Below are 56582 nucleotides of genomic sequence, written 5' to 3' on the forward strand. Positions count from 1 at the left end.
CTGAACTACGAGCTGGTGTGGAACGGGTTGGGCTCGTTCATGGGGGAACGAGCGGAGTGATTTCCGCGCCAGTTCCGCTTTACCGATGATCTACCCGCGCTGAACGAAACAATCGATGCCGCACTCTCGTCACCAGAGCCACAGGTGTTCGACTGAGCAGCAAGGACACCCAGGGGCTCCATCAAACAACTGCCGTTGACCAGTCTCAGTTGGGGGACCGCCGCCAATGCCGACCATAGCCAAGAACCAGTACGAACAATGGCTCAAGATCGTGTACGACCGCATATCGGTGAACTTCAGCCGCGCCGAACCGCGCCGGCGGGCGTGGACCTACCTGACCGACTTACCCCGGGCGCACGCCTCGGGGTTGCGGAGCAGGGACGGTCTCGGCAACTACTCGGGTGAACAGCGCGCGGACGGCGTCCAGCGGCTGCTGACCAGCGCCCAGTGGAGCGAGGCGCAGGTGCGCGACGAGCTGCGCGGCATCGCCGTCCACTATGGAGGGAGCACCGGCGGGATCCTGTACCTGGCCGAGGTCGCGTTCCCCAAGAAGGGTCGCAACGCGGTCGCGGTGGAGCGCCAGTACAGCCCCGAGACGATGCGGGCCGAGAAGTGCCAGATCGGGCTCCTGCTGTTCCACATCACGGCGCAGGGACGGGTGTTCCTGATCGACCGGGAGCTGTACGTGCCGAAGAGCTGGGCCGACGACGCGCAGCGGTGCGCGCAGGCCGGCATCCCCGAGGACTACAGCTACCGCACCAAGTCCGCCATCGGCGGCATCATGGTCCGCCGGGCGTTCGAGGCGGGCATCCAGCCGGACTTCGTCATCTCGTCCGTCTTCTGCAACGACAAGCTGAAGCTCCAGAAGTGGTTGCGCTACAAGCAGGTCCCCCACCTCATCGCGATCACCGCGGGCGAGGCGAGACAGGCGCAGCACTACGCCGACGACGTCGCTTTACGGCCGGCCGACGTGCAGAGAGCGGCGGACCACCACCGACTCGGCGACTTCGACCGTCGGCACCCGGCAGCGAACAACGGCCAGGAGACCTGCGCCTACAAGAGCGGGATCCTGCACAAGGTCAAGCTGGACGGCGACGCGCCGGCGGGGTTCGAGAGTTCTTACCTGATCGCCTCGCCCTCCAACCAGAACACCGGGCCACGGTCGTACTTCGCTTGCTATCTGAGGCAGCGGACGCCGTTGGCGGAGATCACCCCGATCATCTCCCTGATGCAGTCCTCGGGCGCGTACTGCAAGCGGGCGAAGGAGGAGATCGGCCTTGGCCACTACGAGGTGCGCAGCTGGCGTGGCTGGTACCGGCACATCACCCTCGCCATGGCCGCGCACACCGCGCTGGAACTGGCCCGCGAACCCAACTCCGCGCTCCGGATCGCGTGACGTGGGGGCACACCGAAGGGCTGGGGGTCCTTCGGTGTGCCAGTCCTTCCTTTAGGCCCTTCTGGTGAACACGCCGCCCTCGCGGGCCATTCGTCAGTGGCCGCCACGCACGAGCCGACCGCGCAGGACCACCGCGATCGGGTGGTCGAGCTGGTCCAGGTCCGTCCGCGGGTCCTCGGCGTAGACGACGGCGTCCGCCGGCGCTCCCGGTTCCAGGCCGGGCAGCCCGAGGTAGGCGCGCGCGTCCCAGGAGGCGGCGGCCAGGGCGTCGTGCGGTCGCATCCCCGCGGCGGCCAGGGCGCGTACCTCGTCCATGATCCGCCCGTGCGGCAGCGAATCCGTGCCCGCCAGCACCCGGACACCGGCCTCGGCCGCCGCGGCGACCAGCGACGCATGCACCCGCGCGCCTTCGACGAACCACCGTTTACCAGGGCTGTCGTCCCGGCGGAGCACTTCCGGCAGCACCTGTTGGAGGCCGTGCAACGTCGGCGTCAGCGCCGTGCCCTGCTCGGCCATGCGGGTGAGCAGCTCGGGCTCCAGCAACATCCCGTGCTCCACCGAGTCGACCCCGGCGGCCACTGCCGCCGCGCCACCACCGGCCTGCTGCGTGTGCACCGCGACCCGCCCACCCACCGCGTGGACCGCGTCCACCACGCCGGTCAGCACGTCGACCGGCACCGGCACACCCGCCGAACTCCAGTCCCCGATGATCTTCACCCACCCGGTGCGAACGGCCTGCGCGGAGGCGACGGCGGCCATCTCGTCGTGGTCGACCCGGCGACCCCAGCCGTCGAAGAACTGCCCGTGCTGCGCCAGCCAAGGCCCCGCGTGCCACGCCCTCGGCAGGTCGGGGTCGGCGCCGAACCAGTCCGGCGGCTCACCGGCCAGCCCGGGTGACCGGATCGCCGTCACACCCGCGTCGACGTGCTGCCGGAGGTGGTCGCGCAGCATCAGGTCGTCAAGCGGCTCACCCGGCACCTCGACGCCAGGGTGGGTGTGCGCGTCCACCAGTCCGGGCAGCAACCACCCCTCGACCACCGCCTCCACGTTCCGCACCGGGTCCGTAGTCCACCGGTCGCCGTCGGCGTAGAGATCGACGTACTCGCCGTGCGGGAGCGCACGGCCACGAACCCGAACAACCACCAAACACCTCCGGTCACGGTGGGCCGAGGAGCACGGTCACCTCGTCGCCCTCGTCCAGCTCCTTAGCCTTCCGCACCGCGGCCTTCAGCGCGAGGAACTTGGTGCCGTCCCCCTTGGGCAGCAACGACGTCCGCCACTCGGTGACACCGACGCGCGCCACCACCGGCACGAGCCCTCGCCGCTCCATGAACCCCTCGACGACGTCCTCCGGCACGTCGACGTAGTACCACCCACCCGGCCCGTCGAACCGCCGCACCTCACCCGTCACCGTGTGCACGCCGACACGATCCCACCGCCCACCGACATTTCCCGTCCGCCGCCGCTGTCCACGTTGGCCGATCGGGGTGGACGACCGGGTTCAGTCGGTGATCCGCCGCCGGTAGAGGGCGGTGGCGATGACGAACGACACGATCAGCAGGCCGACCGACCACGCCAGCGCGATCCAGCCCTTGTCACCGATCGGCGTTCCGGTGAGCAGGCCGCGCACGGTCTCGATCACCGGCGTGATCGGCTGGTGCTCGCTGATCCCCTGCAGGAACGACGGCATGGTCTCCGTGGGCACGAACGCGCTGCTCAGATACGGCAGGAACAGCATGAAGAAGCTCATCGAGCTGGCCGCCTCGACCGACTTCGCCATCGCGCCGAGACCCGCCGCCAGCCACGACAGCGCCAGCACGTAGAGCAGCAGCAACCCGGCCGCCGCGAGCCACTCCACCAGTGACGCGGACGGGCGGAAGCCCATGGCGATCGCCGCGCAGACCACGATCGTGGTGGACATGGTGTTGCGCGCGACGCTCGCCGTCACGTGACCGGTCAGCACGGCGAAGCTGCGGATCGGCATGGACCGCAGGCGGTCGATCATGCCGCTGTTCATGTCGTTCGCGACGGCCATCGCGGTGGACGCGGCGCCGTAACCCGTGCACAGCAGGATGATCCCGGGCACCACGTAGTTGATGTAAGCGGTGCCGGTCTCGATGGCGCCGCCGAAGACGTATACGAACAGGGCCATCATCATCAGCGGCAGGACGATGGACATGACCAGCGTTTCCGCGTTGCGCCGGCCGAGCCGGATGCTGCGGCCGATCATGGTCATCGAGTCCGCGATCGCGTAGCTCATGCGGGCACTCCTTCACGGGCGGTCAGGGCGAGGAAGACGTCGTCGAGGGTCGGGCGGTGCGAGGAGACCTGTGCGGGCACGACGTTCGCGGTGCGCAGGTCGTCCAGCACGAAGTGCAGGTGCGTGGCGGTGCCGTCGGACGGGACGCTGAGCACGAGCCGTTCCGGGTCCGTGAAGCCGCCGAGCCTGGTGGCCGCGACGCCGAGCGCGGCGGCGGACGTGAAGCGGAGGTCCAGCCGGTCTCCGCCGACCTTGGCCTTGAGCGCGTCCGCGGTGCCGTAGGCGGCGACCTTTCCGTTGTCCAGCACCATGATCCGGTCCGCGAGCCGGTCGGCCTCCTCCAGGTACTGGGTGGTGAGGAAGATCGTGGTGCCGGTGCGGACCAGGTCGCGGATGGCGTCCCACATGGTGTTGCGGCTGGACGGGTCGAGGCCGGTGGTCGGCTCGTCCAGGAAGATCACCTTGGGGGCGGCGACGAGGCTCATCGCCAGGTCGAGCCGGCGCCTCATGCCGCCGGAGTACGTCTTGACCCGGCGGTCGGCGGCGTCGACCAGGTCGAACCGCTCCAGCAGTTCGCCCGCGCGGTCCCTCGCCTTCGGTCGGCCGAGGTGCATCAGGCGACCGACCATGACCAGGTTCTCCCGGCCGGTCTGCTCGTCGTCCACGGCGGCGTACTGGCCGGTCAGGCTGATCACGCCGCGCACCTTGGCGGCCTCGCGCACCACGTCGTACCCGGCCACCCGCAGCTTCCCCGCGTCCGGCTTGGTCAGCGTGGACAGGATGCGGATGGTGGTGGTCTTGCCGGCGCCGTTGGGACCCAGCAACGCGAAGACCGACCCCTCGGCGACCTCCAGGTCTATCCCGTCCAGCACCGCGGTCGACCCGTACGCCTTGCGCAGGCCACTCGCCTCAACGATCATCGCCGCCCCCTTATGTGTATGCGGTACGCTAAAGAGCGTAGCTCATACGCAGTTAATTTCGGAAGCCCTAGACTGACCGCCTGCGGTGACGAGAGGGTGAGGATGACCGACGAGAACGGCCTGCCAACGGAGATCGCGCTGCTCTGGGGGCTGCGTGAGCCGGCGCGACGTGGCCGGAAACCGGCGCTCTCGGTGCCCGACATCACCCGGGCCGCGATCGAGGTCGCCGACACCGAAGGGCTGGGTGCCGTGTCGATGGCCAGGGTGGCGAAGCAGCTGGGCAACTCGACGATGGCGCTCTACCGGCACGTGAACAGCAAGGACGAGCTGCTCAAGCTGATGTCCGACGCGGCGTTGAACGACCCGCCGGAGATGCCCGCGGACATCGAGTGGCGCGACGGGTTGACGTTGTGGGCGAACAGCGTGTTGGCGACGCTGCGCGAACACCCTTGGTACGCCTCGATCCCGCTGGACGGGCCGCCGATAGGGCCGCGGAACCTGGCGTGGTTCGACTCCGCGTTGGGTGCTCTGGCCGATACTTCGTTGGAAGAGGCGGAGAAGGTCGGCGTGGTGATGGGGCTGCTGACGTTCGTGCACGGCGAGATTCGGTTGACGGCGGAGTTGGCGGAGAGCTTCCGGGACAACCCGGAGGCGTTCGGCCGGGCGTACTCGCAGGCGTTGCGACTGGTGGTGGACCCGCGGAAGTTGCCGGCGCTAGGGCGGGTGGTGGCTGCCGGCGTGTTCGACTTCGACACGCTCTACGACGAGGTCGAGGTGGAGGCCGACTTCCGTTTCGGCCTGAACCTGTACCTGGACGGCATAGCCGCCTACCTGGCCCGCCGGGCTGACGTGACCTGATGGTGCTGCGGTGACCTGGTGTCGTGGTGACCTGGTGCCGTGGTGACCTGGTGCCGTGGTGACCTGGGTGCTGCGGTGACCTGATGGTGCTGCGGGGCCGGTCGGGACCCCGCAGCACCGCAGGATCACCGCCGGGCGGAGCCGGTCTGCGACACCCGCTGCCGCACGGGTGCGTCGGCCGACATGATCGCCAGGCCGGCGGTGATCAGGACCAGGTTCTTGACCAGGAACTCGCCGGTGATGGTGAGGAGCAGCGGGTTGCCCGTCTGGAACGCGACGGACGGCTGCACGACGAGCGTCAAGAGCGTGCCGCACAGGTGGAGCACGACGATCAGCGCTACCCAGCGCAACCGGCGACCCACCATCAGGGCGACACCCAACGCCACTTCCACTAGTCCGAGTGCGAACACGAAAGATCGCGGTTCGAGCCAGGGAACAGTTCCGGCGACCAGTTCGCCGACCGGCGTGGTGCCGGTGACCTTAAGGGCGCCGAACCACACGAAGACCACGCCAAGCGACCCTCGCAGGAGGGGAATGCTCAACGCCCGCAACGCATTCACAGGCGCATCCAGACGGGACGAGAACTCGATCATCCACATCACTTCCTTCGCGAGCGGGACCACGTCGACCCGCACAGGAGGTCGGTCCGTTTCGTGTCCACGCTGACCGGAACAGGACTGGGAGCGCTCCCAGAACTGTAACGGTAAGGAAACACAATGTGAAGACCCGATTCCAGCCGGCCACAACTACCCGCCCCCGCTCACCCGCTCACCCCCCCAACCCGCCCCCCCAACCCACCACCCCCAACCCACCACCCGCGACCCGCGACCCGCGACCCACCCCAACCCGCGCCCCACCCCGCGATCCCCACCCACTTCGCAAGCCCTCCACACCGCGCGCCCTCCAGTCCGGGCTTGCGAGGCTCGTCGCTTGGGCAACGTGAGTCCTCCACCCGGGCGTCGCGAGTCGCGCGGCGCGGCAGTGTGAAAGTGCCAATGAGTCAGGCGGGTAGGGCGACACTCAGACAGCCATGCCCGGCGCGACTCGCGACTGCCCGGCGCGACTGCCAGGCGCGGGTCACACCTAAGCCAGGCGCGGGATCGGAATGTGTATCCCAGGGCGCGGTCCAGGGTGTGGGGGCGGGGTCCGGGTCGCGGTCCAGGGCGTGGCTGGGTCCAAGGCGCGGATGCATGACTCGGGGTCCGGGGCGTGGGCGCAGTCCGGGGCATGGGTCGCCGGTCGGGGTGGTGGCGGCGGTGGCCGTGCGGGTGGTGGCGGCGGCGGTGGCGGCGGCAGTGGCGGCGGCCGTGCGGGTGGTGGCGGCGGCGGCCGTGCGGGTGGTGGCGGCGGCGGCCGTGCGGGTGGTGGCGGCGGTGGCCATGGGGTGCGGGTGGCCACGGCGGGTGGGCAGTGGGGGTGGGTGGTCGTGGGGGTCGGGTTTCGGCGGTCCGCTTCTCTCAACCGAGGTACGGGAACAGTGTTTCCGTACATTTTCGGCCGATGATCACCCAATCGTGTCCGGCAAACCCGTAGAAAACTCGCCCGCCGCCACCGGCGCCCCGAAAAGGCTCCCCATGGCAGCCACCGCACCCGCCGCACGCCACCACTCCGCCTGCTCCTCCGTCTCCACCCCATCCACCAAAACCCGCACCCCCGCCGCCCGCACCAACTCCACCAACCCGGCCAAGTACTCCGCCTCACCCCGCGCCTGCCGCCCCACCAACCGCGACGCCACCCGCACCGACCCGACCCGCAACTCCGACGCCGCCGCCAAGTCGTCCGGCCCCAACCCGAACTCCTCCAACGAAACCCCGACCCCCAGCTCGGCCAACACCGTCAAGTTGTCCACGGCGTCCGACTCCGCCAACACCGCCACCGGCATCCCCACCACGAGCCGCGACGCCGCCAACCCCGTGTCGTCCAACACCCGCCGCACCCGCCGGACCAGGTCACCGTCGCACGACTGATGCCTGGTCAACCCCACGTGCAACGGCACCGCGAACCCGGACGCACCCCACCAACCCACCTGACCGCAAGCCGTCGCCAACCGCCACTCGCCCAACGGCAGGATCAGCCCCGTCCGCTCCGCCAACCCGACGCAACCGGCGTGATCCAGCGACCCTTCACCACGATCCCAGTGCAACCGCGCCGCAACCCCCGCCAACGCACGCCCGGCCAACCCCACCACCGGCTGGTACCGCACGCCGATCTCCCCGTGCTCCCAAGCCCCCGGCATGGCCACGGCCAGCGCGTCCACCCGCCGATCACTCGCATCCTGCCCGTGGTGGAACAACTCCCACTGCCCGCGCCGACGCGACTTCGCCCGCCGCAACGCCTGCTCCGCCGCACGCATCACGTTCGCCGGCTCCCACTCGGCCGGCGGCCGACGCACCACGCCCACGCTCACCGACACGGCCAGCCCGCAGTCGTCGAAGTACACCGGCTCCGCCAGCTCCCGGTTGATCTCGGCGACGATCGTCCCGACATCCGGCGTGCCGACCGCGTTCTCCACCAGGATGCCGAACTCGTCACCCTCGAACCGGGCGATCATCGCCTTCTCCCGCGCCATAACGGCCTTCAACCGCTGCGCCACGTGCACCAGCAGCCGCTCGCCGGTCCGCCGCCCGAGGCTGTTGCACACCATCCCGAACGCGTCCACGTCAAGGTGGAACAACGTCACCCCGCGCACCGGATCCGCCCGCCGCAGCGCACTCTCCAGGTACGTGCTGAAGTACTGCCGGTTCGGCAACCCGGTCGACACGTCGTGCAGCGCCTGCCGGTTCAGCTCCGACTGCAACAGCATCAGCTCGGTGCCGTCCTCGATCACGGCCACGAAGTGCCCCGGCTGGTCGTCCGCCCCGCGCAGCAACGACACCGTCAACGAGATCCGCGCGACGTCGCCGTCCTTGCGCAGCAACCGCTGCGGCTGCCGGACCCGTTCCTGACCGCCCTCGACCAACGCCTGCAACGCCCGACCCAGCACCTTCACCGAATCCGGGTGCACCAGGTCCAGCAGCGCGAAGCCCGTCAGCTCCTCCGTCGTGTACCCGAGGATGTCGCCGATCGCCGCGTTCGCCCGCACCAGCTTCCCGTCCAGGTCCACCACCAGGATCCCGCTGGACGACGAAGTGGCGACCTCCTCGAACCGCGCCTCGCTCTCCTTCAGGTTCCACTGCGCGTCGCGGACCGCCTTCAGCATCGACAGCTGCATCGACTCCTGCTGCTCGAACACCGCACGCCTGCCGGCCGCCAGGAACCCGCACGCCAACGACCCCAACGCGGACACGATCCGCGACGCGTAACGCTCGACGGGCTGGAACTCGGGCAGCGCGAGAAGCCCCTTCCCGAGCACCTCGGCGGTGACGCGCAGGCCGTCCTCGCCTACGTACCCGAGCCCGACCAGCCGTTCACCGAGCCGCTCGACCGCCCGCTCCGCCCCCGAACCGGCGGAAGGCTCGGCGTGCAGCACCGCGCACAGCTCGTCCAACCGGTCGCTCAATTCGCGGTCGAGTTCGTCCCTCGTCAGCGGAACGACTACGGCGCCGCTGAGCAGGTACGACCACTTCCGCGCAAGGAGTTCCCGACCACGACCGGGTGGTGGCGTGGCCTCTGGTCTTCGACTGGGGTACGGCATTCCCGTTGCCCTGCTCCGATATAGAGGATCGGCGGAAGCTTACCCACCCCCCACTGGCCAACACTCGACCGGACGTGTGAACCGCTGGTGTGAATCGGAATCGGCACGGGTGACTTTCCGTCATGTATTCAGGACTTTCGCCCGACCCCCGCGTAGACCAGCATGTTCATCCCCGGTTCGGAGGCGATATCGGCAGGTCCGGCGGGGTGCCACTCACCGCAGCCGACCAGTCCCGGTTCGACCAGTCCGAAGCCGTCGAACAACCGCGTCACCTCGGCATGGGAACGCAGGTTCACCTGATCAGGGCTTTTGCTCCGCTTGATCACGTCGGTCGCCTCGGTCAGGTTCTCGCCCTGGTGGTCCCCGGTGACGTGGGTGATCGCCAGGAAGCTGCCGGGCGCCAGCGCGTCCCGGTACCGGGCCAGCAGCCCCAGCGGGTCCGACTCGTCCGGCACCCAGTGCAGCATCAGCAGCATGAGCAGGCCGACGGGCTGGTCGAAGTCCAGCAGCCGACGCGCCTCGTCGCTGCCCAGGATCGCCTCCGGGTCACGCATGTCGGCCTGCACGACGGCCGCGTTGTCGTTCCCGACCAGCATCAACTCGCTGTGCGCCACCGCCACGGGATCACGGTCGACGTAGAGGACGCGGCACTCGGGTGCCTCGGCCTGGGCGACCTCGTGCACGTTGCCGACGGTCGGGATGCCGGAGCCGATGTCGAGGAACTGCCGCACGCCCTGGCCCGCCATGTACCGGACCACGCGGCCGAGGAACTTGCGGTTGACGCGGGCCGCGTTGCGGAGTCCGGGCATGGCGGTCTCGATCTGCTCGCCGACGGCGCGGTCGACCGCGAAGTTGTGCCCGCCACCCAACATGTAGTCGTAGGTGCGCGCCATGCTCGGCACGGAAACATCCACGCCCGATGGAATCCATTGGCTTTGGGTCATCTCTGCGGACACCTCTCCACTTTCTCGAACCGATGAGAGTACCGATCGGCCGAACGCGTGATCACTGAACCATCAGTGTGACACCAACCCACCCGATCGGGCCTGTCTATGTCAACCGACCGAGTCCTATTGTGGGCCGTCCCTTTCGGCCACCGACGGGAGCAGGTATGGGTGTCCCGGTGGCTCCTGGCCGCCTGCCGTTTCTCGGGCACACCCTGGAGATGGTGCGCCGGCGGCACGAGTTCACCTCATCACTGCGCGATCACGGTGATGTGGTACGTGTCGATCTCGGCCCGATGGAGACGCATTTCGTGACCAGTCCCCGACTCGCGCACCAAGTGCTGGTCACCGACGGCGCGCTTTTCCGCAAAGGTGCGATGTTCGACAAGTTCCAACCGTATCTCGGCAACGGTGTGATGCTCTCCAACGGCGCGTTCCACCTGCGGCAGCGGCGGATGATGCAGCCCGCGTTCCACCGTGACCGCATCGACGGGTACGCGCGGACGATGGCGCGCGCCGCCGCCGCGTTGACGTCGTCGTGGGCTCCCGGCGAGGTCCGGGTGGTCGAGGACGACATGCAGGGCCTGGCGGTCACGGTCGTCGGCGATGCGTTGTTCTCCGCGGAGTTGGGGCAGCGGGCGGTAGCCGAGGTTCGGCGGTCGATCTTCGTGGTGATCAAGCAGGGCATGGTGCGGGCGTTGTCGCCGTCGTTCGTTGAACGGCTGCCGCTGCCGGGGAACCGGGAGTTCGACCGGGCCATCGCACGGATGCGCGCGATCGTGCTGGAGGTCATCGCGAGCCGGCGGGCGGACGCTGAGGACCACGGTGACCTGTTGTCGAAGTTGTTGCTGGCACAGGACGACACCGGCGCGAGCATGACCGACCGGCAGCTGTACGACGAGGTGCTGACCCTGCTCACGGCGGGGATCGAGACCACGGCGTTGGCGCTGGCCTGGGCGTTCCACGAGATCGCCGAGCACCCGGACGTCGAGGAGCGGGTTGTCGCCGAGATCGACGAGGTGCTGGGCGGGCGTCCGGTCACTTTCGCGGACGTGCCGAAGTTGACGTACACGGCGGCGGTGGTCAACGAGGTGCTGCGGATGTACCCGGTGTGGATCCTGATGCGCCGGAGCACCGCGCCCGTCGACCTGGGCGGGGTGGAGTTACCGGCGGGCGCCGAGGTGATCGTGAGTCCGCACGCGCTGCACCACGACCCGGCGTCCTTCCCCGAGCCGCACCAGTTCGACCCGGACCGGTGGACCTCTTCCGCCGACGTGCCTCGCGGCGCGTTCGTCCCGTTCGGGGCCGGCACGCGGCAGTGCATGGGCAACGTGTTCGCCCAGACCGAGGTCGTGATCACCCTGGCCACCGTGCTCTCGCGGTGGCGGCTCGTCCCTGTGCCCGGCAAACCCGTGCGCACCAAGTTCACGTCCGCCGCCTACCCCAGCGGTCTGCTCATGACAGCCGTTCCCCGCTAACGCGGATCTCAGCGGCTCACACACAGGAGGTTGTTCAGTCGTGCGTTGGTCGCGTTTCCGGTTGGGTGCTGTCGCACTGCTCGTCGCGGTGGCGGGTCTCCTGCCAGCCACCCCGGCGAGCGCCGCACCCGTCACGTGTGAGCAACTCCGCGTGCCCGTGACGGTGTTCGGCACGCAGCAGTCCATGCACGGCACGCTGTGCACGCCGGTGGGCGCGTCCACCGTTCAGGTGTTGATTCCCGGCGGCACGTACAACAGCTCGTACTGGGACATCTCGTACGCGCCGGCGACCCGGTCGTACCGGCAGGCGATGAACCACGCGGGCATCGCCACGCTCGCCGTCGACCGGCTCGGCACGGGGCGCAGTTCACGGCCGTTGAGCGCGTTGGTGACGGCGTCCACGCAGGCGAACGCGGTGCACCAGGTGATCCGGACGATCCGGCCGCGGTTCGACAAGGTGATCGTCGGTGGGCACTCGATCGGGTCGGCCATGGCGTTGATCGAGGCCGGTGTGCACCAGGACGTGGACGGGGTGCTGGTCACCGGGTTCACGCACCGGATGAACTTCCTCACCGTGGCGCCCGTGCTGGCAGGCATGATCCCGGCGGCGCTCGACCCGCAGCTGCGGGGGTACGGGCTGGACTTGGGTTACCTGACGACCGCGGCGGGCAAGCGTTATGGCGCTTTCCACGCGCCGGGGCGTGCGGTGGCGGAGGCGATCAGGCTCGACGAGGCGACCAAGGACGTGTTCGCGGCGTCGGAGGCGGTGGACACGGTCACGCTGAACAACGTGGTCATCCCGTTCACCCGCTTGGTCGACGTGCCGGTGATGATCGTCGTCGGCGACGACACCCACTTCTGCGGCCCACCGCTGGGCAGTGACTGCACGTCCGCGGAGGCGCTGCGTGCGTCCGAGTCCCCGTTCTTCTCCCCCGCCGCCCGCCTGCACACGTACGTCCTGGACGGCTACGGCCACTCGATCAACTACGCCCCCAACGCCCCCGACTACCACCGCGCCGTAGCCACCTGGACCCAAACCCTCTAACCCCACCCCCCGTGAGTCCTACGTTCAGGACCCGTGAGTCCTACGTTCGGAACCCCCGAGTTCAACGCTCAGTACAAGATCGTTTGTTCTGAGCGTTGAATTCAGGGGTCCCAAACGTAGGACACGGTGGTCCTGAAGGTACGACTCGCGCGTTCTGAACGTAGGACTCACGCGGGCGGTGGGGGGAGGGTTAGGCGGCGCGGATGTTGTCCAGGTAGAAGGTGCCGCTGACTACGGGGTTGGCTTCGACCTGGTTGATGAAGATGTTGAACTGGGACAGGTTCTTCAGGTCCTCCGGCGTGATCCGCCTGTGCGCGTTCCCGGTGTCCCAAGGCGCCGGACGCCAGTCCGCGAACGGGATCGTGACCACCCCGCCGGTCGTCCCGGCGAGCGACGGGTAAGCCTCGTAAGCCACCCCACCGGCGTTCAGCTGCAACACCAGCTTGTGGTTCGACCCGTCACCCTTCAGCCACACCGACAACCCGCTGTACGCCGACCAGTCGCCCTCGACGCGCTTTCCGATCCCGGTGTACGTCTGGAAGCTGAAGTCGTAGTCGAACTTCAGCGCCTTGCCACCGTTCTCCGCCGCCAACGAGATCGTGTTCGTCCCGTACGGGCTGTACTCCGCAGCCAACGCGGTGTCGTCCACGTGACCCTCGAAGTCGTCCACCACACCCGGCGCCAACGGCGGCTTCGCGCCCAGGATCACCCGGTTCGACACCACCAGTGGCTCACCGGTCGACGCGGTCACCTTCAGCTGCGTGACCTTGTTGGTCAGGTTCTCCGCGCCGATGTCCCACGTGCCGGTGTAGTAACCCGAACGGCGGTCCAGCGTCAGCCGGTGCCTGGCCGGGTCGTCACCCACGGTGAAGTAGACGGACTTGGCCTTGGCGTCGAGCAGCCGCACGCGGACCGTCGTGGTCGGCGTGACGACGCGCTCGCCGTCCGTCGGCGACACGATGTGCATGAACGGCCCGTGCGCCTCGGCCCGAACCTTGCGCCCGTACACGTTCCCGAGGTCCAAAGCCTGGCTGAACACCGCGAACGGATCCGCGTGCAGCCGCTTCAGGTCCGGCAGCAACTCGTGCTCCGGCTCGGTCGCGGTCGCCGGGTACGGCAGGAAGAACTGCTCGGTGCCGAAGTTCACCCACGTCAGCATGAACGCGCTGCGACTGGCCCACGGGTCCGCCTTGATGGCGTTGAACATCGTGGTGAACCAGCTCAGGTTCCCGTTCTGCCCGTTGGGCTTCAGCGCGCCGCTGATCCCGTACTCGGTGAACGCCGACACCTTCCCCTTCTCCGCCGCGATGCGGGCGATCATGCCGAGGTCCGCGACGATGCCGTCCAGGAACTGCTGCGACCCGTTGCTGCCGTCGTAGCTGTCGATGCCGAACACGTCGATGTAGTTGTCACCCGGGTACGTCCGCATGTAGACGTCGTCCACGCCGCCGTAGCCGCCGCCCGGCGAGTACGCGTACAGGAAGTTGTGCACGTCCTTCACGTCACGCAGGTACTCGACCGTGTACCGGAACAGCTCGACGTACTTCGCCGGTGACGCGTGCGCCGCGCCCCACCAGAACCACGAGCCGCTGTTCTCGTGGAACGGCCGGTAGATCATCGGGATCGGGTTGCCGTTGACGTCGTCGGCCTCGTGCGCGAGCCGGGCGACCCGGTCCAGGTAGGCGTTGAACTGCGCGTTGTGGTCGCCGCCGGGCAGGATGCGGGTGACGACATCGCCGTTGGTGTCGTAGAAGCTGCCGCCGGTGACGAAGTTGTCCATGTGCGACGCGAGCGTGTGCACGCCGCCGATCTCGTTGTGCGCGGTCTCGATCAGCTTGACCGTGGCCTGGAAGTTCTCCTCCGGCGCCGGGTCGCCGGGCGACGAGCCGTAGCCGAGGTGGCCGGTGTCCCAGCCGAACATCGCCGGGTGGTCGCCGACGCCCGCCTTGACGTCGGACTTCAGCCCGTCGGTCTCGGTGAACTCGTCCCAGGTGACGCCGAACTCGGTCGTCTGCTGGTGGCCGAACAGCACGCCCTTGCCCTGCTGCTCGCGCAGGTAGGAGTACAGGGACCTGGTCTCGGGGGTGGCGTCCGGGTCGGAGATCCGGACCGTCTCCCGCTTCGCCTTGCCGTCGGCGAACTCGGCCTCGGCGGGCGCGGCCGAAGCACCGACCGCACCGGCGCCCAGCAGGGCTGCGACGACGACCGCGACGGTCCCCCGTCTGGCTGGTGAACGTTTCCTCATGACTACCGACCTCTCGCCTGTCGGATTCTCGGCTCCGCCGAGGTGTTGAGCGGCACTCGCTGGAAACGCACCCTAGCTGCGTAAGTTTCGTAAGTGAAGAAACTTGTCCGAGCTTGTCCGCCGACCGTCTCGACAGGACAAGCTCACGCGTCGCCGAGCGACTCCAGCACCTGCTTCAACGTCGCCGCCAACGCCGCCCGCTCCTTCTTCGTCAACGCGCTGAGCAGCCGGTTCTCCGTGGCGAGGTGAGCGGGCAGGGTCCGGTCGATCAGCTCCCGACCCTCGTCCGTCAGGGCCACGACCACCCCACGCCCGTCGTGCTCGTTCGGCGTCCGGACGACGAGCCCGCGCGCTTCGAGCCGGTCGAGCCGCTGCGTGACCGCCCCCGAGGTGACCATCGACGACCGCATCAGCTCGGTCGGGGTCAGCCGGTGCGGCGGTGCGCTGCGGCGCAAAGTGGCCAGCACGTCGAACGACGCCCGGTCCAACCCGTGCTCGGCGAACGTCTTGTTCAGCTCGCCGTCCACCAGTCGGGCCAGCCGGCTGAGCCTGCCGATCACCGCCATCGGGGAGACGTCGAGGTCGGGGCGCTGCGCGTGCCACTGACCGAGGACCAGGTCGACGTGATCTGCCATCGAACTAGCTTAGCGGTGAGGTAAGTCACCGGCACGACACTCTGGCGAGATACCTTAGCGGTGAGCTACTTTGTCTTAGTGCTAAGCAAATGGGTGACCGCGCTCGCCCCCGCCGTCTGGGGCACGACCTACTTCGTCACCACCGAGTACCTGCCGCCGGACCGACCGCTGCTGGCCGGGCTGCTGCGGGCGTTGCCGGCCGGGTTGTTGCTGGTCGCGGTCACGCGGCAGCTGCCTCGCGGCGACTGGTGGTGGCGGTCGCTGGTGCTCGGCTCGCTCAACATCGGCGTGTTCCTGCCGCTGCTGTTCCTGGCCGCGTACCGGCTGCCGGGCGGTGTCGCGGCGACCGTCGGCGCGGTGCAGCCGTTGGTGGTGGCCGGGTTGGCGACGGTGTTGCTCGGTCAGCGGATGACGACGCGCACGGCGCTCGCCGCGATCGCGGGCATCGTCGGCGTCGCGCTGCTGGTGCTGCGGGCCGACGCACAGCTGGACGCGGTGGGGGTGGCGGCGGCGCTCGGCGGCGCGGTGGCGATGGCGACCGGCGTCGTGCTGAGCAAGCGCTGGACCACGCCCGCGCCGCTGCTGGCCGTCACGGGGTGGCAGCTCGTGGCGGGCGGTGTGGTGCTGCTGCCGGTGACGCTGCTGTTCGAAGGCCTGCCGCCGGCGCTCACGGCGACGAACCTCGGCGGCTTCGCCTACCTGGGGATCATCGGCGGCGCGCTCACGTACGCCCTGTGGTTCCGCGGGATCCGGCTGTTGCAGGCCACCCAGGTCACGTTCCTCGGACTGCTGAGCCCGGTCGTCGCCACGCTCGTCGGCTGGCTCGCGCTCGACCAGGGGCTGACCGCTTGGCAGGTGCTCGGCGCGGCCGTCGTGCTCGGCGCGCTCGTCGCCGCCCAAAGGAAAGTCGCCCAGAGGAAAGTCGCTCAGAGGAAAGTCGCTCAGCCAACAGTCGCCCAGGGAAAAACACTGGAGCAGAAGGGGGAAAACCATGCGGATCACCGTGTTCGGAGCCTTCGGTAGCGTCGGCCGCCGGGTGGTCGAGGAGGCACGGCGGCGCGGCCACGACGTCACGCCCGTCAGCCGCAGGCCCGGTCCGGACAGCGAGGTCGGTGACGCGAGGCTCGTCGCGGACGTGGTGCGGCTCAGCGCGGGTCGTGACCTGGTCATCAGCGCGACCCGCCCGGCGGACGGGCAGGAGGGGGAGCTGGTCGAAGCCACCAAGGCGTTGCTCGCGGGGGTCGCCGAGACCGGGGCGCGACTGCTGGCCGTGGGCGGGGCGGCCACCCTCGTCACCCCCGCCGGGCACACGGTCGAGGAAGCGCCCGACTTCCCGGACGAGCTGAAGCCCATCGCGCGGGCGTGCGCCGAGCAGTTGGCGGTGTACCTGGCCGATCCCGTCGCCGACTGGACCTACCTCAGCCCGCCGGCGTTGTTGGAGCCCGGTGAGCGGACCGGCGTGTTCCGGGTCGGCGGTGACGAGCAGGTCGGTTCCACGATCTCGGTCGAGGACCTGGCGGTGGCGCTGCTGGACGAGGCCGAAACCCCCAAGCACCAACGAAAGCGCTTCACGGTCGGGTACTAGCAAAAGGGGCGGGCCTATGCGGGCCCGCCCCTTCCGACAAGATCAGCTCAACTCGGCGCACGTCTTGGCGTCCGGATCGGCCGCCGCCTTCGGCACCCACCGCACGTTCGCGAACGAAGCCTGGAACGGAGCGTCCGTGTACACCAGGAACGGCGTGTTGACGTTCTCCAGGTCCAACCCGCCCGCCGCGAAGCACGAGATCGGGATCTTCACCGTCGACTTCACGCCCGTCGGCAGCCCGTTGAACACCCCGGTCGCGTTGACCTCGGCGAAGCACGGGTACTGGCAGTGCGTGCTCACCACGGTCCGAGAGGTCGGGGCCTGGTGCACGATCACGTCGAACACCAGCGCCGCGTTGGCGTTGAGGTAGCCGCGCAGGTCGGTGCCACCGGCCGGGTTCTGCGCGTAGACCTGACCCGGACCGGCGCCGGTCCACGTCGTCTTCATCGCGTCACCCTGCACGTTCACGTCCGCCGGCACGACGTTGATCTCGCTGTGCGAGGCCTCGCCGTCGGCGCCCAGCTCGGTGCCGCCCCAGTTCTCCGGTGAGCCGATGGCGCTGCGGTACGGCGCGACGTCCGTCCGCACGTGGATCTCCAGGTCCTCGGTCGCCGTGCCGCCGCCACCGCCGCCGGAGCAGCCGAACTCCGGCGCCGTCTCGTCCAGCTGACCGACGTCGCCGGTCTGGTCGTTGCTCAGGCCGTAGCCCGGCTTGAACAGCGGGTCGCCGTCCGCGTTCACCGGGGTCTGGCAGGCGCTGCGCGGCCACGAGAACGACAGCTTGCCGGTGAAGCCGGTCTTGGTGTGCTTGCCCCGCACCAGCAGGTCCGCCACGCCGCCGCCCTCGGTGCCGGGCAACCACGCCGCCACGAACGCGTCCGAGCGGTTCAGCTCCTTGTTGACGTGCAGCGGACGCCCGGACACGTACACCGTGACGACCGGCGCGCCCTTGCCGCTGACCTTGTCCAGCACGGCGAGGTCGTTCGGGTACAGCTTCGCGGCCTCCAGCGAGCGCTTGCCGATGTCGCCGACGCCCTCCGCGTACGGGGTCTCGCCGATCACCGCGACGACCGCGTCGAACCCGGCCGGGTCGACGTCACCGGTCTCGCTGAACACCACGTTGTCCGTGCCCAGCGCTTCACGCAGACCGCCGAGGACGGTGGTGCCGTTGGGGAAGTCGGCGTTGGTGTTGCCGGTGCCCTGCCAGCTCAGCGTCCAGCCGCCGGTCTGGTTCTGCATGCTGTCCGCGCTCTTGCCGACGACCAGGACCTTCGACTTCGGCGCGAGCGGCAGCACCCGGTTGTCGTTCTTGAGGAGCACCTGCGACTTGCGCACCGCCTCGCGGGCCAGCTTGCGCGCCTCCAACGCGTCGGCCGAACCGGCGTGCTCGCGCTCCGACGGCTTCACGCCGTCCAGCACACCCGAGCGGAGCTTCACGCGCAGGATGCGGGTCACCGCGTCGTCGATCCGCGCCATCGGGATCTGGCCGCCCTCGACCTGCGCGACCGTGTTGGCGATGAACGCCTTCCACTCGTTCGGCACCATCACGACGTCGATGCCCGCGTTGATCGCCTGCGGGCAGCTCGCGTTGGTGCAGCCGGCGACCTGGCCGATGCCGTTCCAGTCCGACACCACCAGGCCGTCGAAGCCCATCTTGTCCTTGAGGATGTCGTTCACCGCGAGCTTGCTGCCGTGCAGCTTGCCCTCGTTGATGCCCTGCTCCTCGTTGGTCCAGCTGTTGAACGACACCATCACGGTCTGCGCGCCGGCCGCCAGCGCCCCGTAGTAGCCCTGGCCGTGCACGTTGATCATCTCGGCTTCGGTGGCCGGGTTGACGCCCTGGTCCTTGCCGCCGATCGTGCCGCCGTCACCGATGAAGTGCTTCGCGGTGGCGAGCACGCCCACCCGGTCGCGGCCCTTGCCCTGGAGACCCACGACGGCCTCGTAGCCGTAGGCCCGGGTGATCCGCGGGTCCTCGGAGAAGCCCTCGTACGTGCGGCCCCACCGGTCGTCCAGCGGCACGGCCAGCGTCGGCGCGAACGCCCAGTCCTGGCCGGTGGCGCGGATCTGCCGGGCGGTCGCCTTGCCGACGTCCCGGATCAGGCACGGGTCGTGCGCCGCGCCGAGGCCGATGTTGTGCGGGAAGACCGTCGTGCCGTAGACGTTGTTGTTGCCGTGCACGGCGTCGATGCCCCAGAGCACCGGCACCTGCGTGCGGCTGGTCTTGGACGCGTCCCAATAGGCGTCCGCCAGGCCCAGCCACGCGGCGGGCGCGGCGTGCTTGTCCCGGTTCGGCCACGAGCCGCCGCCGTTGAGCACCGAGCCGATGCCGTGCTCGCGCACCTCGTCCGGGGTGATCGCGCCGATCTCCGGCTGGGTCATCTGGCCGACCTTCTCGGCCAACGTCATGCCGGCGAGGATGTCCGCGACCCGCCGCTCGTCGGCCGGGTTCGACTTGACCCGGCTCTCGACCTTCGGCCAGTCGGCCAGTTCCGGCAGCTCGTCCTCGATCCGGGCGCAGCCGTGGTCGGTGTTCGGCGCACCGATGACGGGCTGGGCGGACTCCTGGGAGGCGGCGACGCCTCCGGTGATGAGGCCGGCGGCGAGCACCGCGGCCAGCGCGGCGCTCAAGGTTCTGCGGGACATCGGCGGTTCCGTTCGTCTTCACTGCGACGGCTGTGTCGCGCCCGATCCTCGCTACCCGACCGGCCGTGGTCAATAGCCTGTGGGAGCGCTTCCTCGCAGGTAGGAGTTACGGTCCCGACCTCTCGTCCCGGTACCGGCCGCAAATGGGCCAACCGCCCGTGTTGATCTATCCACAGAGGACTCCGACTGCGCGGGCGGGCGAAAACCCGTACGCGTGGACCGGAAAGCGCTTGCCAGATTGATGTCCGCTGCGTTACGTTCCGATCTGGGAACGCTCCCAGATCGACTGCCGCAAGACCGCGTAACGCACGGCGGCGGGCGTTACGGGTGCAAGGGCCGTCGCCGGCCGGGGGTCTCAACGATGAGACCACCACGCCGGCGGCGGCCCTTGTCGTTCGCACCCTGTGGCCACAGGCCGCGGCGTACGCGAACGTGGAACTCGCGGGACCTGAACGTTCGACACGCGCTTGTGGCGTAACGGGTTGAGCTGTTCGGACGCACAAGCGCCGCGTAAGAGCTTCGTGGAGATACGGGGTTCACAGATTGTGCCCGGTTCGCTACCTTGAGGTCTGGGAGCGCTCCCAGTCCGTAGTCGGTAATCCTCAACGTGGAGGACAGCAGATGACCTTCAGACGCGGTCTCCGTACGGTAATCGGCGTCTTCGCCTCGGTCCTGGCGGTCCTCGCCGCCAGCATCGTGGCTCTGGTGGGGGCGACAAGCGTCGCCAGCGCGCACGGTTCGGTCACCGACCCGCCGTCGCGCAACTACGGCTGTTGGCAGCGCTGGGGCAGCGACCACCTGAACCCGAACATGGGTCAGACGGACCCGATGTGCGCCCAGGCCTGGAAGGCCGACGCGAACGCGATGTGGAACTGGAACGGCCTGTACCGCAACGGCGTCGGTGGCAACCACCAGGGCGCCCTCCCGAACGGCCAGCTGTGCAGCGGCGGCCTGGCCGAGAGCGGCCGGTACCGGGCGCTCGACACCGTGGGCGCGTGGAACACCGCCACCAAGCCCCGCCAGTTCACCCTCACGATCTCGGACCAGGCGCGGCACGGCGCGGACTACCTCCGCATCTACATCACGCGCCAGGGCGTCAACACGGCGACCACGCCGCTGCGCTGGAGCGACCTGGAGCTGGTCACGTCGACCGGCCGTTACCCGACCACGGGCAACTACCAGGCGCAGGTGAACGCGGGCAGCCGCACCGGTCGCCACGTGGTGTTCACGATCTGGCAGGCCAGCCACATGGACCAGGCCTACTACCTGTGCAGTGACGTGAACTTCCAGTAATAACAAGCAGCACACGGGTGCGGCTAAAGCGCCCGCCGCACCCGTGTGCTCACCCTCCGAGATTCGTGGTGGCCCAAAACGCCTCACCACCACCGCTTACCTCGGCCGCGTTCTCGCTGTGCGGCAGGAACATCGACTCACCGCCACCCAACCGAACCTCTTCACCACCACGACTGACCACAACAGAACCCTTGGCGCACAAGAGAAGTTGCGGTCCACCACCAGCCAGAACCGCACCGCCCCGCACGGAGTGCAAGCGGAACTCCGGGTCCGGCGTGCGATAGGTCCTCAGTGGACCGTCGCCCTCGCCGTCGAGGACGTCAGCGGGACCGGACCGGTGATCCACCAACGACAGCACCGCGTGCACGTCCACCGGCTTGGTGGTCAGGCCCGCGCGCAGGACGTTGTCGGAGTTGACCATCAACTCGACACCAGTGCCGCGCAAGTGCGCGTGCAGAATCCCCGCCCCGACGTACACCGCCTGACCTGGCCGCAACTTCACCGCGTTGAGCAGCAACGCCGCCACCACGCCCGCGTCCGTCGGGTAGACCTTCGCCAGTTCCACGATGTGCGCGAGGTCGGGCACTCGCGCCGCCGCTTCGGCCACCTCTGAGACCAGCGCGGCGTCAGCGGCGTGCAACGCCCAGCGCAGTGCGCCCCACGTGTCGCAGACCGTGAGTTCGGCCCGCATCGGCGCCAGAGCCGGCAGGCCCAGTTCGTCCAGCAACGCCACCGTGTCGGCGGGACGGCGGAAGCCGGACATCGTCTCGAACTCCGTCAGCGCCAGCAGGATTTCCGGCTTGGCCCGGTCGTCCCGGTAGCCCTGCTCGGCGAACCCGACGAGGGCCTGTTCCCGGTTCGGGTGGACCTGCAAGGACAGCGGCGCGTCCACAGCCAGCACCTTGAGCAGGAACGGCAGTCGTGGGCCGAACGCGGCCAGGCTGTCCGGCCCGAGCAGCCCGGCCGGGTTCGCCGCGAGGTAGGCGTTCAGCGGCACGTCGCAGCCGGTCAGCCGGGACGGGTCGTCCGGGTGCGCGCCGACCCACAGTTCGGCCTGCGGCACCGGGCTAGGCGACGGTTCGCCGCGCATCTCGGCGAGCGCGGTCCGTGAACCCCAGTGGTACTCGCGGACGATGGTCTCCAGCTTGCGCACGGTGATTCCTCAGATTCCCACGGGCACGGACGGGACCCGTTCAGCCGCGAGCAGTGCCGCTGCGCCGATCAGACCCGAGTCGACGCCCAACGTCGCCGGGCACACGTCGACCCGGCGGATGAACTCCAGTCCGGCGTAGTCCGCGAGCGGTTCGGTGATGGCGGGTTCGAGCAGGTCCCAGGCCTGCGCCACACCGCCGCCGATCACCACCCGGTCGATCTCGCACAGAGCGGAGGCCACCGTGATGACCTGCGCCACCGCCGCACCGGAACGCCCGAAAGCGGCCTCCGCAGTCGGATCGCCCGCCCGTGCGGCGGCGGCAAGCGCGACACCGTCCGCCGTGCCACCGAGTGGTTGCCAGCCCTGTTCCAGCGCCCAACGCACCATCGAAGGGCCACTGGCGATGGCTTCGGAGCAGCCGTTCGCACCGCAACCGCAAAGGGGACCGGCCGGGTCGACGACGAAGTGGCCGACGTGGCCGGCGTTGCCAGTGGCGCCGAAGTGCGGCCGTCCGCCGAACACGAACCCACCGCCGATACCGGTGGAGACCACCATGCCGAGCAGGCATTCACTGCCCTGCCCGTTGCCGTGGTGGTACTCGGCCAGGGCCATGCAGAGCGCGTCGCCCCCAAGACGAACCGGTAGACCGGGCAGCAGATCACCCACGCGGGCCGTGATCGGAAAATCACGCCAGCCGGGAATGTTCACCGGACTGATCGTGCCGTCACGCAAGTCCATGGGGGCGGCCGAAGCGATGCCCGCACCCAACACAGCGCGACCTGACACCAGCCCCAACAGCTCGTCCAACACCCCCGCGAGCCCTCGCCACACAGTTTCACCGTCCCCAACCGGCGTAGGCGTCGTCCGGCGGGCGAGGACCGAGCCGTCCGACTCGACCAACGCCGCCGCGAGCTTCGTGCCACCGATGTCAATGGCGACCGCGACCGGGTCGAGTGCTTGGCCCATGGGACTTAGTTAAGCGGTTAATCAAAGTTTCGTCAAGTCCTGTTGACGACCTGGACCTGGGCCGGAGACCCGGGAAGCCGTTGCCCGGAGGCCGGCCCTGGCTTGACCTTGACGCCGGGTCAACCCTCCATCCTCCCGGCAGGAGCTTCCACCGCCGACGGGAAGAACTCCACGAAGGAGGCAGATGCCCATGTTCATCGAGAAAACGGGGACCCGGTCAACGGCCCGAACGCCTGCCGGTCCGGCGATTCGCGTGCAAGGTCTTGAGAAGGCGTACGGGACGACCGAGGTACTGCGCGGCGTGGACTTCGACGTGGCGCGGGGCACCATTTTCGCGCTCCTCGGCTCCAACGGCTCGGGCAAGACCACGACCGTCCGAATACTCGCCACGCTCCTGAAGGCTGATGCGGGCACGGCCGGCGTGAACGGCTTCGACGTCGCCACGCAACCGGCGAACGTGCGGGAGTCCATCAGCCTCACCGGGCAGTTCGCGGCCGTCGACGAAATCCTCAGCGGCCGGGAGAACCTCGTCCTGGTCGCCAGGTTGCGGCACCTCAAGGACCCGGGCGCGATCGCGGATGACCTGCTCGATCGTTTCTCGCTGACCGACGCGGCCACCCGGAGGGTGTCGACGTACTCGGGTGGCATGCGCCGCCGCCTGGACATCGCGATGAGCCTCATCGGGAACTCGCCGGTGATCTTCCTCGACGAGCCGACGGCCGGGCTCGACCCCGAGGCGCGCATCGAGGTGTGGCACACGGTCAAGCAACTCGCCGGCCACGGCACGACGGTGCTGCTCACCACGCAGCACCTGGACGAGGCCGAACAGCTGGCCGACCGGATCGCGATCCTGCACAAGGGTCGGATCATCGTGAACGGCACCCTCGCCGAACTCAAGCAGCTCCTCCCGCCCGCCAACGTCGAGTACGTCGAGAAGCAGCCGACCCTGGAGGAGATCTTCCTCGCGCTCATCGGCGACGACAAGCACGGCGCCATCGGCACGAACGACTAGGGAACAAGGATGACCACGTACTTCTTCGGCGACACCGGCGTGCTCACCGGACGGACCCTGCGCCATGTCACCCGCAGCATCGACACCATCATCACGACGGTCATCACGCCGATCGCCATGATGCTGATGTTCGTCTACGTGTTCGGCGGCGCGATCGACACCGGTCGGGCCCAGTACATCGACTACATGCTGCCCGGCATTCTGCTCATCACGATCGCGTCGGGCATCTCCTACACCGCGTTCCGACTGTTCATGGACATGAAGAGCGGGATCTTCGAGCGGTTCCAGGCCATGCCGATCGCACGGTCGGGCGTTCTGTGGGCACATGTCATCACCTCCCTGGTCGCCAACCTGATCTCGCTCGTGATCGTCGTGGGCGTCGCCCTGCTCATGGGCTTCCGCTCAGGGGCCGGGGTGGTGGAATGGCTCGCGGTCGTCGGCGTCCTGCTCCTGTTCACGCTGGCGCTGACCTGGATCGCTGTGATCCCGGGACTCTCCGCGACGTCGGTCGAGGGCGCGGGCGCGTTCTCCTACCCGCTCGTCTTCCTGCCGTTCATCAGCTCGGCGTTCGTGCCGACGGAGACCATGCCCGGCCCGGTGCGCTGGTTCGCCGAGCACCAGCCGGTGACGTCGATCGTCAACACGCTCCGCGGCCTGCTCGCCCGCCAGCCGGTCCGTGACGACGTGTGGGTCGCACTCGCGTGGTGCGTCGGCATCCTCGTAGTGGCGTACGTTTTCGCGATGGTCGCCTATCGCCGGAAGATTGCCTGAGGCACCCTGAGACCCATGCTCACCATCAGCCGACTGTCGGCGTACGCCGGGGTGACGGTGCGGGCTGTACGCCACTACCACAAGATCGGGCTGCTGCCCGAGCCCGAGCGCGACCACTCCGGGTACCGGATCTACGACGCCGCGGCGGTCGTGCGACTGATCCGGATCCACACCCTGGCGGATGCCGGCGTGCCGCTGGCCCGGGTGCAGGAACTCCTCGACGCCGACCCGGTGGAGTTCGCCGATGGCGTGCAGGAGATCGACAGGGAACTGCGCGCCAGGATCCAACGCCTGGAGGGCACCCGCAAACGGCTCGCCAGGCTTGCCGACGGAACGAACCTGGCGCTCCCTCAATGCGTCGTGGACTACCTCGACCGCCTGCGGGGTCTCGGTGTCGAGGAGTGGTACATCGAGCTGGAGCGGGACGCCTGGATCATGGTCGCCGCCAACGCGCCGGACCTGATCGACTCCGTGATCGCCCAGAAGCACGCGGATCTGGAAGACCCCGACATGGTGAAGCTCTACAGCCTCATCCGCGGGCCACTCGACTGGTCGGTCGACGATCCGCGGATCGTCGAGTTCGCCGACATCCTCGAGCGCCTGGCGATTCGCGCTGTGGAGGCCGGCGCAACAGGGCTCGACGCCATCGACGACCAGTTCGCCTACCTGATGGACTCGGTCATGGTCGAGTTCTCACCTGGCGCCGAGCGGGTGTTGGCAATTCTGGAGGAGCGGGGCTGGAAGGGCTGGACCCGCATCGAGCGAGTGCCTGCCGACCGTGCCGTCAGTGGAGGACTTCCCACCTCGGACCCGGAACTGACGCGCCAAGGCCCGATTTGACATGGGTTCGGGTGCCATAGGCTGGACGAAGCCGGGCAGGCTTGGCGGACGCACTTCCCGCCATGCCTGCCCGGCTTTGGCCTGCCTGGGGTGCCCGTACGGGCCCCATGTCAAATCGGGCCGAACCGGCCCACCCACTCCCACCACACACAAACCCGCTGACCAACCACAACCCGCTGACCCACACACCTCAGAGGTGCTTTTCGATCTCCGCCAGCTCGTCAGCCTCAAACGACAGGTTCCCCGTCGCGGCCACGTTGTCCTCAAGCTGCTTCACGCTGGAAGCCCCGATCAACGCCGACGTCACGTTCCGCAGCACCCAAGCGATCGCAAGCTGCGCCAACGTCTGCCCACGCCGCTTCGCGATGTCGTTCAACGCCCGCACCTTCGCCAGCGTCGCCTCGTCCAAATTGGACGAAGACAGGAACGGCGAAGCGCCGGCCGCCCGCGACCCCTCCGGAACACCGTCCAGGTAGCGGTCGGTCAGCACGCCCTGGGCCAACGGCGAGAACGCGATGCTGCCCGCGCCCACCGAGTCCAACGCGTCCAGCAGCCCGTCCTCGATCCACCGGTTGAACATCGAGTACGACGGCTGGTGGATCAACAGCGGCGTACCGAGTGAACCGAGCACCCGCGCCGCTTCCAACGTCTGCTCGTCCGAATAATTCGAGATGCCGACGTACAGCGCCTTGCCCGAACGCACCACGTGGTCGAGGGCGCCCATCGTCTCCTCGATCGGAGTCTCCGGGTCCGGCCGGTGGTGGTAGAAGATGTCGACGTAGTCCAGCCCCATCCGGGCCAGCGACTGGTCCAGCGAGCTGACCAGGTACTTCCGCGAACCCCACTCGCCGTACGGGCCGTTCCACATGTGGTACCCGGCCTTGGTGGACACCAGGATCTGGTCCCGGTACGGCCGGAAGTCGTCGGCGAACAGGCGGCCGAAGTTCTCCTCCGCGCTCCCCGGCGGCGGACCGTAGTTGTTCGCCAGGTCGAAGTGCGTCACCCCGAGGTCGAACGCCCGGCGCAGGATGGCGCGTTGGCCGTCCAGGTGCCGGTCGTGGCCGAAGTTGTGCCAGAGACCGAGGGACACCGCGGGCAGCTTGAGCCCACTGCGACCGGTCCGGCGGTAGGGCATCGAGTCGTACCGCGACGCAGCGGCTTCGTACGTCATGTCAGTCCTCTACCGGTCGTCATGTCGGTCCTTTACCGGTGCTTTCCCTCGGAATGAGCTTGGCCTTCGGCGACCAGCGCTCCGTAACGTCCTCACCGGCGATGAGTTCCAGCACGGACTCGGCCACCGTGACGCCGAACTGGTGCACGTCCACGCTCATGGTGGTCATCGCGGGCGACGTGAGCCGGCACAGCGACGAGTCGTCCCACGCCACCAGGCTGAGCCGGTCGGGCACGGCCACACCGCGTTGCTTGGCGACGTTCAGACCCGCGACGGCCATCACGTCGTTGTCGTAGAGGATCGCAGTGGGTGGCTCGGCGCCGTCCAGGAGCACGGTGGTGAGCTTCGCCCCCGACTCCTCGGAGTAGTCGCCCTCCACCACGACAGGCTCGATGCCCGCCGCCGCACAGCCTTCGAGCAACGCGGCGGTGCGCGCCTTGGTGTGCAACAAAGTCTCCGGGCCGCTGACCCGCGCGATCCGCCGGTGCCCGAGGTCGAGCAGGTACGCGAGGGCCTCGCGCATCGGGCCTGCGTCGTCCGAGCGGACCGCGGGCACGGCGATCTCGTCCGGCTCGCCCACGTACAGCGCGGGCAGGCCGATCTCCCGCAGCGTCGCCGGGCGGTGGTCGCCCACGGTGCGGTTGACCACCACCACCGCGTCGACCACACCGCTCGCCGCCCACCTGCGGTAGGCGGCGATCTCGGCGTCTTCGGTGCCCACGATGTGCAGCAGCACGGAACGGTCGCCCTCGGCGAGCCGTTCCTCGATGCCCGCGATGAACTCCATGAAGAACGGCTCCGCGCCCAGCAGCCGCGCGGGGCGGGCCAGGACCAGGCCGACGGAGCCGGTGGTCATGTCCGCACCGCGCTCAGGCTGTTGGCCGTTCGCAGCACCAGCGGGCCGGTGAGAACGGACGGGTCGGCCAGCGTGGTCGCGGTCCGGACCAGGAACGAGTGCGTCCCGCCCGCGGGAAGGGTGACCAGGGCGTCGTCGGTGACGGCGTCCTCGGCGACCCGGTCCGCCAGCACTGCGATGTCACGGGCGAAGGACGTCGCGGTGACGTCCACCCGGTAGCCCTCGGCCACCCGGTGCGCCTCGGCGGTGAGCGGCGCGGGGTCGTAGGACAGCTCCAGGTCCTCCTGGAACAGGTGCGCGGTGCGCGCGTCGTCCGTCTCCACCACCAGCACCTCCCCCTTCGGGTCGCCTGGCGTGACCAGGTCCGCTGCCAACTCGAACTGCCCGACCGACCTGGCCGGCACCTCGATCGGGAGTTTAACCACCGCGAGCACGTCACCGTTGAACGTCCGCCGCTCCAGCGTGGCTTCGCCGGTCCAGACCTCGTCCGTGTCGTTGACGGCGATCAGCGCGTCCACGCCGTCCCTCGGCTGCACGGTGAGCAGGCGCGGCGCGAAGGCGTGCTTGAGCGAGTAGTACAGCGGCTTGAGCCGCTCGTCGCCATCGATCGCCGCCCAGGAGGTGACCGGCCAGCAGTCGTTGAGCTGCCACACGAGCGCGCCGGCCGTGCGGGGCCAGTGCGAGCGGAAGTGCTCGACGCCGAACGCGACCGCGCGGGCCTGGTTCAGCTGGGTGGCCCAGTGCCAGTCCTCGAACGCCGCCGGCGCGTGCAGGTGCGGCGCGAGGCCGCGGTCCAGCTTGCCGTTGCCGTCATCGGCCTTCTGGTGCAGCAGGAACGCGGGCGACGTCGGCGTCATCGGCTCGTCGTGCACCCACTTGGTCAGGGTCGCCCAGGTCGGCGGGCCCTGGAAGCCGAACTCCGAGCAGAACCGCGGCAGGTGGTCGCGGTAGTGGGTGTAGTCGATCTTGTTCCACACCTCCCACTCGTGCCGCGTGCCGTGGGTGTCCTCGTTCGAGTGAAGGTCACCGGGGCTGTACGGGCTGCCCGGCGAGTAGTGCCGGGTCGGGTCCAGCTCGGCGACGATCTTCGGCAGCAGCTCGGTGTAGTAGCCGAGGCCCCAGGTGCGGCCTTCGAGCTTTTCCTTCCAGCCCCAGTCCTCGAAGCCCCACAGGTTCTCGTTGTTGCCGTTCCACAGCGCGAGGGAGGCGTGCGAGGTCAGCCGGGCGACGTTCTCGCGGGCCTCGGCCTCGACCTCCTCCCACAGCGGCGACTCCTCGGCGTACGCGGCGCAGGCGAACAGGAAGTCCTGCCACACCAGCACGCCGCGCTCGTCGCAGACGTCGTAGAAGTCCTCGGTCTCGTAGATGCCGCCGCCCCAGATGCGGAGCATGTTCATGTTGGCGTCGACGGCCTGCTCGACCCGGCGGACCAGGCGGTCGCGCGTGATACGGGTGAGGAAGTGGTCGTCGGGGATCCAGTTGGCGCCCTTGGCGAACACCGGCTTGCCGTTCACGACGAACGTGAAAGGGGTACCGATCTCGTCGGGTGCGGTGTCGACGGTGATGGTGCGGAAGCCGACGCGCCGCTCGGTCCGGTCCACGTCCTCGTCACCGGACTTCAGCACGACGCCCAGGTCGTAGAGGGGGTGCTCGCCGTAGCCCACAGGCCACCACAGGTCGACGTCCGGCACCTCGACGGTCACCACGGCGGTGTCGCCGTCGACGCGGGCGCTCTGCTCGACGCCGCCCACGGTCGCGACGACGGTCAGGTCGGAGTCCCGCGCGCGGTCGACCTCGACGTGCACCTCGACCCGGCCGGCGCCGTTCTCGTCCACCGTGACCAGCGGGCGGACCTGGTGCAGCCGCGCCTCGGTCCAGCGCTCCAGCCGGACGGGCTTCCAGATGCCGGCGGTCTGGAGGTCGGGGCCCCAGTCCCAGCCGAACGAGCAGGCCATCTTGCGGACGGCGTTCATCGGGTGCGGGTAGGCGCGGTCGCGCCAGCCCAGCTTCTCCTCCTGCGCCTCGGCGTACGCGAGGGCGGAGTGGAACGTGACGACCAGGTCGTTCGCGCCGTCCTTGAGGTGCTCGCGCACGTCGAAGCGGTAGGAGCGGAACATGTTGGCCGTGCTGCCGAGGACGACGCCGTTCAGCTCGACGGTGGCGACGGTGTCGAGGCCGTCGAACGCCAGCTCGACCTTCTCGCCGGCCTTGGCGGCCTCGGCCTCGAACGTCAGCGCGTAACGCCAGTCGGCGCGGTGCATCCAGGCCAGCTCGGCCTCGTTGGTGTCGAGGTACGGCTCGGGGATCAGGTTCGCCGCGAGGAGGTCGAGGTGCGTGCTGCCGGGCACGACGGCAGGCACCTCGCGGTCGGCGACGGCCGCCGGAATCGGCCCGCCCGCCGCGCTCAGACGCCACCCGTCGTGCAAGGTCGTACGGATCATCGTTCCCCTTTTCCCGGCTGCGGCGGTGGGTTTCTGCCGTGTGACATTCAAGGTATGGCGATTCTTACGCCAGCAACTAAAGTAAGTCAACGACGTTCACCACCAGAGAGGAAGACCACAAGTGGCAGACGTGACTCACCTGCGGGCAGCAGGTGTGAGCCTGGTGCTCGACTTCTCCGGAGGGACGCTTCCCCGGGTCCGCTATTGGGGCGCTGACCTGGGCGAACTTGATTCTGCCGCACTGGCGGCGGTGGTGCTGGCCCAGCAGCCGCACCCCATCGGCAACTCGGTGGACGGCCCGGTCGACGTGGCCGTGCTGCCCGAGCAGTCGGCCGGGTGGCTCGGCACGCCGGGGATCATCGGCAACCGGGGCGGGCGGGACTTCTCCACCGCGTTCCGGGTCGTGTCGGTGGACGGCCCGGTCGACGGATCAGCGGTGTCGGTCGCCGGACCGGTGGTGCGCGCGGTCGACGAGGTCGCCGGGCTCGCGCTGGAACTGACCATCGAGCTGACCCCGTCCGGGCTGGTGCGGCAGCGGGCCGTGCTGTCCAACACCGGGTCGTCGGAGTTCACCGTGGACGCGGTGAACCTGACCCTGCCGGTGCCGGGGCAGGCGGTCGAGATCCTTGACTTCACCGGGCGGTGGACGCGCGAACGCAGTCCTCAGCGCACACCGTGGACGCAGGGCCTGCGCGTGCGGGAGAACCGGACCGGTCGGACCGGCTACGACTCCGCCTACCTGTTCGCGGCGGGCACCTCGGGGTTCGACAACCGGTCGGGCGAGATCTGGGCGGTGCACACGGCCTGGTCGGGCAACCACCGGACGTTCGCCGAGAAGACGTACCACTCGGTGTCGCTGCTCGGGTCGGGCGAGCTGCTGCTGTCCGGTGAGGTGGTGCTGGCCCCGGGCGAGTCGTACACGTCGCCGTGGCAGTACGCGTCGTACGGGCACGGGCTGGACGAGGTGTCCGGGCGGTTCCACCAGTACCTGAGGTCTCGGCCGTCCCATCCCTCTTCGCCGCGCCCGGTCGTGGTGAACACGTGGGAGGCCGTGTACTTCGACCACGACCTGGGTCGGTTGAAGGCTCTGGCGGACGCCGCCGCGTCGATCGGCGGCGAGCGGTTCGTGCTGGACGACGGCTGGTTCGGCTCGCGTCGGGACGACCAGCGAGGGCTCGGCGACTGGTACGTGTCGGACGAGGTGTGGCCGGACGGGCTGAAGCCGTTGACGGACCACGTGACCGGGCTGGGGATGCAGTTCGGCATCTGGGTCGAGCCGGAGATGATCAACCCGGACTCGGACCTGGCTCGCGCGCACCCGGACTGGATCATGGCGGCGGGCGACCGGCTGCCCGGTGCGGCGCGGCACCAGCAGGTGCTGGACCTGGCGCGGCCCGAGGCGTTCGAGCACATCCTGGAGCGGCTGGACGACCTGCTGTCCACGTACCCGGTGTCGTACCTGAAGTGGGACCACAACCGGGACTTGGTGGACGCGGGGCACCGGCCGACGGGGCGTGCGGGGGTGCACGGTCAGACGTTGGCCATCTACCGGCTGCTGGACGAGCTGCGGCGGCGTCATCCGGGGGTGGAGATCGAGTCGTGCTCGTCCGGTGGCGGGCGGGTGGACCTGGAGATCCTGGAGCGCACGGACCGGGTGTGGGTGTCGGACTGCATCGACGCGCTGGAGCGGCAGTCGATGCAGCGGTGGACGAACGCTTTGATCCCGTTGGAGCTGATGGGGACGCACGTGGGGTCGGGGACGTCGCACACGACGCACCGTCAGCACCCGATCGACTTCCGGGCCGGGACCGCGTTGTTCGGGCACTTCGGCATCGAGTGGGACCTGACCAAGGCGTCGGCTTCGGATCTGGAGCGGCTGACGTCGTGGGTGGCCTTGTACAAGGAGTTGCGGCCTCTGCTGCACACCGGTGTGTCCGTGCACGGTGACCACTCGGATCCGGCGATCAACGTGCACGGTGTGGTGGCGGAGGACGGGTCGGACGCCGTGTTCGCCATCGTCGCGCTGGCCACTTCCGAGTTCTACCCGCCGGGTGCTGTCCGTCTGCCCGGCCTGTCCCCGGACCGCACGTACCACGTCCGCCCCCTGCCGCCGGGTGACGTCCCGGATGGCAACGCGCACAACTGGGGCGTGCAGCTGCCGTGGTGGCAGCCGGAAGGCGTGACCCTCCCGGGCCGCGTCCTCACCACGGCCGGCGTCCAGGCCCCCGTCCTGCACCCGGAACGCCTGGTCCTCCTCCGAGCCACCGCCCTCTAACCACCCGCGTGTCGAACCCCCAGACCCCGCGTGTCGAACCTCCAGGACCCGTGAGTCCTACGTTCGCGACCCGTGAGTCCTACGTTCAGGACCCGTGAGTCCTACGTTCGGAACCCCCGAGTTCAACGCTCAGTACAAGATCGTTTGTTCTGAGCGTTGAATTCGGGGGTCCTGAACGTAGGACACGGTGGTTCTGAAGGTACGACTCGCGCGTTCTGAAGGTAGGACTCACGCGGGGGTGGGGGTTAGGCGGACTACGACGGCTGCGGGGGCGTTGCCGTTGTGGGCGGCATGTAGTGATCCCTGGCCTGTGTCCCAGGTGAAGGTCCACGAGGGGGACGTCAGCGGGAACTGCGGGGATATCGCCATGGGCTGGCCCTGGAGGTGCGGCACGGGGAGGGTTACGTCGGCGGAGGCGCCTGGGAGGCGCCAGACCGTGATGTAGGTGGACTGGGCACGGAGCCCTTGGGCCACCCACGGGCCGGTGCGGTTGGTCAGGCCCAGCGGCCAAAACGGGATCGAGGTGGCGATCTCCGACCGTAGTCCCTTGTGGACGGACACCGCTTCGTGCACGAGTGCGCGTTGCGCGGAGTCCATCAGGTCGACCCGTCCGGCCAGGTAGAGGCGTCCCAGAACACCCGTCGCCAAGGTGAAAGCAGCCTCGTCCGGTGACATGCCGGGCTGCGCATAAGCCCAGTTACCGGCCTGCTCAGGCAGCACGGAAGCGGGCGCGGCGGCGGCGATCGGCGGGTACAGCAACGGGTTCTGCTGGTCCGAAGTGGACTGGATGTGGAGGCGCGACAGCATCGCGTAGTCCATCCGCATCGCACCCGACGCGCAGTTCTCCAACAGCAGGTCCGGGTGCCGGGCCAACACCCCGTCCAGCCACGCCAAGTGCGCGCGGTTGTGGCCGAGCAGGCCCTCACCGGGCGCGACGCCACCGACATCGGTCCCCGCACCGGGCATGATGTTGTAGTCCAGCTTGATGTACCCGACGCCGAACTCGCCGACCAGCCGGTCCACCACCTCGTCCACGTGCCGGACCGCCGCCGGGTGCCGCAGGTCCAGGTGGAACCGCCCGTGCTCACCCACCCGCGCACCCTGGCGCTGGAAGAACGCCTCCTCCGGCAACGACCGCGCCAACGCCGACCGCACGCCGACGACCTCCGGCTCCAGCCAGATCCCCGGCACCATCCCCCGTGCCCGGATCCGATCCGCGACCTCGCCGAACCCGCCGGGGAACCGCGTAGTGGACGGTCGCCACTCGCCGACGCTGTCCCACCACTTGCCGTCCTCGTCGTACCACCCCGCGTCCACGCAGAAGTAGTCCGCGCCGACCGAAGCCGCCGCGTCGATCAACGGCAGCAGCTTCTCGGTGGTCGGGTCACCCATCAGGGTGTTCATGTAGTCGTTGAAGATCACCGGCAACCAGGGCGCACGCCGGTTCCGCAACGTCGCCCGCCGCTGCCGCGTCAACGCACCGAAAGCGTCGTCGACCCCTCCGGCGACGACGGCCACGGATACCGGCACGGTCGTGAACCCCGCACCGGAGGACACCACGCGCGACCACTGGTGCTCGGCATCCGTAGGCCCCAGGACCGCCACGTACGCACCCGCGACCGTCTCCCCGACCTCCCAGTGCCACGCGCCGTTGTGCTCGATCTGCCAAGCCATGGCCCAGCTGTCGTCCCGCGCCACCAGAACACCGCAAGGCAGGTGCTCACCGGTAGACCACGAGCTCCGGGACGTCAACGCGAACCGGCTCCGCGACGCGTGGTGGTGCACCGTCGGGTCCATGGCCACCAGACCCGCCTCGCGCAACGGCGTGCGGTGCCAGCGCGACTCGGCGACCCAGTCCGAGTCACCGTGCACGAGGTCCACCTCGTCCACCGAACGGTCCGCGTCCACCAGGAACGCCCCGGTGGACAACGATGTCACCGCCTGGAGGCACACCGAACCAGGGCCCTCGACGTCGACCTCGGTCCACGTCCGCACCGCGGGCACCCCGGCGACACCCTGGAACACGGACGACACCACGAGCCCGCTCACCGGGTCGTGCTGCACGACCCGCAGCTCGTCGGCGGACGCCACATGCGTGCGATACCGCAGCCGCGCGCCGATCATGGTGTCCGCGTAACGGTGGCTACCGGGGAACCTCCCGTGGCCGAGCGCCTGCACCTCGACCAGCGGCACCCCGATCCCGGCAGAAAGCCCCGAAGAAGGCCCGGAAGGCCGCAACGAGAGCAGTCGCACCGGCCGGTCGTCCGACACGTCCAACAGCAGCCGAATCGCGCCCGTGGACCAGCTGACCGTCATGTGGCGACTTCCTCCCAGGCACCGGTGTTGTGGTCGTACGCCGCGGCGGCTCCGGCCCGTTCCACGTCGGCCGGGTCGATGTTCACGTTCCGACCGCGGGCCTCGGGGTTCGGCGCGGCGGACGCCAGGATCTTGGTGTACGGGTGCTGCGGGTTGAGGATCACCTCGTCGGCCGGCCCGCGCTCGACCACGCGCCCCTTGTAGAGCACGAGGATGTCGTCGGAGAAGTGACGCGCCGTGGCCAGGTCGTGCGTGATGTAGAGGACGGCCAGGTTCTCCTCGCGTTGCAGGCGGGCCATCAGGTTCAGCACGCCCAGCCGGATCGACACGTCCAGCATCGACACCGGCTCGTCCGCCACCACGACCTTCGCGCCCGGCGCCAACGCCCGTGCGATCGCCACGCGCTGCCGCTGACCGCCGGACAGCTCGTGCGGACGGCGTCCGGCGATGTCACGTCCGGGCAGCGACACGCGTTCCAGCAGCTGCACCACGTCGTTCCACTCGTGCGGCAGGCCGTGCAGCTTCAACGGCCTGGCCAGGTGGTGCTCGATGGTGTGGAACGGGTTCAGCGAGGCGAACGGGTCCTGGAACACCATCTGCACGTTGTCCCGGTACTGCCGCTCGGGCACGCGCTTCCCGTCCGGCCCGGTCAACGTGATGGCGCCGCCGCTCGGCTTCTCCAGCCGGGCGATCATCCGGGCGATGGTGGACTTGCCCGACCCGGACTCGCCGACCAGCGCGACCGTGCGGCCGGGGGTGAGGGTGAACGACACGTTGTCCACCGCACGCAGCTTGATCCGCCGCAGGCCGACCCGGACGTGGAAGTCCTTGACCAGCTCACGAGCTTCCAACGTGGTCATCGGACGCCTCCGGACGGGGTGGGCTCGCCGGACCGGTCGACCGGCGTCATCTGCTCGCCGGAGCGGACGAACGAGCCGCGTTCGCCGGTCAGGCTGGGGAACGAGTCGAGCAGCTGGCGGGTGTACGGGTGCGCGGGCTGCTCGAACATCCGCTGCGCCTCCGCGTACTCGACGACCTCGCCGTCCTTCATCACCGCGATGCGGTCGGCGAGTTCGAGGAGCAGCGGCAGGTCGTGCGTGATGAACAGGACGGCGAAGCCGATCTCGTCGCGCAGCCGCAGGATCTCGCGCAGGATGCCGCGCTGCACGACCACGTCCAGCGCGGTGGTCGGCTCGTCCATGATCATGACCTGCGGGTCGAGCAGCAGCGCCATCGCGATCATCACGCGCTGCCGCATGCCGCCGGACAGCTCGTGCGGGAACGAGCTGAGCCGCCGCACGTCCACGCCGACCAGCTTCAGCACTTCCTCGCACTTCGCGCGCCGCTCGGCCTTGGTCATCTCCGGCCGGTGCGTGGTGAGCACGTCCTCCAGCTGCGCCCGGATCGACAGGACCGGGTTCAGCGCGTTCATCGCGCCCTGGAACACCATGGACAGCTTCGACCAGCGGAACGCCCGCAGTTCCTCGGGCGTCAACGCCAGCACGTCCACGTCGTCGCCGTCACGGTCGTGGAAGGTGACCGCTCCGGTCGTCACCTCGGCCGGCGGCCGGTGCAGCCGGTTGATCGCGTAGGCGAGCGTCGTCTTGCCGCAGCCGGACTCACCGGCCAGGCCCAGGATCTCACCGCGCCGCAACGTGATCGACACGTCCTTGACCGCGTGCACCGGGTTCTCCACCTGGTACACGACGGACAGGTTGTCCACGGTCAGCACCACGTCGTCGTCCGGACGCTCGACGGGCTCCGGCGTGCGAACGGCCTCCACCTTGCGGCGCCGGGGGATGTCCCGCAGCTTCGGGTTGATGATCTCGTCGATGCTGAAGTTGACCAGCGCCAGACCACAGCCGAACAGGGCGATGATCAGGCCCGGCGGCACGAACCACCACCACGCGTCACGTTGCAGCGCGAAGCCGTTCTGCGCGTAGTAGAGCATCGTGCCGAGCGTGGACGAGTTGGACGCGCCCAGGCCGAGGAACGACAGGCCCGCCTCGCTCAGGATCGCGTAGATCACCGAGAACACGAACTGCGACGCCAGCAGCGGCAGCAGGTTCGGCAGGATCTCGACCGTGATGACGCGCCACGGCTTCTCGCCGGAGACCTTGGCCGCGGCCACGTAGTCCCGGTTGCGCAGCGACAACGTCTGCGCGCGCAGCACCCGTGCCGACGCGGCCCAGCCGGTGATCGCCAGCACCACCGCGATCGTCCACGAGCCGCGCTGGTCTGCGGGCACGAACGCGGAGATGACGATCACCAGCGGCAGGCCGGGGATCACCAGCATCACGTTGGAGAACAGGGAGAAGCCCTCGTCCACGTACCCGCCGATGTAGCTGCCGATGATGCCGAACAGCGCCGACAGCACGGTCGCCATCACGCCGACGAGCACGCCGATGTAGAGGGAGCCCCTGGTGGCGTACGCGAGCTGGGCCACGATGTCCTGGCCGGTCTGCGTGGTGCCCAGCCAGAACTCGCCGCCCGGCGGGGTCAGGCTGATGTCGCGGATGGTGTTCGGGTCGCCGACCAGCAACGGGCCGATCACGCCGATGAACGTGATCAGCGCGATCAGGGCCAGGCCGACGCCGAGCTTCGGCGACCAGCGCGGCAGCATCGACCGCCAGCCGGCCCGTCCGCGCGAAGGCTCGACGGTGACAGCACTGAGATTAGTCACGGTGTCCGTTCTCCTTCTCAGCCGCTGACGCGGGTGCGCGGGTCGATGAGGGCGTACAGCAGGTCGACCACGAGGTTCGCGCCGAGCACGGCGACCGTGATCACGAGGAAGATGCCCTGCATGAGGGCGTAGTCGTTGTTCTGCACCGCTTGCAGGAGCTTCGACCCGATACCCGGGTAGGAGAACACCTGCTCGGTGATGATGGAGCCGGCCACCACGAACCCGAGCGAGATCGCGAAGCCGGCCACCGACGGCAGCACCGCGTTGCGGGCCGCGTACTTGATCATGATCCGGGAGTCCCGCAGACCCTTGGCCTGCGCGGTGAGCACGTAGTCCTCGGCCGTGGTGGACACCATCATGTTGCGCATCCCCAGCAGCCAGCCGCCGACGGACGAGATGACGATGGTCAACGCGGGCAGCGTGCCGTAGTAGATCGCCGAGCCGATGAAGTCGGCGTTCCAGCCGGGCCAGAGGACCACGTCGTAGCCGCCCTGGAGCGGGAACCAGCCCCACGCCGAGGACAGCACCGCGACCAGGATCAGGGCCAGCCAGAAGTACGGCACCGCGGCGAGCACGGTGGTGGCGGGCACCAGGCTGTCCAGCCAGGTGCCGCGCCGCCAGCCGACGAACGCGCCCAGGGCGATGCCGAGGACGAACGACAGGAACGTCGCGATCCCGACCAGCATCAGGGTCCAGGGCAAGGCCTCCCCGATGATCTGGGACACCGGTGTGGGGAACGAGCTCACCGATATGCCCAGATCACCGCGGAACATGTTGCCGAGATAAGAGGTGTACTGACTTAGGAGCGATTCACCGCTGTTCGTGCCGAGCAGCAGCTCGTACGCCCTGCGGGCCGATGGGTCCACGGTTCCGCCGCGTTGCGCCAGCTTCGCCATCAGGATGTCCACCGGGTTGCCCGGCATGAGCCTCGGGATGAAGAAGTTCAGCGTCAGCGCCGCCCAGAGGGCGACCAGGTAGAACGCGAACTTTCGGGCGTAGTACCTCATCGGTCCGCCTATCGGTCACTCAGTCGATCACTGGCCGGCCGGCTTGAGCTTCAGGTAGATCTCGGAGGCCTCGGGGCGCGCCCAGATGGCGGGGAACGCGTAGAGGTCGTCCTTGGTGGGCCAGCCGGTGAACTTCTTCGCGTTGTACTCGCTGGTCGTGCCGCCGGTCAGCACGGGGATGTACGGGATCGACTTCTCGATCTCCGTCTGGATGGTGTCGAAGTACGGCTGCCGGGCCGCGGTGTCCTCCGGGTCGACGCCCTTCAGCGCGGTGAGCGCGGCGTCCACTGCGGGGTTGGAGAAGCGCGAGAAGTTCGGGTTCGCCGCCTCGCCGACCTTGGCCGTGGTCGCGGTGCTGTAGAAGTAGGAAGCGTTGTAGAACGGGTCGGGGGCCGGACCCTGGTGCAGTGCGTCGATCAGCAGCTCGAACTCGCCGCGACCGCGCGCGTCGGACCACTCGTTCCAGGAGACCTGCTGCGCGGTGATCTTGATGCCGACCTTCTGGAGCTGCTGCGTCATCGTGTCGACAGCGGTGATGTAGTCGGTCCAGCCGGCGACGACCTTGAGGGTCATGGCCAGCGGCTTGCCGTCCTTGGCGTAGACGCCGTCGGAGCCCTTGGCGTAGCCGGCGCTCTCCAGCAGCTGCGTGGCCTTGGCCTCGTCCGGCTGCATCGGCGCGGTCTTCTCCTGGAGCTTGGCGGAGATCTGGTCCTTGTCCCGCTCCAGCAGCGCCGCGCCCGGGGAGACCTCGCTCGCGGTGTTCTCGAACGCCAGCGCGTTGATCTGGGTCCGGTTGATCGCGTAGTAGATCGCCTTGCGGACGGCCACGTCGGTCTGCGGGCCCTGGCAGCCGAGGGCGGCGTTCGAGCAGGTGAACAGGGCCGTCTGGTTCATCGGGATGGTGATGGCCTTGTAGCCCGGGTAGTTCTTCTCGACGTCCTTGATGTCCGGGACCGGACCGGTCTGCCAGTCGATCTGGCCGGCCTTCAGCGCGGCCTCACCGGACTGGTTGCCGGACAGCGCGAGGTAGCGGACCTTCTTCAGCGCCGGCTCACCGGAGTGGTAGCCGGCGTTCGCCTTGAGCGTGAACGCCTGACCCTTGAACTCGTCCAGCATGAAGGGGCCGGTGCCGACGGGCTCCTTCACGACATCGGTCGACGGGTTCGACATGTCCTTCCACTTGTGCTCCGGGACCATGAAGATCTTGCCGAGGACCTGCGGGCCCTCCATGAAGGACGGCTCGGTGAACTTGATCGACACGTTCGTGTCGTCGACCGCGGTGGCCACGCCCTTGTAGCCCGTGCCGTTCATGGCCGGGTTCTTGGTGATCATGTCCAGGGTGAAGACGACGTCCTTGGCGGTGAACTTCTGCCCGTCGGTCCACTTCGCGTCGTCACGCAGCGCGACGTCGAGCTGGGTGCCGTCCGCGTTCCACTTGAAGCTCTTGCCCAAGCGGGGCCGCGGCTCGACGTCGCGGATGTTGTTGAAGAAGAACAGCGGCTCGAAGATCGTGCCGGGACCCTCGATCTGGGTCGGCGAGAACGGGTTGAAGTTCAGCTGCCAGTCACCGGACTGGCCGGTGTACACGATCAGCGTGTCCTTGTTCGCGTCGCCTGCCGTGTCCGACCCGCCACACGCAGTAGCCAGCATGGCGACCGCGGCCAGTCCGGCCGCCGCCATGCGCGTCCGTGAGAAGCGCCTTGCCTTCAGGAACATCGTTGATTCCTCTCGTGGCCCGAGACCGGCCGCGGTCCCGCGTTGAGGCAGATTGTTAAGTCATCGAAGAAACGAAGTCAACACCTCGACGTCATCTGCGGGTCAAGTTGCTACCCTTCGTCCGGCGAACGAACTAAGACGGCGGGAGTCCATGTGAGCGGACCGGCGCGGGCGACGCAACACGCGAGCAGCAAGTCCGCGGTGCTCGACGTGATCCGCGCCGCGGGCACGATCAGCCGCGTCGGGCTGATCAACGCCACCGGTTTCACCGGCGCCACCATCTCGACCGTCGTCCGCAAGCTCATCGACGAGGGCCTGGTCGTGGAGACCGGGCGCGCGGAGTCGACCGGCGGCAAGCGTCGGGTGCTGCTCCAGCTCAACCACTCCTCCCGCTACGCCGTGGGCGTGCACCTCGACCATGCGGGCATCACGTACGTGCTGACCAATCTCGGCGGTTCGGTCGTCGCGCGCATTTCGAGGGCGGGCGCCGGCGCGGCGGAACCGCAGACCGTGGTGGGCCGGATGGCGGCCGAGGTGAAGGGCCTGATCGACGGCGTGGGGGTCGAGCACAACCGCGTGCTGGGCCTCGGCCTCGTGTCCCCCGGGCCGCTCAGCTCGAACACCGGCATGGGCCTGACCCCGCCGGCCATGCGCAAGTGGGAGGACTTCCCGCTCGGCCAGGCGTTGGAGCAGGCCACGAGCCTGCCGGTGGTGCTGGACAACGACGCGACGGCGGCGGCGCTCGGTGAGCACTGGTCCGGCGGTATCGGCGGGACGGCCATCTCGGCGGCGCTGTACATGGGGACCGGGATCGGCGCGGGCCTGATCATCAACGGCATCACGTATCGCGGGAGCAGCGGGAACGCCGGGGAGATCGGCCACATCTGCGTGGACGCGGACGGGCCGGAGTGCTGGTGCGGCGCGCGTGGGTGCGTGGAGGCGCTGGCCGGCCCGTCGGCGGTGGTGGCGGCGGCTCGTGCGGACGCGGCGTTGGCCGGTGCGGCGGGGTTGACCGGGCGGGCGAAGTCGGTGTCGTCGGACTTCGCGGCGGTGAGCCGGGCGGCGCGGCGGGGTGAGCCGGCCGCGTTGGCGATCCTGGAGCGTTCGGCGCGGTACATCGCGGTGGCGGCGCGGACGTTGGCGAACATCATGGACCTGGAGGTCCTGGTGCTGACGGGGCCGAGCTTCGCGATCGCCGGGTCCGTCTACCTGCCCGTGGTGCGCGACGAGCTGGAGCGGACGTTCTTCTCTCGGGCGGCGCACGGCGTCGACGTACGACTGTCCCGTTCGGCCGCTACTGCGTCGGCGATCGGCGGGGCGGCACTTGTGCTGCAGTCCGAACTCGTGCCGCTGCACGAGGGCTTCAGGCTCCCGGAAAACCTGTCCGACTCGGAGCCGGCCGCCCTGCCCGCCTCAGGGGCCTGAGCGGACGACTCGCGGTGTGCGGGGAACGAGCCGACGGCTGGGAACGGGCCGGCCGTCAACCGCGCGGGGCGGGGCGTCAGCGCGCGGGCGGGGCGTCAGCGCGCGGGGCGGGCGACCCAGAGGAGGCCTCGTTCGACCATGGTTCGCACGGGTGGCAGGGCCAGGTCCGCCGGGAAGTGGCCGATGGTGCAGGCGAAGATCCGGCCCGCGCCCCAGCGCCTCGTCCACACCGCCGGCACGGTCAGTTGCGCGTGCCACGGGGACTCGGCGGCGAACGTGGTGGTCGCGTGGACGTCGTTGAGGCCGTCGGTGAGCACCCAGTACTGCTCGGTGCGCAGCGGGAAGCCGGCGAGACCTTCCACGATCGGGTGGGTGGACGTGATCTCGATCCGGTGGTCCACGAAGCCTCCGGGGTGAGCCACGAACTGCCCGCCCACCAACCGCATGTACTCACGGGAGTGGCGGAACGAGTCGACCAGGCCGCCGTGCCAACCGGCCAGGCCCGTGCCGGCGCGCACCGCGGCGTCCAGGCACGCGAACTGATCATCGGTCAGCTCACCGTCGCTCCAGCACTGCACGATCAAGTCGTAGACACCCAGGCCCGCGTCGTAGACCTCCAGCGAATCCGACACGTCCACCGAGAAACCCGAGGACCTCAGGAACGGCAGGAACGCGTCGGTCGCCTCCACCGGCGAGTGCCCGTCCCAACCACCACGAACCACGAGTGCCTTCACGGAACAGCACCCTAGCGAAGACCCGCACGGCCATCCCCCGACTTGACAGGCAAGTCACCACTTGCCTATAACTGGGCCATGGACGCGGACCCCGACCTGTTCAAGGCCATCGGCGACGCGACCCGCCGCACGATCCTGGACGAGCTGACCGAAAAGGACGGTCAGACGCTGTTCGAGATCTGCGGCCGACTGACCATGAGGCACGGCCTGGCCTCCTCGCGCCAGGCCATCTCCCAGCACCTCGCGGTGCTCGAACAAGCCGGCCTGGTGCACACCCGGCGGCAGGGCCGGTACAAGTTCCACCACATCGACACGAGCCCGCTGCGCTCGATCGTCGAGCGGTGGCCCATCGACCGAGAGGCACCGAACCCGTGATCCGCATCAACATCACCAGCGTCTACGTGGACGACCAGGCCAAGGCGCTGGCGTTCTACACCGAGAAGCTCGGCTTCACCAAGAAGACCGACGTGCCCGCCGGCGAGTACCGCTGGCTCACCGTGTCCTCCCCCGCCGACCCCGACGGCGTCGAGCTGCTCCTCGAGCCGGAAGGCCACCCGGCGGCACGCCCGTTCAAGGAGGCCCTGGTCGCCGACGGCATCCCGTTCACCCAGTTCGCCGTGGACGACGTGTACGCCGAGGTCGAGCGGCTCAAGGGGTTGGGCGTCGTGTTCACCCAGGACGCGACCGACATGGGACCGGTGGTCACCGCCGTCCTCGACGACACCTGCGGCAACCTGATCCAGCTCGCCACCATGAAGTAGACGCCCTCAGGCCCCGGCTCTCGACCGGCGAGGGCCGGGCAGCCGCCCACGGGGGGCACCCTCAGGCGCGCGCGACCAGCCCGGCCAGGTGGGTGACCAGGCCCTCGGTCAGGCCGACGCGGAACATCTCGTCGGGCGGCGGTGCGCCCATCTCGCGCATGACCTGCGCCATCGCGTCGGCCGGGTTCGCATGGGGCCACAGGCCGGCCGTCATCACCAGCACCGCCTTGGCGAAGTGCCGCGCCGCGGGCTCGTCCAGCACCGGCACGCGCGCCCGCACGAGGTCCGCCAGACGGTCGGTGTGCGAGGTCGCCCGGCGTTTGAACACGCGCGCGAAGTCCACCGAGATGTTGCGCTCCAGCACCCCGGCCATCCCGCAGATCAACTCGCACATCAGCCGCCGGCGGTGCAGGGAGGTCGCGATCGTGGTCGCCACCTCGACCGGGTCGGACGCCGGAGCCAGCGCGCCCTCCACCTCGTCCAGCCAGGCGCCCCACTCCTCGTCCAGCACCTCCAGGAAGATCGCCTCCCGGCTGTCGAAGTACCGCAGCACGTTCGACTTGGCCAGCCCCACCCGATCGCTCAGCTCACGCAGGCTGATGTCCGCGACGGACCGCTCCCGCAGCATCGCGCACGCCGTTTCGAGGATCGTGCGTCGCCGCTGCGCCACGTGCTCGGGCTTCCTGGCGCGCTTGAACTCCACCGCCGCAGGCTAACAGCCCACCGGTCTGTTGCCGGTCGCGTGCTTGACCACCGTCACGGCGGGTAGGTGGCTGGGGTGCAGACGTTCCTGCCGTGCGCGACCTTCAGCCGCAGCGCCGCCGTCCTCGACTCCCGAAGGCTCGGCAAGCAGCGCGTGGAGACCTTGCAGATCCTGCGCGCCCTGGTGTGGCCCGAGTACGGCTGGAAGCGGCACCCGGCGGTCCTGATGTGGCGCGGCTTCACGCCCGCGCTGGTCGCCTACGGCGTGGCCGTGTGCGACGAGTGGAGACGTCGGGGCCACCGCGACGGCATGCGTGCCGCGCTCCTCGACTTCACCGGCGGCGGCGTCACCGGCGACGACTTCACCGGCGACTTCACGGGCGGCGACTTGGCGGGCGGCGAACTCACCGGTGGCGACTTCACCGACGGGAACCTCACCGGCGGCCGGGAGCCGACGTGGTCGTGGTGCCTGGCCGAGGGCCTGCTCCCACCCTGGCTCGGCGACGACGACCTGCACCGCAGCCACCGGTCCGCCCTCCTGCGCAAGGACCCCGACCACTACCGCCCGCTGTTCCCCGACGTCCCGGACGACCTCGACTACGTCTGGCCGCCGCCGGTGTTCCCGATGGACGTCCCCGACACACCGGGCCTGATCGCGTACCGGCTCGACCGCCCTCCCCTGCCCGACCTCTCCCCGCCCGACGACCTTCCGCCCCCGCCACTCGACCACCGCCCCGGCCCATCGGTCGCCCGCGCGCCCAGCGAGGCCGACCTGGCGGCCATGCGCGACGAGGCGACCGACCCACGCCAGGTCCGCTTCTTCCGCCGCGGCCAACGCCTACCGCCTCCGACCAGCCGTTTCACCCTCCGACGACAACTCCCGGGAAAAAGTTGAGCGGAGGTGTCGATCCGGCGGGGTCCCGTTCGACGCAGTAGTGAGACCACCGAGAAGGGGAGCCCGAGATGACCACCACCGACACCCGCCGCGCCGCCACCACCACCGTCGCCACGATCACCACCAAGCGCAACGACCTGGTCCTCGCCGCCTTCCGCATCGTCGTGTCGTTCCTGTTCGGGTGCCACGGCCTGATGGGCCTCGGCTTCCTGGGCGGCATCGACGGGCAGGGCACGGCGGTCCCGTTCGGGTCGTGGCCGGGCTGGTACGGCAGCGTGATCGAGCTGGTCGGCGCGGTCCTGGTGCTGGTCGGCCTGGCCGCACGTCCGGCGGCGTTCGTGCTCTCCGGCGTGATGGCCTACGCGTACTTCACCGTGCACCAGCCCGAGGCGCTGCTCCCCCTGCACAACATGGGCGAACTGGCCGCCGTCTACAGCTGGGTGTTCCTGCTGCTGGCCGTCCTCGGCCCCGGCGCCTTCACGGTCCAGCGCGCGTTCACGGCCCGGCGCTCCGTCCGGGAGCACACCGTCCGCGAGCACGCCGACCGCTGAACACGCCGATACGGGACCACTTCCGATGGCGCGCCTCCACCCGGAGGTGCGCCATCGGCGTGTTCAGGTGGCAAGACCGTGGGCACCCTCCCGGCATGGCAGAGCCCGCAGTCCAGTACCCCGGTCTGACCGACGACGTCCAACCCACCCCCGACCACGGTGAATCGACCTACCGCGGCACGGGGCGTCTCATCGACAAGAAAGCCGTCATCACCGGCGGCGACTCGGGCATCGGCCGCGCCGTCGCCCTTGCCTTCGCCCGTGAGGGCGCGGACGTGCTCATCTCCTACCTCGAAGCCGAGGAGAAGGACGCCCGCGACACCGCCCGGCTGATCGAGGACGCGGGCCGCACCGCCGTCACCGTCCCCGGCGACCTGGTGGAGGAGTCCCAGTGCGCGGACGTCGTGGCCCGCGCGGTCGCCGAGTTCGGCCACATCGACGTCCTGGTCAGCAACGCGGCCTACCAGATGTCGCAGGACGGCGGCCTGCTCGACATCACCAGCCGGCAGTTCGACCGGGTCATGAAGACGAACGTGTACGCGATGTTCTGGCTGTGCAAGGCGGCCGTGCCGCACATGCCCGAGGGCTCCTCGATCATCACCACGTCGTCCATCCAGGGCTTCCAGCCCTCGTACCAGCTCCTCGACTACGCCACCACCAAGGCCGCGATCGTGAACTTCACCAAGGGCCTGGCGCAGAACCTGGTCGAGCGGAAGATCCGGGTGAACTCGGTCGCGCCCGGTCCCGTGTGGACTCCGCTCATCCCGGCCACCATGCCGCCGGAGAAGGTGGAGAGCTTCGGCGAGCAGGCGCCCATGGGCCGCGCCGGGCAGCCCGCCGAGCTGGCGCCGCTGTACGTCTTCCTCGCCTCGTCCGATTCGAGCTACATCACCGGCGAGGTCATCGGCGTCACCGGCGGCTCGCCCATCACGTAAAACCGCTGGTCAACGGCCCGCGAGAAAATCTTGGAAAAAGTTCGGCCCGCGTGTCGATCCGCGTACCCCCTCGTTCGTCGCGTCAGTACAGGCCACGATGGACCGGCCGCAACGAACCGACAGGGAGTATCGAGATGCGTTTCATGGTGATCGTGAAGGCCAACGAGGACACCGAGGCCGGGGCCCAGCCGAGCGAGGAGATGCTCAACGAGATGGGCGCCTTCAACGAGGAGCTGGCGAAGGCCGGCGTGCTGCTCGCGGGCGAGGGCCTGCACCCCAGCTCCAAGGGCGCGCGCGTCTACTTCTCCGGTGACAAGAGGACGGTCGTCGACGGTCCGTTCACCGAGACCAAGGAGCTCATCGCGGGGTTCTGGCTGCTGGAGGTCAAGTCACTGGAAGAGGCCGTCGAATGGGTGAAGCGCGTGCCGAACCCGACCGGCGAGGAGTCCCAGATCGAGATCCGGCAGGTCTTCACGGAGGACGACTTCGTGAACGCGTCGGAGGAGATGAAGGACCGCGAGCGTCAGCTGCGCGCCGAGAACGAGGCCCGCGCCAACGGCTGAGGGCCCCCACGGGAGCTGTTCCCGCTTGCCGACGAGCATCGGTAGCTGGTCTGATGCCAGACCGTGATGGCTACCGATGCTCGTCGTGCCGTTGAAGCGGTGTGGCGGATCGAATCCGCGCGCCTGATCGCCGGGCTCGCGCGGATGGTGCGGGACGTCGGCCTGGCCGAGGAACTGGCCCAGGACGCGATGGTCAGCGCCCTGGAGCAGTGGCCGGAGCACGGCATACCGCGCAACCCCGGCGCGTGGCTGATGACCGCCGCGAAGAACCGGGCCGTCGACCTGATCCGGCGCAAGCAGAACTACCAGCGCAAGCTGGAGGAGATCGGCCGGGACACCGAGCACGACCACGTGGCGGACGCCGCCGACCGGGTCGGCGAGATCGACGACGACCTGCTGCGGCTGGTGTTCACCGCGTGCCACCCGGTGCTGTCCACCGAGGCGCAGGTCGCGTTGACCCTGCGCATGCTGGGCGGCCTGACCACCGACGAGATCGCGCGGGCGTTCCTGGTGCCCGAGTCGACCGTGGCGCAGCGGATCGTGCGGGCGAAGAAGGCGCTGGCCAAGGCCGGTGTGCCGTTCGAGGTGCCGGCGGAGAACGAGCGGGACGCCCGGCTGTCGTCCGTGCTCGGCGTGATCTACCTGATCTTCAACGAGGGCTACTCGGCCACGGCCGGCGACGACTGGATGCGTCCGGCGCTGTGCGAGGACGCGCTCCGGCTGGCCCGCGTGCTGGCCGGCCTGATGCCGCGGGAACCCGAGGTGCACGGGCTGGTGGCGTTGCTGGAGATCCAGGCGTCCCGGGCGAAGGCCCGGATCGGGCCGAACGGCGAGCCCGTGCTGCTGCTCGACCAGAACCGGGCGCGCTGGGACCAGCTGCTGATCCGCCGCGGCTTGGCGGCGTTGGCGAAGGCGGAGTCGTTGGGCGGCGCGGGCGGCCCTTACGCGGTGCAGGCGGCGATCGTCGCGTGCCACGCCCGTGCCCGCGTGCCCGAGGACACCGACTGGACCCGGATCGCCGGCCTGTACGAGGCGTTGTCGCTGGTCGCGCCGTCCCCGATCGTGGAGCTGAACCACGCGGTGGCGATCGGGATGGCGTTCGGGCCGGAGGTCGGGCTGGAGCTGGTGGACGAGCTGGTCGGCGAGCCCGCGTTGAAGGAGTACCACCTGCTGCCGAGCGTGCGCGGCGACCTGCTGGCCAAGCTCGGTCGGCACGCCGAGGCGCGGGTGGAGTTCGAGCGGGCGGCCGGGCTCACCCGCAACGAACGGGAGCGGAAGCTGCTGCTCGACCGTGCCGCCGCCTGCTAGGACCGCGCGGAACCGATTTCGCGGCCGAGGTTGTCCAGCAGTTCGGCGGTGCCCTGCTCGCGGTGCTGGACCTTGTCGTGGCCGTCGAGGAACGCGCCGGACTCGGTGTAGACGAGCCGCGTGCCGTGGTCGGCGGGCTTGAACTCCACCGTCGCCACGGACACCGAGATGCGGGTGTCCTCCATGTGCATTTCGTACGTCGTGACGATCCGCTCGTCCGGCACGATGTCCTGGAAGCGGCCCAGGTAGTGGAACTCCTTGCCGCCCGGCTGCCCGCCGCTGACCCGCTCCTCGCCGCCGACGCGGAAGTCCTGCTCCAGCGGCTTGCTCACCCACTCGTCCGGGCCGACGAACCAGCGCGCCTTCGCCTCGGGCGTGGACCAGGCCGCGAAGACCTTGGCCGGCGGGGCGTCGTAGGTGCGTTCCAGCGTGAACGTGGCGTGTTCGACGGTCATGGTTGCTCCTTGAGGTAGTCGTCGAGCCGGTCGAGCCGGCTTTCCCAGGTCGTTCGGCGCTCGGTGATCCACTGCTCGGCCTGGCGCAGGGCGGTCGGCACGATGTGGCACGTCCGCACCCGCCCGACCTTCTCGGTCCGCACCAAGCCGCTGGCTTCCAGCACCTGGAGGTGCTGCACCACCGCCGGGAGGGACATCGCCAACGGCTTCGCCAGTTCGCTGACCGACGCGGAGCCCAGGGTCAGCCGTTCGACCATGGTCCGCCGACTCGGGTCGGCGAGCGCGTGGAACACTTGGTTAAGCACCTCCTTAAGTATCCGCGTTCGCGCCCGGATGTCAACCGGGCAGGTTCAGCGCTCGGCAATGGCCTTCACGTGCTCGTTGCGGAGGTTGATCAGCCGGGGCATGTACCGGTTGAGCACCAGCCGTTCCGCGGCGATGCCGAGTGGACCCAGCGGAGCGGCGAAGTCGATCACGTCCCGCATCACGGTGCCGCCGTGGCCGTCCGGGTCGAAGTGGTGCGCGTGGTGCCAGCGCTTGAACGGCCCGCGCACCTGCTCGTCCACGAAGAACCGCGGTGGGTCGAACGCGCTGATCCGGGACGTCATCCGCCAGCGCAGGCCGAAGTGCGTGGCCTGCCAGGTGACGGTGTCGCCGGGTCGGAGGCGGCCGGAGGTGACGCCGTCGACGGCCCGCTCGGCGGAGCCCGACATGGAAGCGGTGTGCACCTCGACTTCGAGCGAGACGTCGAAGACCCGCTGTGGTGGCGCGGCGATGTTGGCCACGACCTCGAATCGCGTCATCAACCGACCTTACGACCGAGGGGAGGCGAAAACCGGCTGGGCGCACAGAGGTCTCGCGGGTACGGTCCGGAACCGGACGTGATCAAGACCGAAGGAGGTGTGTCGTGCGCAGGACTCCGCAGGAGAAGAAGCGGCTGAGCTACGCCAAGGACTGCCGCAACGTGTACGGGGAGAACCACAAGAGCTCCCGCAAGAACATCCCGCGGAGCAGGCAGCGCGCCCACCGTGCCAACCGGCGGCGTGCGGACGAGGCCCTGCGCGCGGCGGTGGGACGGGCGGACGAGGTGCTTGCCGACAGTGCCGAGCAGGCCGTCCGGATGGTGTGGCCGAAGGTGTTCCGGAAGTACCCCGACCTGCCGTTGGGCGTGCTCGTGGAGGACCGGTTGAAGCGGCGTGTGCGGTCCGGCATGGATCAGGAGGAGCGATCCGCGATCAAGCTGGAGCGGATGCGCCGGCATCGCCGCCCGAACGACGCGTGACCCCGCCGGCGGGTGACGTGGAGCTGCTGGCATCGGGCCGGGACGCGGACGTGTTCGCGCTGGACGCCCAACGCGTACTGCGCCGCTACCGCGACGGTGGTGACGTGACGGCAGAGGTGGCGGTGATGGCGCACGTCGCGGCGGACGGCTTCCCGGTCCCCGAGGTGTTCGCCGCCGACGGCGCCGACCTGGTCATGACCCGCGTCGCGGGCCCCACCATGCTCACCGCACTGGTCAGCGGGGACGTCCGGGTCGACGACGCCGCCCGCACCCTGGCCGCCCTGCTCCACCGGCTGCACGCCGTACCACCACGCGGCGCGACCGGGAGTGTGCTGCACCGGGATCTGCACCCGGACAACGTGATCCTGAGCCCGACCGGGCCTGTCGTGATCGACTGGCGCGACACGACAGAGGGACCTCCCGACCTCGACGTCGCACTCACCGCGTTGATCATCGCCCAAGTCGCCGTGGACGACTCGCCGCTGACCGGGATCGCCACCGCTGTCCTCACCGCGTTCCTCGCCCACGCACGAGGAAACCCGGCCGAACAGCTCGGCCACGCCGTGACGTTCCGCCGCGCGAACCCCACCCTCACCGAACGGGAAGCCGCCCTGCTGACCGAGGCCACCCGCCTGGTGCGCGCCCAAGTCTGAGAAGGTGGACCGCAGGGGGTGGCCGCACGATCAAACTGTTGCACCACCGCGACTTCGTCCGATTCCGGGCCGCCGACACGGTGTCCCTGGCCGGCACGCACGTCACCACGCCGGCACTGCGAGCAGTCGCCGGCGCCACGCTGCTGTCCCGGGTGAAGTGTCGGTCGACGTGACCTGGCCTGGCTCGCGTGAGCCCTTCTGTCAGCAGTCCGAGATGGGGCACGGCCGCCGGGCCGCCGCGTCGGTCAGCAGCCGCAGAGCGCCCTCGCGGCCCTCGTCGGACGGCATGCCTGCCGGCTTGGCGCCGATGTTGGCCCCGCTGTACTCGATCTCCAGTGTCAGGTTCGCGTCGACGGCCCGGATCCGGGTGTAGCTCTCCTCACCGTTGGGCTGCTGGGTGATGTCGCCGTCATCGAGGCCGAGCGCCGTGATGTCCGGCACCCGTTCCTGCGGATCCGACGTGAGCCAGTGCCGTGCGAGTTCGGTGCCCGACTGGCCGTCGACGGCGTGGTGGCGCATGGCCGTGACCACGACGTGGCGGCGGGCGGGGGTGCCCGGGGTGTCCGGCGCGAACTCGTCGAACGGCGCGATCGGCAGGCTGTCGGAACCGCCGAACTGGAGGTGGCACGTGGTCATGTCGACCCGGTCGCTCAGCTGTCGGCCCGACCGCTGGCCCTGACGCGACACCGTCTTCGCGAGGCCGCGAGCGAGCACTGCGACCGTCGCCGTGTCCACGAGATCACACGCCTCGACGAGCACGCCGTACTCGCCGTCGGTCTGCTCACCACCGGCCTCACCGCCGGCCGAAGAGCAGCCCGAGACACCGGTTGCCAACAGCAGGGCGACGACCCCCAGTCTCACCATGCCGGGAACACTAGCGGGGAACCGAGGCCACCTGACTGGTGCGCGCCCAAGTCTGAGAAGGTGGACCGCAGGGGGTGGCCGCATGAGCGACCGCACGATCAAACTGTTGCACCACCGGGACTTCGTCCGGTTCTGGACCGCCGACACGGTGTCCCTGGCCGGCACGCACGTCACCACGCTGGCGCTGCAAGCCGTCGCCATCCTGACCTTGGGCGCCTCGCTCACCGAAACGGGCACGCTGGCCGCGTCACGATGGCTGCCCTACCTCTTGTTCGGCCTGGTCGCGGGCGTGTTGGTGGACCGCCGCCGCAGGCTGCCCGTGCTCATCGGCGCCGACTTCGCCCGCGCCGCCGTGCTCGCGCTGATCCCGTTGGCCGCCTTCACCGACACCCTGACCTTGCCGCTGCTGTTCGGCCTGGTCGTGGTCTTCGGGACGTTGTCGCTCTTCTACGACGCGGCGCACCAGTCGTTCCTGCCGCTGATCGTCCCCACCGAACGCCTCACCGACGCCAACGCCCGCCTGGAGCAGACCGGGTCGGTCGCCCAAGGCTTGGGACCGCTCGTCGGCGGCGCACTGGTCAAGCTGATCGGCGGGCCGCTGGCGATCCTGGTGGACGCCGTCTCCTACTTGATCTCCGGCCTGGTGCTGGCCACCCTCCGCACGCGCGAACAGCTGCCGGAGGCGCCGAAGCGGGACCTGCGCGCCGAGTTACGGGAAGGGCTCCGGTGGGTCTACGGCCACAAAGTGTTGCGGCCACTCGCGATCGCCTCGCACGCCTGGTTCCTGTTCACCGCGATGGTCACCCCCGTCTTCTCCTTCCTGATGCTCAACGAACTGGGCTTCGACGCGCTCGACCTGGGCATCACGTACGCCGTCGGCGGGGTCGGCGGAGTGCTCGGCGCGTCGGTGTCCAGCCATGCGGGACGGCGGTTCGGCGTCGGCCCGGTGATCGTGGCCGCCCGCTGGCTGACCCCGGTGGCCTACGCGCTGGTCCCGTTCGCCACGTCGAGCGCCACCGGGTTCACCCTGCTGTGCGCGGCGCAGTTCCTGTTCTGGCTGTCGGCCACCCTGGACAGCGCGGTGGAGATGGGCTACCGGCAGACCATCACGCCGGCCCGGCTCCTGGGCCGGTCGTTCGCCACCATGCGGTCGGTCAACCGGGCCTCGCTCATGGTCGGCGCGCTGGTGGGCGGCGTCCTCGCCGAGTGGCTGGGCATCGGGACGGCGCTGTGGATCGCGGTGGTCGGCTTGGTCGGGCAGGCCGTCGGCATGACCTTCTCCGCCGTGCGCCACGCCCGCCTCTAGGCGGTGTTTCGGGAGCCTCGTTCGACGAGAGTCGTGATCGGGGTGGTTCCTGGCGGTGTGGGCCGGGGGCGCAGATACCGGTGTTGTATCGGTGTCCTCGGCCCGTGCCGCCAGGGGCCGCATCCGGCGCGGCTATCGCGAACACGGGCTTCCGAAACACCGCCTAACCTCGGCACAGTGGACCTGCGCACCGCCAAAGCCGCCGACCTGGACCGGATCGCCGCGCTGGACGACTCGTTCACCACCGACACAGTGTTCGACGTGGTGGCGGTGCCCGACGGGTTCACCTTGCGGCCCAAGCCGGTCGACCCGCCGCTGCACAAGGTCTTCCCCCAGGACGACCCGGACGGCACGGTGTTCGTCGCCGCCGACGGCTCCCGGGTACGCGGGTTCGTCGTGGTCGACCTGGAGGACTGGCACCGGCGGCTGGTGATCCAGCAGGTCACGGTCGCGCCGGGCCACCGCGGGCTCGGCATCGGGCGGGCGCTGGTGGAGCACGCGTGCGCCCACGGCCGCGAGCACGGCGCGCTGACCGCGTGGCTGGAGACGTCCACCGTGAACGTGCCCGCGATCCGCGCCTACCAGCGGATGGGGTTCACGTTGTGCGGCCTGGACACCACGTTCTACCGGGGCACGCCGGCTGAAGGCGAGACCGCCCTGTTCTTCGCCCGCAGCCTCTAGCAGGAAGTCTCCAGCAGGAAGCCTCTAGCAAGGCGTCGCCGCCGGCAGGTTGCCCGCCACGTACGCACCGGGCGGCACGCCCATGGTGTTGCGGAACTCCGTGGTCAGGTGGGCCTGGTCGTAGTAGCCCAACTCGGCGGCCAACCGCGCCCACTCGCCGCGCTTGCCCCGCGCCACCACCCGCCGAACCCGGTCAACCCGGGCGAACTGCTTGGGCGACAACCCGACCGCCCTGGTGAACAACGTCCGCAAGTGCCGTTCGCTGACGTCCAACGCCCGCGCCGTGTCCGCCACGCCGTGCGTCCGCAGCAACCGCGCCGCCGCGTGCACCAGGTCCGACCGCCTCGGATCGGCCGACGCGACCCGCCCCAGCAGCACGGACGTCAGCTCGGCCTCGTCACCCACCGACCGCCCCCACACCTCGCTCAGCGGCACGACGCGGCCGGCCAACTCGTCCACCGGCACGTCCAGCACCGCCTGCGCCCGCCCCGGCGTCAACCGCACGACGGTCCGCTGCGCCGTCCGCCAGTTGTGGTACCGGGCCTTGTCCTGCGGCCCGACGACCATCGCGCCCTTGGTCTCGGTGCACATCACCAGCGAGGTCGCGGCGTCCGGTTCGAGCACGTACGTGTCGCCTTCGTACAACTGGCTGTCCATCGCACTGACCCACGGCCGCAAGAGTTGGTCCACGTCCACACCAACCGCCGAAACTTCCAAGACCTTCCCGACCTCGTCGAACCAGACTCGTCCCATGTTCCTGATCACGGGTGCCACCGGCACCGTCGGCCGCGAAGTAGTCCGCCTCCTCACCGACCGCGAGGTCGGTTTCCGCGCCATGTCGCGCACGCCCGCCGCCGACCAGGTCCACGGCGACCACACCGATCCGGCGTCCCTGGACCAGGCCGTGGAGGGCGTGGACACGGTGTTCCTGCTCGGTCCGGGCACCCCCGACGTGGCCGCCTACGACCTGGCCGTGCTCAACGCGGCGAAGCGCGCGGGCGTGTCCAAGGTGGTGAAGCTGTCCGCCATCCCGGTCGGCCCGGTCGCCGAATGGCACCGTCCCGGCGAGGAGGCCGCCCGCGAGTTCCCGTCGTGGACGTTGTTGCGCCCCAACGTGTTCGCGTCGAACTCGCTCCAGTGGGCGGCGCAGATCGCCGCCGGCGAGCCGATCCCGAACCCGATGGGCGCGATCAAGCTCGGTGTCGTCGACCCGCGCGACCTGGCCGAAGTGGCCGTCGAAGCCCTTGTCCACGACCATCACGGGCGGGTGTACACGCTCACCGGCCCGGAACTGCTCGGCATCCCCGACCAAGTGGCCGTGCTGGCGGAAGTTCTCGGTCGCACATTGTCTACAGTAGACGTACCACTGGATGCGCTGCCGGAGGCGTACGCGGAGGGCCTGCGCGCGATCCGCCCCGAAGACGTGTCGATCCTGTCGGGCGATATCGCGGAGATCCTGGGCCGACCGGCACGCACGTACGCCACTTGGGCCCGGGACCGCTATCCGGCGTCTTGACCGGACGCGCCGCGAGGTCGACTTCCCAGGCGACCGAGCCGCCGTCTGCGGAGCAGCGGCCATCAAACACAGTGTCGGATTGCTTCACGGGCGATGTCCGTCCGCGAACGAACACCGAGCTTGGCCAACACGTGTGACACATGCGTGGCCACCGTGCGGCCGGAGAGGAACAGCCGCTCGCCGATCTGCCGGTTCGACAACCCCGTCACCACCAACTCGGTGACCTTCAGCTCCATCGGGGTGAGGCTCTCCCACCCGTGCGTGGCCCGCCGGTGCTTGGCGTGCGGGCCACGCCGGATGCCGTGCTCCCGCAACCGCGCCAGCAACCGGGTCGAGTCCCACTCCGCGCCCAACTCCGCGTGCACGTCCACCGCGTGGCTCATCGCCGCCCGCGCCGACGACCGGTCACCCGACGCCGCGAACAGCTCCGCCGCACCCGACAAAGCCTTGGCGCGGAACAACATCCGCCCCGCCACCCGGTACTCCTCGGCCGCGTGCAACAACCCCACCGGGTCCGCCGACACCAACGCCCTGCAATACGCCGCGGACGCACGCCGATGCGGCACGTCCAGTTCCACAGCCAACGCCTCCGCGTGCGCGACCGCCGCCGACGCGTCCTCACCCAGCTCCACCGCCAGCCGCACGAAGTCCGGCAGCAGGTCCTCCACCGAATCCCACCCGGTCAGCACCGACCACGCCTCCCGCACCCGTCCGGCCTGCTCCAGCGACAGGCTCACCGCCAGCGCCAACGGCCCGATCACGTGCCCGTCCAAGCCCGTGCCCGCCACGTCCAGGTGCCGCCGCGCACCCTCCGCGTCACCCCGGTGCAGGTGGATCAACGCCGCCACCCCGTGATCGCACCGGGACACCATCGGGTGCTTCAGGTCGTCGGCCAACAAGTCGACGTCGACCAGCGCCTCGTCCCACCGGCCCGCGTCCAGCAGCAGCTGTCCCAAAGCGCTCTGCGCCTGCGCGAGCCGCACGAGGTTCCCGACCTGGTCGGCGGCGGACCGGACGACCTGGGCCGACGCGATGGCCTCCGCGCCCCGGTCCAGCTCCCCCAACGTCACGGCCTGGTTGATCTGGAGCAGCAACCGCAGGTCCGACGCCGCCGGCTCACCCATGGCCACCGCCAGCGCCCGGTCGAACAGCGGCAACGCCTCGGCCATCCGGCCACGCGCCATGGCCACGATCGTGCGGACGTGCAGCGCCCAGCTCGTGGCCCACCGGTCGCCGCCGACCAACGCCGCCTGCGCGAGCCGTTCGGCTGCGTCCAGGTCACCGATGTCCCAGTGCGCACGGGCGGCCAGCACGAGCAGCCGTGCCCGGTCCGAAGCAGCCAGCTCGGGTGCCGCGAGCGCGCGCTCCACCTCCACCAACGTCTCCGCCGAACGCCCCGTCATGCTGCGGCACTGCGCCAGCGTCCAGTGCAGGTCCACGAGCGTCCCGTGCTCCAGACCGGCCAACGCCACGGCCTCGGCGCCGTGGTGATCGCCCAGCCGGAACCGCGCCTCGGCCAGGTGCGCCAGCAGCTCCCCACGCCGTGACCCGACGTTCGGCGCCGCTATCACCCGGCCGAACAGGTCCACGGCGGCCTCGGGCGCATGCGCGACCAGCGTCGAGCCGTGCGCGACCAGCCACTCCGCCACCCAGTCCGGCATCCGGTCGTCGGCCGCGAGCAGCTGCCGCGTCACCCGGTCCACGCCCGCGCCCGTGTCGACCAACGAACGGGCCGCCTCGACGTGCCACGCCCCGCGCGCCGCCTCCGGCACCTCGTCGTACAAAGCCGTGCGCACCAACGGATG

At 69.5% G+C, this 56582-nt stretch carries 54 protein-coding genes (2 of these 54 cut by a window edge); 26 read left to right on the forward strand and 28 right to left on the reverse strand.

All coding sequences use genetic code 11. The features are described 5' to 3' along the window. Window positions 1–60, forward strand: partial view of a TetR/AcrR family transcriptional regulator gene (locus F4560_RS26925; protein WP_184924388.1) — the 3' portion only. It extends 576 nt beyond the left edge of the window; 60 of the gene's 636 nt are visible here — the last part of the coding sequence; its start codon lies beyond the left edge, outside the window; its stop codon occupies window positions 58–60. Window positions 61–226: 166 nt separating this feature from the next. Then, a complete protein-coding gene (locus F4560_RS26930; RefSeq protein WP_184924390.1) occupies window positions 227–1396 on the forward strand; it encodes an IS701 family transposase in 1170 nt (389 codons plus the stop codon). A gap of 93 nt (window positions 1397–1489) precedes the next feature. Here F4560_RS26930 and F4560_RS26935 read toward each other — a convergent pair whose 3' ends face one another. From F4560_RS26935 to F4560_RS26950, 4 genes are all read right to left on the reverse strand, one after another. Next, a complete protein-coding gene (locus F4560_RS26935; RefSeq protein ID WP_184924392.1) occupies window positions 1490–2539 on the reverse strand; it encodes an amidohydrolase family protein in 1050 nt (349 codons plus the stop codon). Window positions 2540–2552: 13 nt separating this feature from the next. Beyond that, complete coding sequence (locus F4560_RS26940; protein ID WP_184924394.1) at window positions 2553–2816, reverse strand: DUF1905 domain-containing protein; 264 nt, start codon at window positions 2814–2816, stop codon at window positions 2553–2555. 81 nt (window positions 2817–2897) lie between these two features. Further along, window positions 2898–3656 carry an ABC transporter permease gene (locus tag F4560_RS26945; RefSeq protein ID WP_184924396.1) on the reverse strand — a complete coding sequence of 253 codons (759 nt, stop codon included), beginning with the start codon at window positions 3654–3656 and terminating at the stop codon, window positions 2898–2900. Then, window positions 3653–4576, reverse strand: coding sequence for an ATP-binding cassette domain-containing protein (locus F4560_RS26950; protein WP_184924398.1), 924 nt, complete (start codon window positions 4574–4576; stop codon window positions 3653–3655). Before F4560_RS26950 ends, F4560_RS26945 begins: the two co-directional genes overlap by 4 nt. A 102-nt stretch (window positions 4577–4678) precedes the next feature. Here F4560_RS26950 and F4560_RS26955 point away from each other — a divergent pair, with 102 nt between their 5' ends. After that, complete coding sequence (locus F4560_RS26955; protein WP_184924400.1) at window positions 4679–5434, forward strand: TetR/AcrR family transcriptional regulator; 756 nt, start codon at window positions 4679–4681, stop codon at window positions 5432–5434. A gap of 125 nt (window positions 5435–5559) precedes the next feature. On the opposite strand, the gene F4560_RS26960 is transcribed toward F4560_RS26955, so the two are convergent. The 3 genes from F4560_RS26960 to F4560_RS26970 form a co-directional block, all read right to left on the reverse strand. Continuing rightward, window positions 5560–6033: a DoxX family membrane protein gene (locus F4560_RS26960; RefSeq protein ID WP_312869868.1), complete on the reverse strand. Its 474-nt coding sequence runs from the start codon at window positions 6031–6033 to the stop codon at window positions 5560–5562. A 905-nt stretch (window positions 6034–6938) separates the two neighbouring features. Beyond that, on the reverse strand, window positions 6939–9068 hold the full coding sequence (locus F4560_RS26965; protein ID WP_184924404.1) for a putative bifunctional diguanylate cyclase/phosphodiesterase: 2130 nt from the start codon (window positions 9066–9068) through the stop codon (window positions 6939–6941). A gap of 128 nt (window positions 9069–9196) precedes the next feature. Further along, entirely contained in the window at window positions 9197–9940 is a 744-nt protein-coding gene (locus F4560_RS26970; RefSeq protein ID WP_376775431.1) for an SAM-dependent methyltransferase, read from the reverse strand. A 239-nt stretch (window positions 9941–10179) separates the two neighbouring features. Here F4560_RS26970 and F4560_RS26975 point away from each other — a divergent pair, with 239 nt between their 5' ends. Both F4560_RS26975 and F4560_RS26980 read left to right on the forward strand, forming a co-directional pair. Further along, window positions 10180–11490, forward strand: coding sequence for a cytochrome P450 (locus F4560_RS26975; protein ID WP_184924408.1), 1311 nt, complete (start codon window positions 10180–10182; stop codon window positions 11488–11490). Between the two features lie 40 nt (window positions 11491–11530). Next, on the forward strand, window positions 11531–12535 hold the full coding sequence (locus F4560_RS26980; protein ID WP_312869497.1) for an alpha/beta fold hydrolase: 1005 nt from the start codon (window positions 11531–11533) through the stop codon (window positions 12533–12535). Between the two features lie 190 nt (window positions 12536–12725). Here F4560_RS26980 and F4560_RS26985 read toward each other — a convergent pair whose 3' ends face one another. Together F4560_RS26985 and F4560_RS26990 are read right to left on the reverse strand one after the other, a co-directional pair. Further along, window positions 12726–14780, reverse strand: coding sequence for a glycosyl hydrolase (locus F4560_RS26985; protein ID WP_184924410.1), 2055 nt, complete (start codon window positions 14778–14780; stop codon window positions 12726–12728). A 143-nt stretch (window positions 14781–14923) separates the two neighbouring features. Continuing rightward, window positions 14924–15415, reverse strand: a complete 492-nt coding sequence (locus F4560_RS26990) for a MarR family winged helix-turn-helix transcriptional regulator (protein WP_184924412.1) — start codon at window positions 15413–15415, stop codon at window positions 14924–14926. A gap of 78 nt (window positions 15416–15493) precedes the next feature. Between F4560_RS26990 and F4560_RS26995 the strand changes: the two genes are divergently transcribed. Together F4560_RS26995 and F4560_RS27000 are read left to right on the forward strand one after the other, a co-directional pair. After that, window positions 15494–16438, forward strand: coding sequence for an EamA family transporter (locus F4560_RS26995; protein ID WP_184924414.1), 945 nt, complete (start codon window positions 15494–15496; stop codon window positions 16436–16438). Continuing rightward, complete coding sequence (locus F4560_RS27000) at window positions 16407–17000, forward strand: NAD(P)-dependent oxidoreductase (RefSeq protein ID WP_184924416.1); 594 nt, start codon at window positions 16407–16409, stop codon at window positions 16998–17000. Before F4560_RS26995 ends, F4560_RS27000 begins: the two co-directional genes overlap by 32 nt. 42 nt (window positions 17001–17042) lie before the next feature. Here F4560_RS27000 and F4560_RS27005 read toward each other — a convergent pair whose 3' ends face one another. Then, entirely contained in the window at window positions 17043–19646 is a 2604-nt protein-coding gene (locus F4560_RS27005) for a glycoside hydrolase family 3 protein (RefSeq protein WP_184924418.1), read from the reverse strand. A gap of 621 nt (window positions 19647–20267) precedes the next feature. Here F4560_RS27005 and F4560_RS27010 point away from each other — a divergent pair. After that, on the forward strand, window positions 20268–20939 hold the full coding sequence (locus F4560_RS27010) for a lytic polysaccharide monooxygenase auxiliary activity family 9 protein (protein ID WP_184924421.1): 672 nt from the start codon (window positions 20268–20270) through the stop codon (window positions 20937–20939). Window positions 20940–20988: 49 nt separating this feature from the next. On the opposite strand, the gene manA is transcribed toward F4560_RS27010, so the two are convergent. Both manA and F4560_RS27020 read right to left on the reverse strand, forming a co-directional pair. Continuing rightward, a complete protein-coding gene (gene manA / locus F4560_RS27015; protein WP_184924423.1) occupies window positions 20989–22092 on the reverse strand; it encodes a mannose-6-phosphate isomerase, class I in 1104 nt (367 codons plus the stop codon). 9 nt (window positions 22093–22101) lie between these two features. Next, the gene (locus tag F4560_RS27020) at window positions 22102–23058 is read right to left on the reverse strand and encodes an ROK family protein (protein WP_184924425.1); all 957 of its coding nucleotides are present in this window, start codon (window positions 23056–23058) and stop codon (window positions 22102–22104) included. A 190-nt stretch (window positions 23059–23248) separates the two neighbouring features. Here F4560_RS27020 and F4560_RS27025 point away from each other — a divergent pair, with 190 nt between their 5' ends. The 3 genes from F4560_RS27025 to F4560_RS27035 are packed head-to-tail and all read left to right on the forward strand — an operon-like array spanning window position 23249 to window position 25681. Next, window positions 23249–24070, forward strand: coding sequence for an ABC transporter ATP-binding protein (locus F4560_RS27025; RefSeq protein WP_184924427.1), 822 nt, complete (start codon window positions 23249–23251; stop codon window positions 24068–24070). Between the two features lie 9 nt (window positions 24071–24079). Beyond that, a complete protein-coding gene (locus tag F4560_RS27030; RefSeq protein ID WP_184924429.1) occupies window positions 24080–24841 on the forward strand; it encodes an ABC transporter permease in 762 nt (253 codons plus the stop codon). Window positions 24842–24856: 15 nt separating this feature from the next. Beyond that, window positions 24857–25681, forward strand: a complete 825-nt coding sequence (locus tag F4560_RS27035; protein ID WP_184924432.1) for a MerR family transcriptional regulator — start codon at window positions 24857–24859, stop codon at window positions 25679–25681. 190 nt (window positions 25682–25871) lie between these two features. Here the strand turns inward: F4560_RS27035 and mgrA are convergent, their stop codons facing one another. From mgrA to F4560_RS27050, 3 genes are read right to left on the reverse strand one after another with little or no spacing between them, the layout of a single operon-like run. Further along, window positions 25872–26852, reverse strand: a complete 981-nt coding sequence (gene mgrA, locus F4560_RS27040) for an L-glyceraldehyde 3-phosphate reductase (RefSeq protein WP_184924434.1) — start codon at window positions 26850–26852, stop codon at window positions 25872–25874. Window positions 26853–26871: 19 nt separating this feature from the next. Beyond that, window positions 26872–27708, reverse strand: coding sequence for a LacI family DNA-binding transcriptional regulator (locus F4560_RS27045; RefSeq protein WP_184924436.1), 837 nt, complete (start codon window positions 27706–27708; stop codon window positions 26872–26874). Further along, window positions 27705–30149 (reverse strand): glycoside hydrolase family 2 protein, encoded by a 2445-nt coding sequence (locus F4560_RS27050; protein WP_184924438.1) that lies wholly within the window; start codon window positions 30147–30149, stop codon window positions 27705–27707. Before F4560_RS27050 ends, F4560_RS27045 begins: the two co-directional genes overlap by 4 nt. Before the next feature lie 121 nt (window positions 30150–30270). Here F4560_RS27050 and F4560_RS27055 point away from each other — a divergent pair, with 121 nt between their 5' ends. Continuing rightward, the gene (locus tag F4560_RS27055; RefSeq protein WP_184924440.1) at window positions 30271–32424 is read left to right on the forward strand and encodes an alpha-galactosidase; all 2154 of its coding nucleotides are present in this window, start codon (window positions 30271–30273) and stop codon (window positions 32422–32424) included. Window positions 32425–32652: 228 nt separating this feature from the next. Here F4560_RS27055 and F4560_RS27060 read toward each other — a convergent pair whose 3' ends face one another. Genes F4560_RS27060 through F4560_RS27080 form a run of 5 tightly spaced genes read right to left on the reverse strand, consistent with a single transcriptional unit; the run spans window position 32653 to window position 40146 of the window. Beyond that, the gene (locus F4560_RS27060; protein WP_184924442.1) at window positions 32653–34740 is read right to left on the reverse strand and encodes a glycoside hydrolase family 36 protein; all 2088 of its coding nucleotides are present in this window, start codon (window positions 34738–34740) and stop codon (window positions 32653–32655) included. Further along, window positions 34737–35600, reverse strand: a complete 864-nt coding sequence (locus tag F4560_RS27065) for an ABC transporter ATP-binding protein (protein ID WP_184924445.1) — start codon at window positions 35598–35600, stop codon at window positions 34737–34739. Before F4560_RS27065 ends, F4560_RS27060 begins: the two co-directional genes overlap by 4 nt. Continuing rightward, entirely contained in the window at window positions 35597–37423 is a 1827-nt protein-coding gene (locus F4560_RS27070) for a dipeptide/oligopeptide/nickel ABC transporter permease/ATP-binding protein (protein ID WP_312869498.1), read from the reverse strand. The genes F4560_RS27065 and F4560_RS27070 overlap by 4 nt, the downstream gene beginning before the upstream one ends. A gap of 17 nt (window positions 37424–37440) precedes the next feature. Continuing rightward, complete coding sequence (locus tag F4560_RS27075) at window positions 37441–38430, reverse strand: ABC transporter permease (protein ID WP_184924447.1); 990 nt, start codon at window positions 38428–38430, stop codon at window positions 37441–37443. A 27-nt stretch (window positions 38431–38457) separates the two neighbouring features. After that, window positions 38458–40146, reverse strand: coding sequence for an ABC transporter substrate-binding protein (locus tag F4560_RS27080; protein WP_184924449.1), 1689 nt, complete (start codon window positions 40144–40146; stop codon window positions 38458–38460). A gap of 153 nt (window positions 40147–40299) precedes the next feature. Between F4560_RS27080 and F4560_RS27085 the strand changes: the two genes are divergently transcribed. Then, window positions 40300–41571, forward strand: a complete 1272-nt coding sequence (locus F4560_RS27085) for an ROK family transcriptional regulator (RefSeq protein ID WP_184924451.1) — start codon at window positions 40300–40302, stop codon at window positions 41569–41571. Between the two features lie 95 nt (window positions 41572–41666). On the opposite strand, the gene F4560_RS27090 is transcribed toward F4560_RS27085, so the two are convergent. Next, the gene (locus F4560_RS27090) at window positions 41667–42305 is read right to left on the reverse strand and encodes a ThuA domain-containing protein (RefSeq protein ID WP_312869499.1); all 639 of its coding nucleotides are present in this window, start codon (window positions 42303–42305) and stop codon (window positions 41667–41669) included. Window positions 42306–42383: 78 nt separating this feature from the next. Between F4560_RS27090 and F4560_RS27095 the strand changes: the two genes are divergently transcribed. Then, window positions 42384–42680 (forward strand): ArsR/SmtB family transcription factor, encoded by a 297-nt coding sequence (locus F4560_RS27095; RefSeq protein WP_184924453.1) that lies wholly within the window; start codon window positions 42384–42386, stop codon window positions 42678–42680. Then, window positions 42677–43066, forward strand: coding sequence for a VOC family protein (locus F4560_RS27100; protein ID WP_312869500.1), 390 nt, complete (start codon window positions 42677–42679; stop codon window positions 43064–43066). The genes F4560_RS27095 and F4560_RS27100 overlap by 4 nt, the downstream gene beginning before the upstream one ends. A 61-nt stretch (window positions 43067–43127) precedes the next feature. Here F4560_RS27100 and F4560_RS27105 read toward each other — a convergent pair whose 3' ends face one another. Further along, window positions 43128–43769 (reverse strand): TetR/AcrR family transcriptional regulator, encoded by a 642-nt coding sequence (locus F4560_RS27105; protein ID WP_184924455.1) that lies wholly within the window; start codon window positions 43767–43769, stop codon window positions 43128–43130. A 75-nt stretch (window positions 43770–43844) separates the two neighbouring features. On the opposite strand from F4560_RS27105, the gene F4560_RS27110 reads away from it, so the two are divergent. The 5 genes from F4560_RS27110 (at window position 43845) to F4560_RS27130 (ending at window position 48020) form a co-directional block, all read left to right on the forward strand. Continuing rightward, entirely contained in the window at window positions 43845–44663 is an 819-nt protein-coding gene (locus tag F4560_RS27110; protein ID WP_376775349.1) for an MSMEG_6728 family protein, read from the forward strand. Window positions 44664–44731: 68 nt separating this feature from the next. Further along, on the forward strand, window positions 44732–45214 hold the full coding sequence (locus F4560_RS27115; protein ID WP_184924457.1) for a DoxX family protein: 483 nt from the start codon (window positions 44732–44734) through the stop codon (window positions 45212–45214). Window positions 45215–45309: 95 nt separating this feature from the next. Next, on the forward strand, window positions 45310–46149 hold the full coding sequence (locus F4560_RS27120; protein ID WP_184924459.1) for an SDR family oxidoreductase: 840 nt from the start codon (window positions 45310–45312) through the stop codon (window positions 46147–46149). Between the two features lie 134 nt (window positions 46150–46283). Beyond that, window positions 46284–46712: a YciI family protein gene (locus F4560_RS27125; RefSeq protein ID WP_184924461.1), complete on the forward strand. Its 429-nt coding sequence runs from the start codon at window positions 46284–46286 to the stop codon at window positions 46710–46712. Window positions 46713–46778: 66 nt separating this feature from the next. Further along, window positions 46779–48020, forward strand: coding sequence for an RNA polymerase sigma factor (locus F4560_RS27130; RefSeq protein WP_184924463.1), 1242 nt, complete (start codon window positions 46779–46781; stop codon window positions 48018–48020). On the opposite strand, the gene F4560_RS27135 is transcribed toward F4560_RS27130, so the two are convergent. The 3 genes from F4560_RS27135 to F4560_RS27145 are packed head-to-tail and all read right to left on the reverse strand — an operon-like array spanning window position 48017 to window position 49278. Beyond that, entirely contained in the window at window positions 48017–48475 is a 459-nt protein-coding gene (locus F4560_RS27135) for an SRPBCC family protein (RefSeq protein ID WP_184924465.1), read from the reverse strand. The genes F4560_RS27130 and F4560_RS27135 overlap by 4 nt on opposite strands. Further along, window positions 48472–48780, reverse strand: coding sequence for an ArsR/SmtB family transcription factor (locus F4560_RS27140; protein ID WP_312869501.1), 309 nt, complete (start codon window positions 48778–48780; stop codon window positions 48472–48474). The genes F4560_RS27135 and F4560_RS27140 overlap by 4 nt, the downstream gene beginning before the upstream one ends. Window positions 48781–48825: 45 nt before the next feature. Beyond that, window positions 48826–49278: an SRPBCC family protein gene (locus F4560_RS27145; protein WP_184924467.1), complete on the reverse strand. Its 453-nt coding sequence runs from the start codon at window positions 49276–49278 to the stop codon at window positions 48826–48828. 104 nt (window positions 49279–49382) lie between these two features. On the opposite strand from F4560_RS27145, the gene F4560_RS27150 reads away from it, so the two are divergent. The 3 genes from F4560_RS27150 to F4560_RS45750 are packed head-to-tail and all read left to right on the forward strand — an operon-like array spanning window position 49383 to window position 50583. Next, complete coding sequence (locus F4560_RS27150) at window positions 49383–49757, forward strand: hypothetical protein (protein ID WP_184924469.1); 375 nt, start codon at window positions 49383–49385, stop codon at window positions 49755–49757. Further along, a complete protein-coding gene (locus F4560_RS27155) occupies window positions 49754–50410 on the forward strand; it encodes a phosphotransferase (RefSeq protein WP_312869502.1) in 657 nt (218 codons plus the stop codon). Before F4560_RS27150 ends, F4560_RS27155 begins: the two co-directional genes overlap by 4 nt. A 38-nt stretch (window positions 50411–50448) precedes the next feature. Beyond that, window positions 50449–50583, forward strand: coding sequence for a hypothetical protein (locus F4560_RS45750; RefSeq protein ID WP_281391959.1), 135 nt, complete (start codon window positions 50449–50451; stop codon window positions 50581–50583). A gap of 28 nt (window positions 50584–50611) precedes the next feature. Here F4560_RS45750 and F4560_RS27160 read toward each other — a convergent pair whose 3' ends face one another. After that, window positions 50612–51274, reverse strand: a complete 663-nt coding sequence (locus F4560_RS27160; protein ID WP_184924472.1) for a hypothetical protein — start codon at window positions 51272–51274, stop codon at window positions 50612–50614. Window positions 51275–51356: 82 nt separating this feature from the next. Here F4560_RS27160 and F4560_RS27165 point away from each other — a divergent pair, with 82 nt between their 5' ends. Beyond that, entirely contained in the window at window positions 51357–52580 is a 1224-nt protein-coding gene (locus F4560_RS27165; RefSeq protein ID WP_184924474.1) for an MFS transporter, read from the forward strand. A gap of 177 nt (window positions 52581–52757) precedes the next feature. Further along, window positions 52758–53261 (forward strand): GNAT family N-acetyltransferase, encoded by a 504-nt coding sequence (locus F4560_RS27170; protein ID WP_184924476.1) that lies wholly within the window; start codon window positions 52758–52760, stop codon window positions 53259–53261. 24 nt (window positions 53262–53285) lie between these two features. On the opposite strand, the gene F4560_RS27175 is transcribed toward F4560_RS27170, so the two are convergent. After that, on the reverse strand, window positions 53286–53951 hold the full coding sequence (locus F4560_RS27175) for a helix-turn-helix domain-containing protein (RefSeq protein ID WP_184924478.1): 666 nt from the start codon (window positions 53949–53951) through the stop codon (window positions 53286–53288). Window positions 53952–54012: 61 nt separating this feature from the next. On the opposite strand from F4560_RS27175, the gene F4560_RS27180 reads away from it, so the two are divergent. Continuing rightward, complete coding sequence (locus F4560_RS27180) at window positions 54013–54777, forward strand: NAD(P)H-binding protein (protein ID WP_184924481.1); 765 nt, start codon at window positions 54013–54015, stop codon at window positions 54775–54777. Between the two features lie 62 nt (window positions 54778–54839). On the opposite strand, the gene F4560_RS27185 is transcribed toward F4560_RS27180, so the two are convergent. After that, on the reverse strand, window positions 54840–56582 hold the 3' portion of the coding sequence (locus F4560_RS27185; RefSeq protein WP_184924483.1) for a helix-turn-helix transcriptional regulator. The gene runs 915 nt beyond the window's last position; only the last 1743 of its 2658 coding nucleotides appear in the window; the start codon falls outside the window, past its right edge — the gene reads right to left on this strand; the stop codon is at window positions 54840–54842.

It is taken from the genome of Saccharothrix ecbatanensis (genome assembly GCF_014205015.1).
Lineage (GTDB): Bacteria > Actinomycetota > Actinomycetes > Mycobacteriales > Pseudonocardiaceae > Actinosynnema > Actinosynnema ecbatanense.

Excerpts from the sequence above, each read along its gene's own strand:
- F4560_RS26945 (WP_184924396.1), bottom strand. The coding sequence starts at position 3,656 with ATGAGCTACGCGATCGCGGACTCGATGACCATGATCGGCCGCAGCATC.
- F4560_RS26955 (WP_184924400.1), top strand. The coding sequence starts at position 4,679 with ATGACCGACGAGAACGGCCTGCCAACGGAGATCGCGCTGCTCTGGGGG.
- F4560_RS26990 (WP_184924412.1), bottom strand. The coding sequence starts at position 15,415 with ATGGCAGATCACGTCGACCTGGTCCTCGGTCAGTGGCACGCGCAGCGC.
- F4560_RS27180 (WP_184924481.1), top strand. The coding sequence starts at position 54,013 with ATGTTCCTGATCACGGGTGCCACCGGCACCGTCGGCCGCGAAGTAGTC.
- F4560_RS26985 (WP_184924410.1), bottom strand. The coding sequence starts at position 14,780 with ATGAGGAAACGTTCACCAGCCAGACGGGGGACCGTCGCGGTCGTCGTC.
- F4560_RS27125 (WP_184924461.1), top strand. The coding sequence starts at position 46,284 with ATGCGTTTCATGGTGATCGTGAAGGCCAACGAGGACACCGAGGCCGGG.
- F4560_RS27080 (WP_184924449.1), bottom strand. The coding sequence starts at position 40,146 with ATGTTCCTGAAGGCAAGGCGCTTCTCACGGACGCGCATGGCGGCGGCC.
- F4560_RS26960 (WP_312869868.1), bottom strand. The coding sequence starts at position 6,033 with ATGTGGATGATCGAGTTCTCGTCCCGTCTGGATGCGCCTGTGAATGCG.
- F4560_RS26930 (WP_184924390.1), top strand. The coding sequence starts at position 227 with ATGCCGACCATAGCCAAGAACCAGTACGAACAATGGCTCAAGATCGTG.
- F4560_RS27025 (WP_184924427.1), top strand. The coding sequence starts at position 23,249 with ATGTTCATCGAGAAAACGGGGACCCGGTCAACGGCCCGAACGCCTGCC.
- mgrA (WP_184924434.1), bottom strand. The coding sequence starts at position 26,852 with ATGACGTACGAAGCCGCTGCGTCGCGGTACGACTCGATGCCCTACCGC.
- F4560_RS27120 (WP_184924459.1), top strand. The coding sequence starts at position 45,310 with ATGGCAGAGCCCGCAGTCCAGTACCCCGGTCTGACCGACGACGTCCAA.
- F4560_RS27020 (WP_184924425.1), bottom strand. The coding sequence starts at position 23,058 with ATGGGCCAAGCACTCGACCCGGTCGCGGTCGCCATTGACATCGGTGGC.
- F4560_RS27135 (WP_184924465.1), bottom strand. The coding sequence starts at position 48,475 with ATGACCGTCGAACACGCCACGTTCACGCTGGAACGCACCTACGACGCC.
- F4560_RS27095 (WP_184924453.1), top strand. The coding sequence starts at position 42,384 with ATGGACGCGGACCCCGACCTGTTCAAGGCCATCGGCGACGCGACCCGC.
- F4560_RS26970 (WP_376775431.1), bottom strand. The coding sequence starts at position 9,940 with ATGTTGGGTGGCGGGCACAACTTCGCGGTCGACCGCGCCGTCGGCGAG.
- F4560_RS27060 (WP_184924442.1), bottom strand. The coding sequence starts at position 34,740 with ATGACGGTCAGCTGGTCCACGGGCGCGATTCGGCTGCTGTTGGACGTG.
- F4560_RS26975 (WP_184924408.1), top strand. The coding sequence starts at position 10,180 with ATGGGTGTCCCGGTGGCTCCTGGCCGCCTGCCGTTTCTCGGGCACACC.
- F4560_RS27005 (WP_184924418.1), bottom strand. The coding sequence starts at position 19,646 with ATGTCCCGCAGAACCTTGAGCGCCGCGCTGGCCGCGGTGCTCGCCGCC.
- F4560_RS27115 (WP_184924457.1), top strand. The coding sequence starts at position 44,732 with ATGACCACCACCGACACCCGCCGCGCCGCCACCACCACCGTCGCCACG.
- F4560_RS27165 (WP_184924474.1), top strand. The coding sequence starts at position 51,357 with ATGAGCGACCGCACGATCAAACTGTTGCACCACCGGGACTTCGTCCGG.
- F4560_RS27130 (WP_184924463.1), top strand. The coding sequence starts at position 46,779 with ATGGCTACCGATGCTCGTCGTGCCGTTGAAGCGGTGTGGCGGATCGAA.
- F4560_RS27035 (WP_184924432.1), top strand. The coding sequence starts at position 24,857 with ATGCTCACCATCAGCCGACTGTCGGCGTACGCCGGGGTGACGGTGCGG.
- F4560_RS27045 (WP_184924436.1), bottom strand. The coding sequence starts at position 27,708 with ATGACCACCGGCTCCGTCGGCCTGGTCCTGGCCCGCCCCGCGCGGCTG.
- F4560_RS27145 (WP_184924467.1), bottom strand. The coding sequence starts at position 49,278 with ATGACGCGATTCGAGGTCGTGGCCAACATCGCCGCGCCACCACAGCGG.
- F4560_RS26965 (WP_184924404.1), bottom strand. The coding sequence starts at position 9,068 with ATGCCGTACCCCAGTCGAAGACCAGAGGCCACGCCACCACCCGGTCGT.
- F4560_RS27030 (WP_184924429.1), top strand. The coding sequence starts at position 24,080 with ATGACCACGTACTTCTTCGGCGACACCGGCGTGCTCACCGGACGGACC.
- F4560_RS27075 (WP_184924447.1), bottom strand. The coding sequence starts at position 38,430 with ATGAGGTACTACGCCCGAAAGTTCGCGTTCTACCTGGTCGCCCTCTGG.
- F4560_RS27065 (WP_184924445.1), bottom strand. The coding sequence starts at position 35,600 with ATGACCACGTTGGAAGCTCGTGAGCTGGTCAAGGACTTCCACGTCCGG.
- F4560_RS27050 (WP_184924438.1), bottom strand. The coding sequence starts at position 30,149 with ATGATCCGTACGACCTTGCACGACGGGTGGCGTCTGAGCGCGGCGGGC.
- F4560_RS27160 (WP_184924472.1), bottom strand. The coding sequence starts at position 51,274 with ATGGTGAGACTGGGGGTCGTCGCCCTGCTGTTGGCAACCGGTGTCTCG.
- F4560_RS27000 (WP_184924416.1), top strand. The coding sequence starts at position 16,407 with ATGCGGATCACCGTGTTCGGAGCCTTCGGTAGCGTCGGCCGCCGGGTG.
- F4560_RS26950 (WP_184924398.1), bottom strand. The coding sequence starts at position 4,576 with ATGATCGTTGAGGCGAGTGGCCTGCGCAAGGCGTACGGGTCGACCGCG.
- F4560_RS27010 (WP_184924421.1), top strand. The coding sequence starts at position 20,268 with ATGACCTTCAGACGCGGTCTCCGTACGGTAATCGGCGTCTTCGCCTCG.